Annotated in this window: 51 protein-coding genes (2 of these 51 only partly in view); 31 read left to right on the plus strand and 20 right to left on the minus strand. The window is 63.9% G+C overall.

The features are described 5' to 3' along the window. The 3 genes from GQB00_RS06395 to GQB00_RS06405 form a co-directional block, all read left to right on the plus strand. Positions 1–471 carry the 3' portion of a GNAT family N-acetyltransferase gene (locus GQB00_RS06395; RefSeq protein ID WP_165855602.1) on the plus strand. It extends 702 nt beyond the left edge of the window, so the window shows 471 of its 1,173 coding nt (coding positions 703–1,173); the start codon falls outside the window, past its left edge; it ends in the stop codon at positions 469–471. Positions 472–774: 303 nt separating this feature from the next. Beyond that, complete coding sequence (ilvG, locus tag GQB00_RS06400) at positions 775–2,502, plus strand: acetolactate synthase 2 catalytic subunit (protein WP_165855603.1); 1,728 nt, start codon at positions 775–777, stop codon at positions 2,500–2,502. After that, positions 2,499–2,798, plus strand: coding sequence for an ACT domain-containing protein (locus GQB00_RS06405; protein WP_204355740.1), 300 nt, complete (start codon positions 2,499–2,501; stop codon positions 2,796–2,798). Before ilvG ends, GQB00_RS06405 begins: the two co-directional genes overlap by 4 nt. A 35-nt stretch (positions 2,799–2,833) precedes the next feature. Here the strand turns inward: GQB00_RS06405 and GQB00_RS06410 are convergent, their stop codons facing one another. From GQB00_RS06410 to GQB00_RS06430, 5 genes are all read right to left on the minus strand, one after another. Continuing rightward, the gene (locus GQB00_RS06410; RefSeq protein ID WP_111495406.1) at positions 2,834–3,373 is read right to left on the minus strand and encodes a hypothetical protein; all 540 of its coding nucleotides are present in this window, start codon (positions 3,371–3,373) and stop codon (positions 2,834–2,836) included. A 114-nt stretch (positions 3,374–3,487) separates the two neighbouring features. After that, on the minus strand, positions 3,488–4,843 hold the full coding sequence (locus tag GQB00_RS06415) for a nicotinate phosphoribosyltransferase (RefSeq protein WP_165855604.1): 1,356 nt from the start codon (positions 4,841–4,843) through the stop codon (positions 3,488–3,490). A 60-nt stretch (positions 4,844–4,903) separates the two neighbouring features. Further along, entirely contained in the window at positions 4,904–5,458 is a 555-nt protein-coding gene (locus GQB00_RS06420; protein WP_165855605.1) for an isochorismatase family protein, read from the minus strand. A gap of 194 nt (positions 5,459–5,652) precedes the next feature. Then, a complete protein-coding gene (locus GQB00_RS06425; protein ID WP_228276675.1) occupies positions 5,653–7,734 on the minus strand; it encodes a TonB-dependent siderophore receptor in 2,082 nt (693 codons plus the stop codon). 170 nt (positions 7,735–7,904) lie between these two features. Then, positions 7,905–8,885, minus strand: coding sequence for a helix-turn-helix transcriptional regulator (locus GQB00_RS06430; protein WP_165855607.1), 981 nt, complete (start codon positions 8,883–8,885; stop codon positions 7,905–7,907). 467 nt (positions 8,886–9,352) lie between these two features. Between GQB00_RS06430 and GQB00_RS06435 the strand changes: the two genes are divergently transcribed. From GQB00_RS06435 to GQB00_RS06445, 3 genes are read left to right on the plus strand one after another with little or no spacing between them, the layout of a single operon-like run. Next, a complete protein-coding gene (locus tag GQB00_RS06435; RefSeq protein ID WP_165855608.1) occupies positions 9,353–10,261 on the plus strand; it encodes an ABC transporter ATP-binding protein in 909 nt (302 codons plus the stop codon). Further along, entirely contained in the window at positions 10,254–13,154 is a 2,901-nt protein-coding gene (locus tag GQB00_RS06440) for a Gldg family protein (RefSeq protein ID WP_165855609.1), read from the plus strand. Before GQB00_RS06435 ends, GQB00_RS06440 begins: the two co-directional genes overlap by 8 nt. Positions 13,155–13,157: 3 nt before the next feature. Continuing rightward, complete coding sequence (locus tag GQB00_RS06445) at positions 13,158–14,153, plus strand: DUF4340 domain-containing protein (protein ID WP_165855610.1); 996 nt, start codon at positions 13,158–13,160, stop codon at positions 14,151–14,153. 69 nt (positions 14,154–14,222) lie between these two features. On the opposite strand, the gene GQB00_RS06450 is transcribed toward GQB00_RS06445, so the two are convergent. Further along, positions 14,223–15,095, minus strand: a complete 873-nt coding sequence (locus tag GQB00_RS06450; protein ID WP_165855611.1) for an MBL fold metallo-hydrolase — start codon at positions 15,093–15,095, stop codon at positions 14,223–14,225. Between the two features lie 168 nt (positions 15,096–15,263). Here GQB00_RS06450 and GQB00_RS06455 point away from each other — a divergent pair, with 168 nt between their 5' ends. Continuing rightward, a complete protein-coding gene (locus GQB00_RS06455; RefSeq protein WP_165855612.1) occupies positions 15,264–16,229 on the plus strand; it encodes a nucleoside recognition domain-containing protein in 966 nt (321 codons plus the stop codon). A gap of 10 nt (positions 16,230–16,239) precedes the next feature. Here GQB00_RS06455 and GQB00_RS06460 read toward each other — a convergent pair whose 3' ends face one another. Next, positions 16,240–17,013 (minus strand): TSUP family transporter, encoded by a 774-nt coding sequence (locus GQB00_RS06460; protein WP_165855613.1) that lies wholly within the window; start codon positions 17,011–17,013, stop codon positions 16,240–16,242. A gap of 170 nt (positions 17,014–17,183) precedes the next feature. Here GQB00_RS06460 and GQB00_RS06465 point away from each other — a divergent pair, with 170 nt between their 5' ends. From GQB00_RS06465 to GQB00_RS06480, 4 genes are all read left to right on the plus strand, one after another. Continuing rightward, positions 17,184–18,737, plus strand: a complete 1,554-nt coding sequence (locus GQB00_RS06465; RefSeq protein ID WP_111495385.1) for an ATP-binding protein — start codon at positions 17,184–17,186, stop codon at positions 18,735–18,737. Positions 18,738–19,330: 593 nt separating this feature from the next. Next, positions 19,331–22,819 (plus strand): indolepyruvate ferredoxin oxidoreductase family protein, encoded by a 3,489-nt coding sequence (locus tag GQB00_RS06470; RefSeq protein ID WP_165855614.1) that lies wholly within the window; start codon positions 19,331–19,333, stop codon positions 22,817–22,819. Between the two features lie 132 nt (positions 22,820–22,951). Beyond that, positions 22,952–24,052 carry a Glu/Leu/Phe/Val family dehydrogenase gene (locus GQB00_RS06475; protein ID WP_165855615.1) on the plus strand — a complete coding sequence of 367 codons (1,101 nt, stop codon included), beginning with the start codon at positions 22,952–22,954 and terminating at the stop codon, positions 24,050–24,052. Between the two features lie 294 nt (positions 24,053–24,346). Beyond that, complete coding sequence (locus GQB00_RS06480) at positions 24,347–25,753, plus strand: sodium-dependent transporter (RefSeq protein ID WP_165855616.1); 1,407 nt, start codon at positions 24,347–24,349, stop codon at positions 25,751–25,753. A gap of 81 nt (positions 25,754–25,834) precedes the next feature. On the opposite strand, the gene GQB00_RS06485 is transcribed toward GQB00_RS06480, so the two are convergent. Further along, on the minus strand, positions 25,835–27,022 hold the full coding sequence (locus GQB00_RS06485; RefSeq protein WP_165855617.1) for an AI-2E family transporter: 1,188 nt from the start codon (positions 27,020–27,022) through the stop codon (positions 25,835–25,837). A gap of 297 nt (positions 27,023–27,319) precedes the next feature. Between GQB00_RS06485 and GQB00_RS06490 the strand changes: the two genes are divergently transcribed. Then, complete coding sequence (locus GQB00_RS06490) at positions 27,320–27,544, plus strand: DUF308 domain-containing protein (protein ID WP_111495375.1); 225 nt, start codon at positions 27,320–27,322, stop codon at positions 27,542–27,544. Between the two features lie 45 nt (positions 27,545–27,589). On the opposite strand, the gene GQB00_RS06495 is transcribed toward GQB00_RS06490, so the two are convergent. Then, positions 27,590–28,981, minus strand: coding sequence for a nucleobase:cation symporter-2 family protein (locus GQB00_RS06495; protein WP_165855618.1), 1,392 nt, complete (start codon positions 28,979–28,981; stop codon positions 27,590–27,592). A gap of 392 nt (positions 28,982–29,373) precedes the next feature. Between GQB00_RS06495 and GQB00_RS06500 the strand changes: the two genes are divergently transcribed. Continuing rightward, the gene (locus tag GQB00_RS06500; RefSeq protein ID WP_165855619.1) at positions 29,374–30,735 is read left to right on the plus strand and encodes an 8-oxoguanine deaminase; all 1,362 of its coding nucleotides are present in this window, start codon (positions 29,374–29,376) and stop codon (positions 30,733–30,735) included. Positions 30,736–30,851: 116 nt separating this feature from the next. On the opposite strand, the gene cysQ is transcribed toward GQB00_RS06500, so the two are convergent. The 3 genes from cysQ to GQB00_RS06515 all read right to left on the minus strand — a co-directional run bounded on the left by cysQ (position 30,852) and on the right by GQB00_RS06515 (position 32,969). Further along, positions 30,852–31,625, minus strand: a complete 774-nt coding sequence (cysQ, locus tag GQB00_RS06505) for a 3'(2'),5'-bisphosphate nucleotidase CysQ (RefSeq protein ID WP_111495369.1) — start codon at positions 31,623–31,625, stop codon at positions 30,852–30,854. 99 nt (positions 31,626–31,724) lie between these two features. Next, on the minus strand, positions 31,725–32,210 hold the full coding sequence (locus tag GQB00_RS06510) for a PaaI family thioesterase (protein WP_165855620.1): 486 nt from the start codon (positions 32,208–32,210) through the stop codon (positions 31,725–31,727). A 96-nt stretch (positions 32,211–32,306) separates the two neighbouring features. After that, positions 32,307–32,969 (minus strand): murein L,D-transpeptidase catalytic domain family protein, encoded by a 663-nt coding sequence (locus GQB00_RS06515; RefSeq protein ID WP_228160612.1) that lies wholly within the window; start codon positions 32,967–32,969, stop codon positions 32,307–32,309. 233 nt (positions 32,970–33,202) lie between these two features. Between GQB00_RS06515 and GQB00_RS06520 the strand changes: the two genes are divergently transcribed. After that, on the plus strand, positions 33,203–34,816 hold the full coding sequence (locus GQB00_RS06520) for a L,D-transpeptidase family protein (RefSeq protein WP_165855621.1): 1,614 nt from the start codon (positions 33,203–33,205) through the stop codon (positions 34,814–34,816). Here the strand turns inward: GQB00_RS06520 and cfa are convergent. Next, positions 34,809–35,900 (minus strand): cyclopropane fatty acyl phospholipid synthase, encoded by a 1,092-nt coding sequence (gene cfa, locus GQB00_RS06525; RefSeq protein WP_416234144.1) that lies wholly within the window; start codon positions 35,898–35,900, stop codon positions 34,809–34,811. The genes GQB00_RS06520 and cfa overlap by 8 nt on opposite strands. A gap of 419 nt (positions 35,901–36,319) precedes the next feature. Between cfa and GQB00_RS06530 the strand changes: the two genes are divergently transcribed. From GQB00_RS06530 to GQB00_RS06545, 4 genes are all read left to right on the plus strand, one after another. Further along, positions 36,320–37,258, plus strand: coding sequence for a succinyl-CoA synthetase subunit beta (locus GQB00_RS06530; RefSeq protein WP_111495361.1), 939 nt, complete (start codon positions 36,320–36,322; stop codon positions 37,256–37,258). Between the two features lie 174 nt (positions 37,259–37,432). Continuing rightward, on the plus strand, positions 37,433–39,358 hold the full coding sequence (locus GQB00_RS06535; protein WP_165855622.1) for a SpoIIE family protein phosphatase: 1,926 nt from the start codon (positions 37,433–37,435) through the stop codon (positions 39,356–39,358). After that, a complete protein-coding gene (locus GQB00_RS06540) occupies positions 39,355–39,780 on the plus strand; it encodes an ATP-binding protein (RefSeq protein ID WP_111495357.1) in 426 nt (141 codons plus the stop codon). The genes GQB00_RS06535 and GQB00_RS06540 overlap by 4 nt, the downstream gene beginning before the upstream one ends. A gap of 33 nt (positions 39,781–39,813) precedes the next feature. Then, positions 39,814–40,182 (plus strand): STAS domain-containing protein, encoded by a 369-nt coding sequence (locus GQB00_RS06545; protein ID WP_111495355.1) that lies wholly within the window; start codon positions 39,814–39,816, stop codon positions 40,180–40,182. 22 nt (positions 40,183–40,204) lie between these two features. On the opposite strand, the gene GQB00_RS06550 is transcribed toward GQB00_RS06545, so the two are convergent. Further along, entirely contained in the window at positions 40,205–41,056 is an 852-nt protein-coding gene (locus GQB00_RS06550; RefSeq protein WP_165855623.1) for an NAD-dependent protein deacetylase, read from the minus strand. A 240-nt stretch (positions 41,057–41,296) separates the two neighbouring features. On the opposite strand from GQB00_RS06550, the gene GQB00_RS06555 reads away from it, so the two are divergent. Beyond that, positions 41,297–41,725, plus strand: a complete 429-nt coding sequence (locus GQB00_RS06555; RefSeq protein WP_165855624.1) for an organic hydroperoxide resistance protein — start codon at positions 41,297–41,299, stop codon at positions 41,723–41,725. A 25-nt stretch (positions 41,726–41,750) separates the two neighbouring features. On the opposite strand, the gene GQB00_RS06560 is transcribed toward GQB00_RS06555, so the two are convergent. The 4 genes from GQB00_RS06560 to codB all read right to left on the minus strand — a co-directional run bounded on the left by GQB00_RS06560 (position 41,751) and on the right by codB (position 46,130). Continuing rightward, positions 41,751–42,488, minus strand: a complete 738-nt coding sequence (locus GQB00_RS06560; protein ID WP_165855625.1) for a substrate-binding periplasmic protein — start codon at positions 42,486–42,488, stop codon at positions 41,751–41,753. A gap of 310 nt (positions 42,489–42,798) precedes the next feature. Next, positions 42,799–44,097, minus strand: coding sequence for a cytosine deaminase (codA, locus tag GQB00_RS06565; RefSeq protein WP_165855626.1), 1,299 nt, complete (start codon positions 44,095–44,097; stop codon positions 42,799–42,801). Next, a complete protein-coding gene (locus tag GQB00_RS06570) occupies positions 44,094–44,843 on the minus strand; it encodes a PucR family transcriptional regulator (protein ID WP_165855627.1) in 750 nt (249 codons plus the stop codon). The genes codA and GQB00_RS06570 overlap by 4 nt, the downstream gene beginning before the upstream one ends. 3 nt (positions 44,844–44,846) lie before the next feature. Beyond that, positions 44,847–46,130, minus strand: a complete 1,284-nt coding sequence (gene codB, locus GQB00_RS06575; RefSeq protein ID WP_165855628.1) for a cytosine permease — start codon at positions 46,128–46,130, stop codon at positions 44,847–44,849. Positions 46,131–46,541: 411 nt separating this feature from the next. On the opposite strand from codB, the gene GQB00_RS06580 reads away from it, so the two are divergent. Together GQB00_RS06580 and GQB00_RS06585 are read left to right on the plus strand one after the other, a co-directional pair. Then, on the plus strand, positions 46,542–46,850 hold the full coding sequence (locus GQB00_RS06580) for a hypothetical protein (protein WP_111495341.1): 309 nt from the start codon (positions 46,542–46,544) through the stop codon (positions 46,848–46,850). A gap of 96 nt (positions 46,851–46,946) precedes the next feature. After that, positions 46,947–47,549 (plus strand): CBS domain-containing protein, encoded by a 603-nt coding sequence (locus GQB00_RS06585; protein ID WP_111495339.1) that lies wholly within the window; start codon positions 46,947–46,949, stop codon positions 47,547–47,549. Positions 47,550–47,595: 46 nt separating this feature from the next. Here GQB00_RS06585 and GQB00_RS06590 read toward each other — a convergent pair whose 3' ends face one another. Next, positions 47,596–47,886 (minus strand): hypothetical protein, encoded by a 291-nt coding sequence (locus GQB00_RS06590; RefSeq protein WP_165855629.1) that lies wholly within the window; start codon positions 47,884–47,886, stop codon positions 47,596–47,598. 148 nt (positions 47,887–48,034) lie between these two features. Here GQB00_RS06590 and GQB00_RS06595 point away from each other — a divergent pair, with 148 nt between their 5' ends. The 9 genes from GQB00_RS06595 (at position 48,035) to GQB00_RS06635 (ending at position 56,267) form a co-directional block, all read left to right on the plus strand. Then, positions 48,035–48,943 carry a LysR family transcriptional regulator gene (locus GQB00_RS06595; protein WP_228276677.1) on the plus strand — a complete coding sequence of 303 codons (909 nt, stop codon included), beginning with the start codon at positions 48,035–48,037 and terminating at the stop codon, positions 48,941–48,943. Positions 48,944–49,302: 359 nt separating this feature from the next. Beyond that, on the plus strand, positions 49,303–49,977 hold the full coding sequence (locus tag GQB00_RS06600) for a FadR/GntR family transcriptional regulator (RefSeq protein ID WP_165855630.1): 675 nt from the start codon (positions 49,303–49,305) through the stop codon (positions 49,975–49,977). 34 nt (positions 49,978–50,011) lie between these two features. After that, the gene (locus GQB00_RS06605) at positions 50,012–50,824 is read left to right on the plus strand and encodes a transporter substrate-binding domain-containing protein (RefSeq protein WP_165855631.1); all 813 of its coding nucleotides are present in this window, start codon (positions 50,012–50,014) and stop codon (positions 50,822–50,824) included. Between the two features lie 41 nt (positions 50,825–50,865). Then, positions 50,866–51,552, plus strand: a complete 687-nt coding sequence (locus tag GQB00_RS06610; RefSeq protein ID WP_111495329.1) for an amino acid ABC transporter permease — start codon at positions 50,866–50,868, stop codon at positions 51,550–51,552. After that, the gene (locus GQB00_RS06615) at positions 51,549–52,199 is read left to right on the plus strand and encodes an amino acid ABC transporter permease (RefSeq protein ID WP_165855632.1); all 651 of its coding nucleotides are present in this window, start codon (positions 51,549–51,551) and stop codon (positions 52,197–52,199) included. The genes GQB00_RS06610 and GQB00_RS06615 overlap by 4 nt, the downstream gene beginning before the upstream one ends. Then, on the plus strand, positions 52,186–52,914 hold the full coding sequence (locus tag GQB00_RS06620) for an amino acid ABC transporter ATP-binding protein (protein WP_111495325.1): 729 nt from the start codon (positions 52,186–52,188) through the stop codon (positions 52,912–52,914). The genes GQB00_RS06615 and GQB00_RS06620 overlap by 14 nt, the downstream gene beginning before the upstream one ends. A 164-nt stretch (positions 52,915–53,078) precedes the next feature. Next, a complete protein-coding gene (locus tag GQB00_RS06625) occupies positions 53,079–54,116 on the plus strand; it encodes a sodium:calcium antiporter (protein WP_165855633.1) in 1,038 nt (345 codons plus the stop codon). Between the two features lie 86 nt (positions 54,117–54,202). Further along, complete coding sequence (locus GQB00_RS06630; protein ID WP_165855634.1) at positions 54,203–55,162, plus strand: hypothetical protein; 960 nt, start codon at positions 54,203–54,205, stop codon at positions 55,160–55,162. A 157-nt stretch (positions 55,163–55,319) separates the two neighbouring features. Beyond that, entirely contained in the window at positions 55,320–56,267 is a 948-nt protein-coding gene (locus tag GQB00_RS06635) for a patatin-like phospholipase family protein (RefSeq protein ID WP_165855635.1), read from the plus strand. Between the two features lie 40 nt (positions 56,268–56,307). Here GQB00_RS06635 and GQB00_RS06640 read toward each other — a convergent pair whose 3' ends face one another. Then, complete coding sequence (locus GQB00_RS06640; protein ID WP_111496784.1) at positions 56,308–56,574, minus strand: DksA/TraR family C4-type zinc finger protein; 267 nt, start codon at positions 56,572–56,574, stop codon at positions 56,308–56,310. Positions 56,575–56,842: 268 nt separating this feature from the next. Between GQB00_RS06640 and GQB00_RS06645 the strand changes: the two genes are divergently transcribed. Further along, a protein-coding gene (locus GQB00_RS06645) for a putative bifunctional diguanylate cyclase/phosphodiesterase (protein ID WP_165855636.1) crosses the window boundary here: on the plus strand, positions 56,843–57,151 show its 5' end (the start). Its footprint extends 2,112 nt past the window's final position; 309 of the gene's 2,421 nt are visible here — the first part of the coding sequence; it begins with the start codon at positions 56,843–56,845; the stop codon falls past the right edge of the window.

Below are 57,151 nucleotides of genomic sequence, written 5' to 3' on the forward strand. Positions count from 1 at the left end.
GCCTTTCACGTGTTCTATCAGGCCACCTACCTCAAGCGCGGCCAGCGTCCCTATCTGAACCGCGATTTCTTCCAGCACCTGCGCGACAGCCAGCCGGAGCAGCTGCACGTCATCATGGCGCGCCTGGACGAGCGGATGATCGCCGGCGCCCTGTTCCTGCACGGGGAAGACACGCTCTACGGGCGTTACTGGGGCTGCCTGGAGGAGTACGACCACCTGCATTTCGAGACCTGCTACTACCAGGGCATCGAACTGGCCATCGAGCGCGGCCTGCGCTGCTTCGACGCCGGCGCCCAGGGGGAGCACAAGCTGGTGCGTGGCTTCGAACCGCAACTGACCCATTCCTGGCACTGGGTGGCACACCCCGGCTTCGCCGAGGCCATTGCCGATTTCTGCGAAGAAGAGGCGATGGACGTGCGCGGCTACCGGGATGCGGCACTGGAGGCGTTGCCTTATCGGCAGGAGAATTAGAGGGCATAGGTGACAGCGCGGTCTCCGCCTGAATCTCGCCGACACAAAAAAATCCTTGCCCCCAAACCGGACATCAGGTTATGTTTTGGCCACTTAAACCTGTTTGTGGTCGAAAGAACCGAATCATGCTGTTCAACTCTGTCGTCGTCATCGTAAAGCTAGTCCTGGTGGTCGTGGTGCCAACCGGGGGCTTTTGCGTGGATGACAGGATGAGCTAGACCACAACCAGTCAGAACACCGAAAGCCCCCGGCACCGAAAGGTCCCGGGGGCTTTTTTTTGCTGCACGAAAAAGGGAAATCAACGTGAACGCTGCACAGCACATACTCGACGCCTTCAAGCGCCATCAGATCGACACCGCTTTCGGCTATCCCGGCGGTTGCATCATGCCGCTATACGATGCCCTGGTCGCCCACGACCAGGTGGGCGTTGAGCACGTGCTGTGCCGTCACGAGCAGGCCTGCGCCCTGGCCGCCGACGGCTACGCCCGCGCCAGCGGCAAGCTCGGTGTCTGCATCGCCACCTCCGGCCCCGGAGCCACCAACCTGATCACCGGCGTGGCCAACGCCCACCGTGACTCGGTACCCATGCTGGTTATCACCGGCCAGGTGCCCTCGCCCCTGATCGGCACCGACGCCTTCCAGGAAACGGACATTCTGGGCATGACCCTGGGCATCGTGAAGCACAGCTACCTGATCGAAGACGCCGAGTCGCTGCCGGGCATCATGGCGGAAGCGATGCAACTGGCCCAGTCCGGCCGTCCCGGACCGGTGTGGATCGACATTCCCAAGGACATCCTGCTCACGGACATTGCGGACCGTCAGGCGCCAGAGGCACCGGTCATGGACGCCGAAAGCGCCGACGCCGGGACACTCCAGCAGATCCTCGACATGCTGCGCCAGGCCCGCCAGCCCCTGCTCTACAGCGGCGGCGGCATCAGCCTGGCCGGCGCCGAGAACGCCTTCCGCAGGTTTGCGAGCGCCTCGGCACTGCCCAACGTGGTCACGCTCAAGGGCATTGGCAACCCGGGCCGCGACAACCCGGACCAGTTGGGGATGCTTGGCCTGCACGGCTCCCGCGCCGCCAACCTGGCGGTCGACGCCTGTGACCTGCTGCTGGTTGTCGGCGCGCGGCTGGACGACCGCGCCACCGGCGTGCTGGACGGTTTCGCGCCCAACGCCCGCCTGATCCACATCGACACCGACGCGGCCGAGCTGGGCAAGCTCAAGCCGGCGGACCTGGCGGTGCGTGGAGACATCGCGCCGATCCTGGACGCGCTGGCCGACGCCCTCGACGATCAACCGCTGGCCATCGACGACTGGCGCCGCCGGTGTTCGGACTGGCGCAAGACCCACGGTTTTCAAGCCGCCACCAACGACGACCCGCACGCGCCGATTTCCGGACCGGGCTTCATCCGTCAGCTCTCGGCGCTGACCCCGCCGCAGACCATCGTCGCCTGCGACGTGGGCCAACACCAGATGTGGGTGGCGCAGCACTTCCAATTCGATCACCCGCGCTCGCATCTCAGCAGCGGCGGCCTGGGCACCATGGGCTTCGGCCTGCCCGCCGCCATTGGCGCCCAGTTTGCCTGCCCGGACCGGCCGGTGATCAACGTGACCGGCGACGGCTCGTTCATGATGAACGCCCAGGAACTGGCCACCATCCGCCGCCACAACCTGCCCATCAAGCTGGTTATTCTGGACAACCAGTGCCTGGGCATGGTGCGCCAGCAGCAGGAGCTGTTCTACGGCAACCGGGAAAGCCAGATCAACCTGGACGACAATCCGGATTTCCTGGCCCTGGCCAGGGCCTTCGACATTCCCACGCTGGCCATCGAACGCAGCGACCAGATTCGCCGGGGCATCCAGACGATCCTCGCCTACGACGGCCCCATGCTGCTGCACGTGGCCATCGACCGCAGCGAAAACGTCTGGCCCATCGTCAAGCCCGGCGCCTCCAACCGCGAGATGCTGGACGAAAGCCAGCGCCCCAACCGCACACCGTCAACCCGGAACAAGGAAAACGCCGCATGACGCCTTCGACGCGCGCCCACTCCACCACCCACTCGATTCGCTGCCGGATGCAGGCGGAACCCGCCGCTCTGGAGCGCCTGTGTCAGGTCACACGGATTCGTGGCTTCCGCATCGAGCAGATGCAGGTCCACAGCGACGACGGTTACCTGGCCATCGACATGGCGCTCAGCGGCTCCCGCGCCATCGACATGCTGCAGGCACAGATCGCCAAACTGCACAGTGTGGAGTCGGTCAGCACGCAGTCATACACCGCATCCGCCACATCAACCACCGAAGGGATACGCCGGAGCGCCTGACGGCAGGGCCTTCCGGCGTCGCTTCCAACTCGGCGTCAGACGATGTGGACCCGGCCGTCGGCGGCTGCAAACGGGTTGGTATGGGTTCCGCTGGCGCCCTGGAGCTGGGCCTCGGGGTGATTTTCGGCCATCAGGTGTTTCATCGTCACCAGGTGTTTGGCGGGACAGTCGACCATCACCAGGTACTGACCGTCGTCGATGGCCTGGTGAAAGCGGCGGATGCGGTAGTGCTCCGCGCCGATGCCACCGAAGCCTCCCAGCCAGCCGCCGGCCAGCACCGCAAACAACAGCAGTGCGATCCAGGCGCTCATGGGCCAGGCCGGAACGCCGATCACCTGGGCCGTCAGGATGAAGGTGAACGCCAGCAACGCGCCGATCATCACGCCCCGTTCGACGTAACGGACGAGATCGGTACGATCGAGCACCCCGGCGCGATGCAGGCTGTGGGTGTAGAGACCGGCTTCGTCCCTGGACACGATGTGGAAGCGCCAGTCGGTGACGCCATGATCGTGCAGGTCTTCGGATATCTCGGACACACTGTCGATGGTCCGGGTCAGGTAATAGAGCCGTTTCATGCTCATCCCTCCCCCATTTGGCAAGGAAATAGTTGCACTTACGACCCGGTTATACGACTTCAACAGATGGCGGCGCGCAACCGTTCAGATGGATTCACGCTAAGCCTGCCTCGTTTAGCAACCGTCGTCATAATGAGGCTGCACCCGGACCAGTGTTTCCCGCTGCAGGCGCCGCAGCCGGTCACTGATCGCCACCGGGTAGGCAACCCCATCCCGGAGCGTTCGCAGCGATGCCGGCAAAGCCGCGACAGCCGCCCGGGCATGGTGGGCGGCATCCGCCAACGGCGCCAGGGCACCCTCAACGCGATGGCCCGCGCGCAGAGTCGACACCAGTAAGGGCTCGCCTTCGGCGGTTTCCTCACGGTGTGTAATGGTGTCCCCGAGGAAGATCCCATCCGCATCCCGCTGCCGGAACACCTGCTTGGGGCCGGGAAACGACTGTTTGCCCGGCGAGTTCTTCATGCGTGGCCGGCCGGCGTATTCGGTCAGCTTGTACGCCAGTTCCAGCGACGGCGCATCCGACGATGCCCCCACCGAAGTGCCCACGCCGAAGCCGTCCAGTGGTACACCGGAGCGACACAGCGCGTCGATCTTGTGCTCATCCAGGCCACCGCTGGCCATGATCGAGATGTGCCCCAGCCCCGCCTCATCGAGCATGCGCCGACAGTGCACCGCCTGCTCGGCAAAATCCCCGGAATCCAGGCGAATGGCACCGATGTCCATCGACGGCTCCGACTTGAGCCAGCGGATGATCGCCGCGACGGCCCGCTCGGTGTCGTAGGTATCCACCAGCAGCGTGGTGCCCGGGAAACGCTCGGCGTAGGTCCGAAAAGCATCCATCTCGCTGTCGCAGGCCTGCACGAAGCTGTGTGCCATGGTGCCGCGGATGGGCAGCCCGAAATCCAGCCCCGCCAGCACGTTGCTCGTGCCCGCCAACCCGGCCATGCGAAAAGCGCGGACGCCGCGATAGGCCGCGTCCAGGCCGTGCATGCGGCGCATCCCGAAGTCCACCACCGGCCGGCCGTCGGCGGCGATGACCAGCCGCACCGCCTTGGACGCCAGCACCGTTTCCAGGTGGACGTAGTTCATCAGCAGGGTTTCCAGGATCTGGGCTTCGGCAATCGGCGCTTCCACTTCCAGCAGCGGCTCCTGGGGAAACACGGGCGTCCCCTCCGGCATCGCCTGGATGCTGCCGCTGAACCGGAAGTTCCGTAGCCACGCCAGGAAGCCATCACTGAACCGGTCCAGCGAGCGCAGGCGCTCGATCTGCGCGTCGGAGAAGCGCAGGGACTCGACCACCCGGGTCACGTGCTGCTGCCCGCAGGCAAGCATGAAATTGCGGTGTTCGGGCAGCTTGCGGAAGAACAGACTGAACACCGCCGTTTCGTTCATACCACGCGACCAATAGGCCTGGGCCATGGTCAACTCGTACAGGTCGACCATCAGGGCCAGGTCGTCGTCTGGCACCATGCTTCGTCTCCTTGGATACGGTTATCTTGAGCCCGCTAAAACGGTTGGGAGCGCCCGATGTCAACGCACCACGCCGGCACCCGCCTCGGCCAGTTCGGCGAACACGTCCTCCGTCCCATCGGCAACCACCGCCCGGGTACCGCTGGCCAGCAGTTCGACGGCGAAGCCCAGGCGCAAGGCATCCAGCACCGTTGCACGGACACAGACATCGAGCGCCAGCCCCGCAACCTGCAGGCGCTCGATGCCGTGACGGGTGAGATACTGCTCCAGTTGGGTGCCATCGAAAGCAGAATAGGCATCCTGTTCGAAAGCGCTGCCCTTGCTGACGCGAACCGCCGTGGCCGGCAGGTCGAGTTCGTCGTGAAAGGCGGCGCCGTCGGTGTCCTGAACGCAGTGGACGGGCCAGGGGCCGCCGCGATGATGGAAGCTGCAATGGTCAACCGGGTGCCAGTCGCGGGAGGCGACAATGGGCCAACCGTTGTCCTGGGCATCGGCGATGGCGGCGTTGACGACGGGGATAATCGCCTCGCTATCCGGCACGGGCAAGGCACCGCCGGTGCAGAAATCGTTCTGGATATCCACCAGTAACAGGGCCGTATGGTCGGGCGCTGCCATCGTGAACTCCTCGACCCGCGTTCAGTCGGGTTCGTCAGGTTTCCGTGGATTCCTGTTTACTAGGATTGGGCCTAAGGCGGGGCATTGCAAGGAAAAGGCCGAGAGCTGGAAAGGAAGTGCCGGCTGCCGCATTGAAACGGCGGCCGGCAAAGCGGCTGACCGGACATTCCCTTGTCCGGCCCTGAGTTGAAGGGTTAGAAGTTGTAGGTGACGGTGCCCATCACGCTGCGCTCGGCGCCGTAGTAGCAGACCGCTTCGGAATAGCAGGAGCCCACGTATTCCTTGTCGAACAGGTTGTTGGCGTTCAGCTGCGCGGTGACGCCTTTTAGCCCCACGTTAGCCAGATCGTACTTGATCATGGTGTCGACCAGGGTGTAGCTGGGTACTTCGAGGTCGTTCGACTCGTTCGCCCAGCTTTCGCCGATGTAGCGGACACCGACACCCAGCTTCAGGCTGTTGAACACACCGTCGAGGAACTCATAGGAACCCCACGCGGATGCCATGTGTTCAGGCGTTGCCACCGGCGTCTTGCCCTCGGTGCCGGTTTCGGATTTCTGGACTTCAACATCGGTGTAGGTGTAGCTGGCCTGCAGGGTGATGTTCTCGTTAACGCGGGTGGCCGCTTCCAGCTCAACACCTTGGGACCGAACTTCCCCGACGGCCTGATAGGCGTTGATGCTCTGGATGTAGTTGGCCACATTATCCTGGTCGATCTGGAACACCGCGATGCTGTATCGATCCGCCGTTCCAACCGGCTGGTACTTGAGGCCCAGCTCATACTGCTCGGCTTCGGTCGCATCAATCAGGTCGCCGTTTTCATCCACGTTGGCGCTAGGGCTGAACGACTCGGAATAACTGACGTAAGGGGCGATCCCGTTGTCGAACAGGTACATCAGCGCCGCACGGCCGCTAAAGTGCTCATCGTCCAGTTGTTCATCACCCGTCGCGCCGGTCAGCAGGTTTTCATACTGGTTCTCGACATCGACCCAGTCGTAACGGCCGCCCACGGTCACGCGCCATTGATCGATCGCCATCTGATCCTGCACGTAAAGACCGGTTTGCTCGAGTTCACGATCATTATCCTGGTAGGGGTTGATCGTTCCGGTGCCGCCGTAAACCGGATCAAACGCGTTGATCGACGGGAAGGTCGAGGCAAACGCCGGCGTATACCCGGCGGTCCAGTAGGCGTCGGTATCACGATGCTGGTAGTCCAGGCCGGTCAGGACGGTATGATCCGTCGCGCCAATGCCAAATTCCGCCAGGAGCTGGTTATCGATGGCAAAGGCACTGAGCTCTTCATCCGCGCCGAAGAACGTACGCGGCAGCTCGTTTCCAACCCAATAGCCCTGATTGTAGACCTGGCCATAGTCGGTTTTGGTGTTCACATAACGGAAGTTCTGACGCGCGGACCAGACGTCATTGAAGCGGTGTTCGAGCTGATAGCCGATCATCGCCTGCTCACGGTCAAATTCTTCGTAGTCCTGTTCGCCGTCGTAGAAATTGTTGGAGATGCGCTCCCCGTTATGGTCGTACAGGGTGCCTTCAGCCGGCAGGCCACCGTAATAACCGCCCTCCGGATCCTTCTGGAAGTACCCCATCAGGGTCAGCGTGGTTGCATCCGTGATATCGACCGTCAGGGACGGCGCAATGGTGTAGTGCTCTTCCTGCACCTTGTCCCACTGCGTGTCGGAATGGTAGACGCGACCGACCAGGCGGTAGGCGGCGCGGCCGGAGTCACCAACTTCGTCACCGATGTCGAAACCGAGGCTGGCCGTGCCCTGGGTACCGGCACCCGCCTGGACTTCATAGTGGGGCTCGAACAACGGCTTTTTGCTGGTCAGCGCAACGATGCCACCCGGGGCTGCGCGCCCATAAAGAACCGATGAGGGGCCCTTGACCACTTCAATCCCCTCAAGGAAGTAAGGGTCCACCTGCATGATGCTGTAGGTGCCCTTGTCATTCAGCAGCTTGAGACCGTCGAGGTACTGGTTGTCGATGCTGTCACTGCCGAAACCACGCAACTTGATGGCGTCGTAGCGGCTGGCCGTGGCGCCGTATTGCTGGGTAAACACACCGGCACTGTAGCGCGTAGCTTCCTGGACGTTCTTGGAGCCCTGCTCCTCGATCTGCTCATCGGTGATGATGGAAATGGACTGCGGAGTCTCGACGAACGGCGTTTCTGTCTTGGTCGCGCCGCGGGTTGCGGTGACCTCCAATGCATCCAGTGTTACCGAATCGTCCTGATTCTCGGCGGCAAAGACCGCAGACCCGCTCATACCGCTCAAGGCAAAGGCGACTGCAAGGGATATCCTGGAAGGTCGGAACATGCAAAAACCTCATTGAAGCTAACGAAAAGTTAATGCGAATTATTCTCTTTTTTATCAAGATTAGGTATGCGGAATGACAGGTATCGTATGCGCAATGCCAAAACCGGTGACAAAAAGGTTTATCGCAGCGCTTTGGGCGATACCCCGTATTCCCGACGGAAAGCCGTGGCGAAGTTGGTGGCGTGACGATAGCCGGCCCGGTGAGCCGCCTGCTGAACACTGAAGCCCTGCTCCAGGTAGCGTCGTCCCAGTTCCAGACGACAGCGGCGCAGGTAATCGAAGACCGACACCCCGAAGGTTGAGCGGAACTTGCTGCGCAGGCTGCTGGCGCTCATGGCCGCCTGCTGGGCCAGGCCTTCCAGGGTGTAGTCGCGGGTCGGTGCAAACTCCAGCGTCTGCCTGACGGCTTCAAGCCGCTGGTACTCGCGGGCGTTGGCCGAGTGGCCCTTCTGCGCCGGGCTTTCAGCCTCCGGCAGGCCGTGGCCAATGAGCTGCAGCGCCAGGCCCTCGAGGATCAGGTTCCGTTGCAGTTCCGATCCCTGAGCGTCAAGGCACTGGTCCAACTGCACCAATAAGGCCGACGGCGCGGACCAGGTCGACACCGGCTTGCGGATGCCCCGGAGAATGGACGCCAGGGTGGAACTGTCAGGCCCCGCCTGTAAAAGGCAGGCCGGGTCAAACGCCAGGGTCAGGGTCTTGAGTCGCTGACCCGCCCGTTGCGTGGCCTCCAGGGCAAACTCGGGGCGCAACTGCAGACTCAGCGCCTCGCCAGTGCCAAGCTCACGGCTGACGGCGCCCACCGAGAGCCCCACTCGTCCCTCAAGAACAATCACGATCAGCAACGGCGCATGACCGCGCGACTGAGAGCTGTAGGTTTGAAAAACGTCCAGCTCGGATCCGGTGAAACGAAAGCCGGAAGGCAAGGCCACCTCATGGATCCGACCCTTGGCAACAACGGTTTCGCTAACAGTCGCTGCGTCCGTCTCGGCCTCCGGTGGCAGGTCGTGGAATCGGTAGTCCATGCCGTATTGCTGGCCGAAATCGAGAAAATCCCGGATTCGGAATGAGCGCGCCAGACCGATACTGGTAGCCGGTTGCATGATCAAACGCCTTTGCGGAACGGAAGAGCGGGCGAACCGGGGCCAAAGGACAGACGCTGTCGCGCGATAGCACCCCGGCACCGGAAAATGACACGCCGCTCACTTTACCGCAAATGGTTCTCATTTGTAACGCTTGCCGCGACCCCACCTCCAAACCTTCTGTTGACCGGGCATGACTTAACTCAATCACCTCCCGGAACTCGTTCGGACCGTCCACGTCTGTGTAGACCGGACACGGCGGGTCTTTCAGGAACCCGCACGAACATCAACGAACCGAAACCGGAATGCCCCATGGCTGTTACGACAGAAGCGAAGTTGTCAGTAACCGAAGGCCTGTATTGCCGTCGTCATCCCCCACCGCCCTGAACCGGATTACCCCGATGGCGCCCGTCCTGCGGGTACCGCGATTCATTCCAGCAACACGTCAAACTCATTCCAACAACACGTCAGACAATGGAGAAACCCACATGATTCAGGTGCAACACCTGACACGTCGGTACGGCGACCTGACCGCGGTCAGGAACGTCAGCTTCGAGATCGGTCACGGCGAAGTGGTGGGCCTGCTGGGCCACAACGGCGCCGGCAAGACCACCATCATGAAAATGCTCACCGGCTACCTGGAGCCCACGTCCGGCAGCGTCCAGGTTGCCGACCTGACCCTCGGCCCGGACACCCGGGCCATCCAGCGGCGCATCGGCTACCTGCCGGAGAACTGCCCGGTATGGCCGGAAATGACCGTAATCGACTACCTGCATTTCCAGGCCGCCCTCCACGATGTACCGGAAACCCGACGCGACAAGGCCATTGCCATGGCCATCCGTCGCGCCGACCTGAAGGCCAAGGCGACGGCCTCGATCCAGACCCTGTCCCGGGGCTACCGGCAGCGGGTGGGCGTGGCCCAGGCGCTGCTGCACGAGCCGGACATCCTGATCCTGGACGAGCCCACCAACGGCCTGGACCCGACCCAGATCCGCCAGATGCGCGAGCTCATCCGCGACCTGGCCCAACACGCCACGGTGATCGTCTCCACGCACATCCTGCAGGAGGTGCAGGCGGTCTGTGAGCGGGTGCTGATCATGCGCGCCGGCGAACTGGTGGTGGATGCCCGGCTGGAGGAACTGCAGCAGTCCGGTGGTCTGCTGCTGAGCGTCGAGGGCGATCCACGAGCGACGCTGGCATCGATCGACACCATCCAGTCGCTGACGGCTGTGCCGGACCAACCCGGGCGCTATCATCTCGACGCGCCGCTGGACTGCGCCCCGCAGGTGGTCGAGAGCCTGACCCGCGCCGGCATTCCGCTGCACGCGCTGGAACCCCAGCGCCGCGACCTGGAGAGAGTGTTTGCCGAAGTGAACGAGGAGGCCGCCCATGTCTGAGCTGATGACCATCGCACGCAAGGAATTCCGCGGCTTTTTCGCCTCACCGGCCGCCTTCCTGTTCCTGGGCGTGTTCCTGGCGGTGACGCTGTTCGTGGTGTTCTGGGGCGAGACCTTCTTCGCCCGCAACATCGCCGACCTGCGGCCGCTGTTCGAATGGATGCCGCTGCTGCTGATCTTCCTGATCGGCGCGCTGACCATGCGCAGCTGGTCGGAAGAACGCCGCTCCGGCACCGTGGAGAGCCTGCTGACCTCACCCATCGGGCCGCTGCAGCTGATCGGTGGCAAGTTCCTGGCCGGCATGGGGCTGCTGGCCCTGGCGCTGGCCATGACCCTGCCGCTGCCGATCACCGTGTCCTTCCTCGGCCCACTGGACTGGGGTCCGGTCGTCGGCGGCTATGTGGCCACCCTGTTCCTGGGCGCCGCCTATCTCGCCATCGGCCTGTTCATGAGCAGCCGTACGGACAACCCCATCGTGGCGCTGATCCTGACCACCCTGGTGTGCGGCGTGTTCTACCTGCTGGGGTCGAGCCTGCTGACCAACCTGTTCGGCCAGCAGATCGGCAGTGTGCTGGAGGCCATCGGCACCGGCAGCCGCTTCGACTCCATCACCCGCGGCGTGATCGACCTGCGCGACCTCTATTACTACGTGTCGATCACCGGCGTCTTCCTGGTGCTCAACCGCCTGAGCCTGGAGCGCCTGCGCTGGGCCGGCAACCCGCCCAACCGCCGTCACCGGGGCTGGACCTGGGTGTGCGTGCTGGCCATCGCCAACTTCCTGCTGGCCAACGCCTGGCTGACACCGGTCACCAGCGCCCGGGCCGACATCACCGGCGGCCAGCTCTATTCCCTGTCCGACGCGACGCATGAGGAGCTGTCCCACCTGCGCGAGCCGCTGGTGATCCGCGGCTATTTCTCGGACAAGACCCATCCGCTGCTGGCGCCGCTGGTGCCGCGCATACGCGACCTGCTGCAGGAATACGCCATTGCCGGCGGCGACAACGTCCGCGTGCAGTTCCTGGACCCCACCCACGACCGGGCGATGGAGGAACAGGCCGCCTCGCAATACGGCATCAAGCCGGTGCCCTTCCAGACCGCCAGCCGCTATCAGTCGTCGGTGGTCAACGCCTACTTCAACGTGGTGGTGTCCTACGGCGACCAGTACCAGGTGCTGGGCTTCAAGGACCTGATCGAGGTGAAATCCCAGAGCGACAACCAGCTCGACGTGGCCCTCAAGAGCCCCGAGTATGCCCTGACCCGCACCATCCACAAACTGGCCAGCACCTACCGCGCCGGCGATAACGCCCTGGCCTCCATCGGTCAGCCGGTCACCTTCCACGGCTACTTCTCGCCGGATCGGCAACTGCCCCAGCAACTGGTGGAACTGAAAACCAATGTCACCGACCTGCTCAGGGAGATGGCCGGCGAAAACAGCGACAAGCTGTCGATCCAGCTCGACGATCCGGACGCCAACGGCGGCCAACTGGCCAACCGGCTGACCGAGCAGTACGGCTACCAGCCGCGCATCGCCAGCCTGAGCGACCCACAGCCCTTCTGGTTCAACATGACCCTGCAAAGCGGCGACAACGTGGTCCCCGTGCCCCTGCCCGACACGCTCGACAAGGCGGCCATGAAGCGCTCCCTGAAATCGGCCCTGCAGCGGCTGACGCCCGGCGTGCTCAAGACCGTCACGGTGGTCACCCCGCCCGATCCGATGGCGCAAATGCGCCAGATGCGCGGCATGCCCAGCCAGTCCCAGTACCGCAAGCTGCTGGATACCCTGGGCGACAATGTCCGCGTCAAGCAGAGCCAGTTGACCGATGGCAAGGTGCCGGCGGAAACCGACCTGTTGCTGGTGCTGGCCCCGCACGACCTCAGCGACAGGCAGCGCTTCGCCATGGACCAGTTCCTGATGCGCGGCGGACGGATCGTGCTCGCCACATCGCCGATCACGGTCAAGGCCGGCCAGTCGCTGAACGCACAAAAGGCCCAGTCGGGCCTGGAAGACTGGCTGCAAGGCATGGGGCTGTCGATCGAGGACAAGCTCGTCGTCGATGCCCAGAGTTCGTCGCTGCCGGTGCCGGTCACAAAAAACGTCGGCGGGATGAGCTACCGCGAGATCCGCATGGTGCCCTACGCCGCCTTCCCGGACCTGCGCGGCGGCGAGCTGAATCCGGATCATCCGGTGACTGCCTCGCTGGACCAGTTGACCCTCGGCTGGGCGTCGCCGATCGATATCGACGCCAAGGCCATGGGCGATCGCCAGGTGGTCGAGCTCCTGCACAGTTCCGACCAGAGCTGGGCGGCCGATACCACCCAGGCGGTGCCGGACTTCGACCGGTACCCGACGTTGGGCTTTGCCGCCAACGGTGAACCCTCGTCACAATTGCTGGCTGTGGCCGTGAAAGGCCAGTTCCAGTCCTACTACGCGGACAAGGCATCGCCGCTGGCGCAGCCGGATAAAGCCGACGACAAACCGGCCAAGGCTGGCGCCCAGGCCCAAAGCAAGCCGCAGGACGACGCGCCCTCCTATACCAGCGTGATCAAACAGTCGCCGGACTCCGCCCGCCTGGTGCTGATCGCCAGCAACGCGTTCGCCTCCGACACCATGATCAACCTGGTGTCCCAGGAGCTGGGTACGGTCTACACCAAGCCCATCGACATGGTGCAGAACGCCATCGACTGGTCGCTGGAAGACCCGGGCCTGCTGGCCCTGCGCGGCCAGACCCAGTTCGCGCGCACGCTGGTCCCCATGGACAACGGCACGCAGCGCTTCTGGGAGTACCTCAACTACGGTCTGGCGGCGTTCGCGCTGCTGCTGGTGTGGCTCTGGCGGCGCAAGGTGCACGCCAGCGACCAGCGCCGTTACCAACGGATTCTTGCGGAGGTTTAAGTCATGGCGAAACGAGTTCGAATCCTGTCCGTGCTGCTCGGGGTCCAGCTGTTGCTGGCCCTGGCCCTCAACCTCACCGACAGCGACATCGGTGAAGTGGCGCCGGAGTCACCGCTGCTGAGCCAGTCCCTCGATCACTTGGACGAGATCCGGATCAACGACGGCAACGACCACTCGGTCACCCTGAAGCACCAGGACGACCAGTGGCAATTGCCGGCGCTGGATGGCTTCCCGGCCAGCAACGAGCAGGCCAATCAGCTGGTGAGCACCCTGGCCAGCGCCAGCCAGGGCATGCCCGTCGCAACCACCGAAGGCGCCCGGGCCCGCTTCAAGGTCGCGCAGGACGACTTCGAGCGCCGGCTCGTGCTCAGGCGTAAGGGCACGGACGTGGCCACCCTGTACCTGGGCACGTCGCCGGGCACGGACCAGTCGTATGTGCGTGTTGACGGGGAGTCACCGATCTACCGGATCAAGCTGGGCACCTACCAGGCGCCGGTGACCACGGACGACTGGCTGGATCGTGACCTGCTGACGCTGCCACTCAATCGGGTCAGCGCGATCGAGGTGAACGGTCTCAAACTGACCCAGGCGGATAGCGGGAAAGACGACGCCTCGCCGTGGCAGGTGGGTACGCTGCCGGATGGCAAATCCCTCGATGCCAAGGCCGCGGCCACTCTGGCGGGGCAACTGTCGGCCCTGCGCATTCACGCCATCGCCGCGGACGCCACCGAGGCCCGCACCGCCCTGGCCCAGCCCGAACTGAGCCTGATCCTGGACACCCGGGATCACCAGGCGATGACCTACAAGCTGGCGAAGGGGAGCGATAAGGACGCGCCCTGGTACCTGTCGGTGTCCAACCGCGACCGCACGTTCCGCATCACCTCGTCCGTCGGTGAAACGCTGGTGCACGACGCCGCACCGACCACCCTGCTGAAAGAGGCGACCTCGACCGATACGGCCGTCAAACCAGTCGGGGAAGGCGGCGGAAAAGCCGGCTGAATTCACTTTTCCCACCTGCCCTGGCGGCCATCCGGCGGCCGGGGCCTTTCCTTCCCCCTCACCACCCAATCAGAATCGGTTCAACGGCACTTTCAGATAGATCTGACCATTATCCTCGGCCGGCGGCATGTGCCCGGCGCGCATGTTGACCTGCACCGACGGCAGGATCAGCCGGGGCATCCCCAGGGTGGCGTCCCGTTCCCGGCGCATGGCCACAAACGCCTCCTCATCGACGCCCTCGTGCACATGCACATTGTGCTCGCGCTGCTCCGCGACCGTGGTCTGGCACACGAACGCCTCGCGGCCCGGCGCCTTGTAGTCGTGGCACAGGAACAGCCGCGTCTCCGGCGGCAAGGCCAGGACTTTCTGGATCGAACGATACAGGGTGCGCGCATCGCCACCCGGAAAATCGCAGCGGGCGGTGCCGTAGTCCGGCATGAACAGGGTATCGCCGACGAACGCCGCATCGCCGATCACGTAGGTCAGGCAAGCCGGCGTGTGCCCGGGCGTATGCAGCACGCGGGCTTCCAGGTTGCCAATCGCGAAGCTGTCGCCTTCGTGGAACAGGCGGTTGAACTGACGGCCGTCCCGGGCGAAGTCGGTGCCGGCATTGAACACCTTGCCGAAGATCTCCTGCACCTCGACGATGCGCGCGCCGATGCCGGTCTGGCCGCCCAGATGTTCGTTCAGGTAGGGCGCGGCGGACAGGTGATCGGCGTGGACGTGGGTCTCGAGCACCCATTCCACCGCCAGGTCGTTGCGCTGCACGTAGTCGATGATGGCATCCGCGGAGCGGACATCGGTGCGACCGGCGGCGTAATCAAAGTCCAGCACCGAATCGATGATGGCACAGGCGCGGCTGTCCGGGTCGCGTACCACGTAGCTGAACGTGTTGGTGGGCTCGTCGAAGAAGGACTGCACGAGCGGATTGCGGAGACTCATGGTCGATCCTCCTGTGATGGATAGCGCCGTGCCGGGCACGTCGTCACCCATTCTGGAATAAGGTTATGCCATTATGAAAGATTGGGGCGGCACCGACGTCCTTCAACGCCTGTCGGCGTCCCGCTAAAGCCGATAGACTGCGTCCTTTACTGAACCAGGGACGTCCCAATGCCTGCACGATTGCGCCGCGCTGCCCTCAGCATCCTCCACGAAACCCGCGTCGTCTACCTGACGCTGCTGAAGATACTGGTGCCCGCACTGATCATCGTGAAGGTCCTTGAATCCATCGGCTTCACCCAGTGGCTGGCGACGCTGCTCGCGCCGCTGATGGGGCTGCTGGGCCTGCCGGAGGAACTGAGCATTGTCTGGGCGGCGACCCTGCTGACCAACATCTACACCGGCATGGCGATCTTCTACAACCTGTCGCTGGATCAGGCCCTGAGCGTGGCCCAGGTGACGGTGCTGGGCACCCTGATGGTGGTCGGCCACGGTCTGCCGGTGGAAGGGGCCGTCGCGCGGCGGGCCGGGGTGCCCTGGTGGTTGACGCTGGTGCTGCGCGTTGGGGGCGCCTTGATACTGGGGATGATTCTGCATCACAGCTACCAGACGTTCGACTGGCTGCAGCAGGACAACACGCTGGTCTGGCAGCCCGACGCCCTCGACACCAGCCTGTCGGCCTGGCTCTGGGCCCAATGCCAGACGCTGATCACCATTTTCTTCGTGATCCTGGCCTTGATCACCCTGCTGCGCGGCTTACGGGCCATCGGTGTCGAACGGTTACTGCATGCCCTGCTGTTCCCGCTGCTGCGCCTGCTGGGCATCGGCCGGGACGCCGCCAGCACCGCGATCATCGGCATCACCCTGGGCCTGAGTTTCGGCGGTGGGCTGCTGATTCGCGATGCGGAGTCGGGCCGGCTCAGCCCGCGCGATGCCTTCCTGACCCTGGCATTCCTGGGGCTCTGTCACAGCCTGATCGAGGACACCCTGCTGGTCATGCTGCTGGGCGCGCATCTGTCCGGCATTCTCTGGGCACGACTGGCGCTGGCCTTCCTGGTGATTGGCGTGCTGGCCCGACTGCCCATCAGCCAGCGCAAATCCGAACACCCCGAAGCCGGTCGCGCCGACGCCTCCTGAGGCGGGCGCTTCAGGCCACCGCCTTCCAGAGCCCGATACTGCTCACCACCAGCAGCACCCCGCCCAACAGACGGAAGAACAGCGGGGTTTCCGAGCGCAGCACGTAGTCGTGGAAACGCAGACCGATCACATGCCCCACAGCGGCACATGGCAGCAGCCACAGGTGATGGATCAGCTGCAGGTCGACCCCCACCGCAATGAACGCCGCCATCTTGATGGTCACCAGGATAAACCAGAGCGCGAACAGCGTGTCCCGCAGCTTTTCCTTGGGCAAGTGCTGCGCCACGACCGCAATGATCAGCGGTGCACCGATCAGCGAGGTGCCGCTGACGTAACCACCGAGCATGAGGAAAACCGTATCGACCCACTTGTTCTTGCTGCGAAACGGCCGGTTGAAGATGTACGAGAGCGAGTAGACCACCACGATGCCGAAGATAATGGCGCTCATCACGTGCGCCGGCAGCGTGATCAGCCCGAATACCCCGATCAGCTTGGGGACGATCATGATCCCCAGGATGCGCCACAGGTACGGCCAGTCCACGGTGCCGCCTTCGGGCCGTTGCGCCACCTGACTCTTGCGGTTGTTCATGACGATGGTCAGGGACGAGAACACCAGCAGGTGCACGGCAATGATGGGCAGGAAGACGATGGGATCGTCCAGCACCAGCAACAGGAACGGCAGCGACAGAACAGCGCCGCCAAACCCCAGCCCCGAGCGTACGAAGCCGCTCCAGACGAAAATCAGGCCAATCAGGACGTACTGAACCAGGGAGAGATCGCTCATAAGCGGGGAAACACGCCTCCGTGCAAACCGACGATTCTATCCCCCCGCGCCGCTCTCGAATACCCTGCCGGGCGTCCTGGGCGACAATTCCCGCACAACGCCGTCGATCTGAGCTAGTCTTGTCGAACGAAGGGGCACGAGCACCTCAATGACAACAACGCGATGTATCCATGAAAGACAAACTCTGGGCCAGCTTTCGGTTCCCGCTGTTTCTGCTGCTGGCAGGCGTCGGTTTGATCCACTGGGCCCTGCTGCAGGTTCAGGAAACCCGAAAATTCGAACAGGAACAGCAGCTGCTGCAGGATCTGAGCGAGCTGCGCGGCACCCTGGAAACCCGGATCAAGGAAGCCATCTACCTCACACGCGGGCTGGTGTTCTACATCGAGAGCCAGAACGGGGAATACACCAACCAGCGCATCGAAGCCTGGCTGGGCAGCATGTTCCAGGCGGGCGAATACATCATCAACATCGGCTTTGCGCCGGATAACCGCATCGAAGTCATCTATCCGCGCACAGGCAACGAAGCGGCCCTGGGTCTGTACTATCCGGACATGCCGGACCAGTGGCCCTCCGTCCAGCGCATGATCCGGACGCGGGACCCCATACTCGCCGGCCCGATCGAGCTGGTGCAGGGTGGCACGGCGTTTATCTACCGCTCGCCGGTCTTCATCGGTGACGACTACTGGGGCCTGATCAGCACCGTCATCGATGCCGAAGCCCTGCTGGGTGACATTCGGGACATTGCCCGACTGCATGCACTGCGCTACCAGTTGCGCCGCTTAAAGGATGACCGGCGCGACGATTCGACCCTGATCTGGGGCGAGCCACTGGACGCCAACGTCACCCGTCAAACATCACGTATTCCCCTGCCCGGCGACGACTGGCTGCTGGTGGGCCAGGTGCTGGAAAACCCGGCACTGCCGCTGTCCTACTACGCCCTGCCCTACACCTGCCTGTTCCTGCTGGCCGGTTTTTCGGGCTACCACCGGTACCGCACGCTGCAGTTCGAACACAAGCAAGCGCTGGTGCGGGCAGAGACCGACCGCCTCAAGAACGAGTTCGTGTCCACCATCAGTCACGAGCTGCGCACGCCCCTGACCAGCATTCGCGGCACCCTGGGGCTGATAGAAGGCGGCGTGGCCGGCCCGCTGACGGACAAGGGCAACGAACTGGTCGGGATCGCCAAGCGCAACAGCGATCACCTGATCCACCTGATCAACGACCTGCTCGATATCGACCGCATCGTCGAGGGGCGTCTGGATCTGAATCCACAGCGCATCGAGCTGAACGGCCTGATCCGCACCGTACTGACCGAAAACGAGACCTATGCAGCCAACAAGCGCATTACGCGTCGTTTCAATGGCACGGACGGCGACGCACCGGCCTGGGTAGATGAAACACGGCTGCGCCAGGTGCTCGACAACCTGCTGTCCAATGCACTCAAGTTCTCGCCCGAGGCGTCCACGGTCACGCTGACGCTGGCGCCGGTCGATCATGGCTGGCAAATGACCGTCAGCGACGAAGGCCCCGGCATTCCCGAATCATTCCAGGATCGCATCTTCAAGCGTTTCACCCAGGCTGACGGTTCGTCCCAACGCCACGCGGGGGGAACCGGCCTGGGTCTGGCCATCGCCAAGGGGCTGGTGGAGCAGATGCAGGGCTCGATCGATTTCGAGACGTCTGAAGCCGGTACGCACTTCCGGGTGATCGTGCCGGCCGCCTGAAAAACATACCGGCAGCCTGAGCAACGTGTGCCAGACCTCTGCGACATTGGTCAAAATCACGGGAGTCGCCCGCGAGACCTGTGGTGCACGTAACCGGCGGAATTGCCGACGATTCATGAGTTCCTCAACGACCCGGCGCATCATCCCCGTTACATCTCATGACAAGCTGTTCAGCTTTTAATCATTGACCTGCCCTTCCGAACCCTCTAGTTTGATCCCTGTTCGACGCCCCACAAGGGCTCATGTCGGACCCTGAAATCGCAAGGCCGGCCACAAGCCGGACAATACAAAAACAAGACGACCACGAGCGCCGAGATCCGGCAACGTGGAAAGGATTTCAACAATGAGTCAATCGACCGCTCCCCTGATGGGATGGTGCCTGTTCCAGGCGCATTCCACCGCGTATCGCAGCACCCCGATCGCCCGCCGATCAATCGAATCCGACCTTCCATCGCGAATCCTCTCGTTACGAATCACGTCGAGCCGCAGCACGGACTTCCTGTCCTCGAGCTGATCGCGTTCCGTTATTTCGTTTCGTTGCGTCCGGTCGTCACCGGCCGTGTCCCCGTGTATCCAGAATACGGTGATTCGCCATGCGTAAAGTCAGTATCAACAAGGTCAGTCTCAACGACGTCTGGGAACGTGATTCCGGCCCGGTCTACATGACCGGCGGCCAGGCCCTGGCACGTCTCCCGCTGCTGCAGGCCCAGCTCGACCAGCAGAACGGCCTCAACACCGCCGGCTTCATTTCCGGCTATCGCGGCTCGCCTCTCGGCGGCTTCGACAAGATCCTCTGGAAAGCCAAACAATACCTCCAGGACAAGCACGTTCACTTCCTGCCCGGTGTGAACGAGGACCTGGGCGCCACCGCCGTGTGGGGCTCCCAGCAGGTCAATATTTTCGAGGGCGCCAAATACGACGGCGTCTTTGCCCTCTGGTACGGCAAGGGGCCCGGTGTCGACCGCACCGGCGACGTGTTCAAGCACGCCAATGCCGCTGGCAGCTCCCGCTTCGGCGGCGTGCTGGCCATTGCCGGCGACGACCACTCCTGCAAGTCGTCCACCCTGCCCCACCAGAGCGACTACGGTTTCATGGACGCCTCCATGCCGGTCCTCAACCCGGCCGGCGTGCAGGACATCCTCGACATGGGCCTCTACGGCTGGGCCATGTCCCGCTACAGCGGCTGCTGGATCGGCTTCAAGGCGCTGGCCGAGGTGATGGATTCGTCCCTGTCGGTCAATCTCGACCTGAGCCGCATCGACATCCGTCTGCCGGATCACTTCACCATGCCCGAAGGCGGGCTCAACTCCCGCTGGCCGGACAAACCGCTGGCCCAGGAAGAGCGCCTGCACCGCTACAAGCTGGAGGCCGCCAAAGCCTTCTGCCGCGCCAACCGCCTGGACAGGGCCGTGCTCTCCGCCAGCCAGCCCCGGCTGGGCATCATCACCACTGGCAAGGCTTACCTGGACGTGATCCAGGCACTGGCCGACCTGGGTCTGGGCGAGGCCGAGCGCGAGGCCATCGGCCTGACCGTGTACAAGGTCGCGATGCCCTGGCCGCTGGAACCGGAGGGCATTTTCGAGTTCGCCACCGGCCTGGAAGAAATCCTCGTGGTCGAGGAAAAACGCGGCCTGATCGAAGACCAGCTCAAGGCCCAGCTCTACAGCTGGCAGGACCAGCAGCGCCCGCGCATTATCGGCAAGCGTGACGAGGCCGGCGCCGAACTGCTGCGTTCCAACGACGAGCTGACCCCGGCCATGGTGGCCCGGGCGATCGCCACCCGGCTGAAGGACCGCTACTGCAACGACACCCTGCGCCAGCGCCTGGACTTCCTGACCGAGAAGGAAAACAGCCTGGCGCAGCCACCGGAGCGTCTGGAGCGCACGCCGCACTTCTGCTCCGGCTGCCCGCACAACACGTCGACCCAGGTGCCGGAAGGCAGCCGCGCCCTGGGCGGCATCGGCTGCCACTACATGGCCACGTGGATGGACCGCGGCACCGACACCTTCACCCAGATGGGCGGCGAAGGCGTTACCTGGCTGGGCCAGGCGCCGTTCACCAGCCAGAAGCACGTGTTCCAGAACCTGGGCGACGGCACTTACTTCCACTCCGGGCTGCTGGCGATCCGGGCGTCCATCGCCTCCGGCGCCAACATCACTTACAAGATCCTGTACAACGACGCGGTGGCCATGACCGGCGGCCAGCCGGTGGACGGCACACTGACGGTCCAGCAGATCTCCCATCAGCTCTACGGTGAAGGCGTGCGCCGCATCGCCGTGGTCAGCGACGACATCGACAAGTACCCCTCCCGGGCCGACTTCGCCGACCGCACCACGTTCCACGATCGCGACGACCTGGACGCGGTGCAGCGGGAAATGCGGGAGATCGAGGGCTGTTCCGTGCTGATCTACGACCAGACCTGCGCCGCCGAGAAACGCCGTCGCCGCAAGCGCGGCACCATGGAAGATCCGGACCAGCGGGTGATGATCCACTCCGACGTCTGCGAAGGCTGCGGTGACTGCGGCGTGCAGTCCAACTGCCTGTCGCTGCTGCCCAAGGAGACCGAGAACGGCCGCAAGCGCACCATCGACCAGTCTGCCTGTAACAAGGATTTCTCCTGTGTGCGCGGGTTCTGCCCCAGCTTCGTCACCGTCAAGGGCGGCAAGCTGCGCAAGCCGGTCGGCGTGGACAGCAACGTCGACTTCCCGGAACTGCCGGACCCGAGCTGGCAGGGCGAGCACGACCCGTACAGCATCCTGCTGACCGGCGTCGGCGGCACCGGCGTGGTCACCGTCAGCGCCCTGCTGGGCATGGCCGCCCACATCGAGGGCAAGGGGGTCTCCGTGCTGGACCAGACCGGCCTGGCGCAGAAGTTCGGCGCCGTGGTCAGCCACATCCGCATCGGCAACCACCAGGAAGACATCCACGCGGTGCGCATCCCGGCGGGTGAGGCGGACCTGATGATCGCCTTCGACCTGATGGTCGCCGCCAGCGACGACGCCCTGGCCAAGCTGGACAACCGGTTCTCACGCAGCGTAGTGAACGTGGAAGCGGCGATGCCGGCGGCGTTCACCCGCAACCCGGACATCCAGTTCCCGGGCCAGTCCATGGAACAGGCCCTGCGCGACGCCTGCACGACCGACGGCAGTTGGTTCCTGGACGCCGGCGGCCTGGCCAAGGCCCTGATGGGCGACGGCATGGCGGTGAACCTGTTCACCGTGGGCTTCGCCTACCAGCAGGGGCTGCTGCCGCTGAAGGCCGCATCCATCGAAGAGGCCATCGAACTGAACAACGTGTCGGTGGACAAGAACAAGCAGGCGTTCCTGTGGGGCCGCCGCGCCGCCCACGACCTGGACCAGGTGAAAACGCTGGCCTTCCCGCAGCCCAAGGGCAACCCGGTCCAGATCATGGAAACCACCGATCAGCTGGTGGAACGCCAGAAGCGTCACCTCACCGAGTACCAGAACGCCGGTCTCGCCGAGCGCTATGAGCGCCTGGTACGACAGGTGGAGAAGGCAGCGGAGAAGAGAGTCGGGCGCGATCCCATGCTGGTCCGCACCGTGGCCGAAAACTACGCCAAAGTGCTGGCCTACAAGGACGAGTACGAAGTGGCCCGCCTGTTCAGCAACGGCAGCCTGCGCCGGCAGCTGGATGAGCAGTTCGAAGGCGAGGTGGAACTGGAGTTCAACCTGGCACCGCCGCTGATCAGTCGCCCCGGCGCCAACGGCCGCCCCCGCAAGCTCAAGTTCGGCCCCTGGATGGAGCGCGTGTTCCATTTCCTGGCCAAGGGCAAGGTCCTGCGCGGCACGCCGCTGGATATCTTCGGCTATAGCGCCGACCGCCGCCTGGAGCGCAAGCTCATTCGCGAGTACGAAGCGGATGTGGCCTGGATCCTGCGCCATCTCAACCGCGACCACCTGGACGCCGCCCGCGCCCTGGCCGCCCTGTCGCAGAAAGTGCGCGGCTACGGGCCGGTCAAGGAAGGCGCCTACGAGGCCACCCGCCAAGAGCGCGACAGGCTGCGTAACGAGCTGAACCCGACAAGCCAGCGGCACCGGCAGATTGCCAGCGCAGCGGCCTGAACCCAACGCGGGCCAAACTGACTAAACTTTAAACAGACCGGGCGCGGCCATCCCGAGCCCGGTCGAACAAAACACCAGCCACCTGTCCGCCCCACAAGGGTACAGGCGGCCCTGGAAGTAAGGTGAGACATCATGAACGTATTCAGCCATCCCGAGTTCGACAACCACGAACACCTGTCCTTTTTCTGCGACCCGGAAACCGGCCTGAAGGCCATCGTGGCGATCCACAACACCTCGCGCGGCCCGGCCCTGGGCGGCTGCCGCATGTTCCCGTACGCCACTGACGAGGAAGCGCTGCGCGACGTGCTGCGCCTGTCCCGCGGCATGACCTATAAATCCGCGCTGGCCAACCTGGACCTGGGCGGCGGCAAGTCGGTGATCATCGGCGATCCGCGCAAGCACAAGACCGAGGCGCTGATGGAAGCCATGGGGCGTTTCCTGGAGCAACTGGGCGGCCAGTACATCGCCGCCGAGGATTCCGGCACCAGCGTGACCGACCTGAAGGTGATGAGCCGCAAGACCAGCCACGTGGCCGGCATCAAGGAACACATCGGATTCGACGGTCTGCCCAGCAATGGCGATCCCTCTCCGGCCACCGCGTACGGCACCTACGTCGGTCTGCGCACGGCCGTCAAACACGGCCTGGGTCGCAGCGACCTGGAAGGACTGAAAGTCGCCGTGCAGGGTGTCGGCAACGTCGGCTTCCGGCTCGCCCGTCACCTGAAAGAGGCCGGCGCCCAACTGTGGGTTCACGACATCCATCAGGACCAGGTACAGCGCGCCGTCGACGAACTCGGCGCGGTGCCGGTGTCTGGCGAGGAAATCCTCACCCTGCCGGTGGACGTGGTGGCCCCCTGCGCCCTGGGTGCGGTGCTCAACGACACATCCATTCCCAAGCTCCAGGCGAAGGTGGTGGCCGGCGCGGCCAACAACCAGCTGGAGCGTCCCGAGCATGATGCGGCGCTGCAAAAGCGCGGCATCCTGTACGCGCCGGATTTCGTCATCAACGCCGGTGGCATCATCGATGTTTTCCATGAACGCACGGATCACGACCACAACCGGATCCGGGCGCATGTGGAATCCATCGGCGCCACCCTTGATGAAATCTTCACGCGCGCTGGCAGAGAGGGCCTTCCTACAGGTACCATCGCCGACCATCTGGCGGAGGAGCGCTTCCGCCATACCCCCGCTCAACAGCAGCACAAGCCGGGCCGACTGGCCAAGGTGAGCTGATCGGTTTGAGTTAAACCGTTGATGAGGCCGGGGCTTTCCCGGCCTCGGTCCCCTGGGAATCCCTGTAAGGACACCGGACAGGGCGGCGTTTCAAGACGCCGCCGACACAGCAGGATTGTGCTTGGAGGATGTGTCTGCCGACATTGCGGGCGTGGATAACACCCGAACAACCATGCGGACGGGGCACCGGTTTCATCCGGTGGCAAGGGCATGATGCATGGCAAAGAACCAATACATGGCCGACACACAGGGATTCACCGACAACAACAATTTCAGTGACAGGAGACTATGATTATGTCTACATCCTCTTCCACCGGCGCAGAGGGCGTTATGGAAGGTTCCAACGCCAAGCGCGGCCACTGGTCGTCGCGACTTGCCTTTATCCTGGCGGCCACCGGCTCCGCTGTGGGGCTGGGCAACGTCTGGAAGTTCCCCTACATCACCGGTGAGAACGGCGGCGGCGCCTTCGTACTGGTATACCTGCTGTGCATTGCAGCGGTCGGCCTGCCCATCATGATGGCGGAAGTCATGATCGGCCGGCGCGGCGGCCGCAGCCCGGTCAACAGCCTGCGCCTGATCGTCGAGCGCGACAGCCTCGGCAGGTTCTGGCCGATTGTGGGCATTATCGGCGTGATCGCCGCGTTCCTGATCCTGTCCTTCTACTCCGTGATTGGCGGCTGGGCCGTCTCCTACGTCGGCACCGCGGCCTCCGGCGAACTGGTGGGCAAGGACGCGGACGCCATCGGCGCGATCTTCTCCGGCCTGGTCAGCGATCCGGGCACCCTGCTGCTGTGGCACACGGTCTTCATGGCGCTGGTGATGCTGGTGGTTGCCCGTGGCGTGAGCTCCGGCCTGGAGCGGGCGGTCAGTATCCTGATGCCGGCGCTGTTCGTGCTGCTGCTGGTTGCGGTCGGCTACGCCATGACCACCGGCCACTTTGGTGAAGCGGCGGCTTTCCTGTTCCAGCCCGATTTCTCCAAGCTGACCACCGAGGGCGTGCTGACGGCCCTGGGCCACGCCTTCTTCACCCTCAGTCTGGGCATGGCCGTGATGATGGCCTACGGCTCCTACCTGCCGAAGAACGTGTCCATCGCCAAGACCTCCATCACGGTCTCCGTCATCGACACCGTCGTCGCGCTGCTGGCCGGCCTGGCCATCTTCCCGGTGGTCTTCGCCAACGGTCTCGAGCCGGGTGCCGGTCCGGGGCTGATCTTCCAGACCCTGCCGTATGCCTTCGGCCAGATGCCGATGGGCAGCCTGTTCGGCGCGCTCTTCTTCATCCTGCTGATTTTCGCGGCCTGGACTTCCGGCATCTCCCTGCTTGAACCACTGGTGGAGTGGCTGGAAGAGCAGAAAGGCATGAACCGCACGGTCAGCACCCTGGGTGCGGGTATCGCCTGCTGGGCCCTGGGTATCGCGTCCATCCTGTCGCTGAACCTGTGGTCTGACGTGTTCCCTCTGGGCATGTTCAGCGCCTTCGAAGGCAAGACCATCTTCGACCTGCTGGACTACCTGACCGCCAACATCCTGCTGCCGCTGGGCGGTCTGCTGGTGGCCATCTTCGCCGGCTGGATCATCTCGCGTCAGGCGCTGGAAAACGAACTGAACCTGTCCGCAGGTGGCTTCGCGCTGTGGTACAACACCCTACGCTTCGTGACCCCGGTCGCCGTGGCCGTGGTGTTCATCTACAACCTGGCCTGATCGCCAGCCAGCCGGAGCCTGCGGGCTCCGGCTTTTCTTTCCCTTCGCTTCCCGTCCTGATGTCGGTTCTGCGTGCCGTCTCTATTTTCCCAGCAGCTCGCCCAGCGGTCTGAGATTGACCACGTGATCGCACAATGACTTGATGATCATGAGTAGCGGCGTCGCCACGATCAATCCGACCGGCCCCCATAACCAGCCCCAGACCAACAGCCCGATAAAGATCACCACCGCATTGAGACTCGATACCTGACTTGTCAGCCAGGGTGTGAGCAGATAGCCCTGAATGCTGGTGATGATCAGCGACACCACCGCGATCAGCACCGCCATATCGAGAGCCCCGAACTGGACGAACGCCGCCAGCCCACTCCCGACAAAAACCAGGAACGGCCCCAGGTAGGGAATGGCACTGGCCACCCCGGCGAGCACGCCCCAGAACCCTGCCTGTTCCATACCCAGCATCAGGAAAGCCAGCCAGGTCAGCACACCGACAAACACCGCGCCCAGGAGCATCACAAACAGGAAGCGACGGACCTGCTGGTGGAACTCCTCCATAATCCGCGCCGCCTTACGCATGCGTCCGAAGGACGGCCCGGAAATGCGCACCACCTTGCGCTTGTACAGCTTGCCCACCGCCAGCAGGAAGTACACCAGCAGCAATACCGAAAAGCACTGGGTGATCAGGACCAGCGCGGCCGGCGATCCGCGCATCAGATAGGCGCGGATATCCAGGGGTTTTTCCACCACTCGCACCGGGGTGACGCCTGGCGGTGCCGATGCGGCGCCTTCGGATTGCTGGTTGGCGGTCTCTTCGATCTGCTTGGCCGCCTCCTGGGCCTTCTCCATCACGCCCTCGCCGTTTTTCTCGGCACTCGCCGCGTCCTGCTGCTGGAAGCGCTCGATCATGGCCGGCACCTTGTCGAGAATGGCGGAGGCTTCCTCCTGCAGTGGCACACTGGCGCCGGCCAGAAGGCCGAGCATCGCGGTCAACACCACAGCCGCGCCAATCGGGCGCGGCAGGCGGGCCCGGTCCAGGAGCGACACCAGCGGATCGAGGGCATAGCTGATCAGGATGCTGACCACCAGCGGCAGCAGGATAGCCTGGGCCCAGTCGATGAAATAGAGGGAGGCGACGGTGGTTAAAACAAGCAGCGCCGAACTGCGTATGTTGACCGCACTGGCCAGGACCGGCGGCCCGGAGCCTTCACCATCGTCCGCCTGGCGGCCGGCACCCGGTCGCGATCCGGCCCCTTGGCCGATGTTTGTGTCCATTCGTTTATCCCGGAGATTGTCGAGTGATCCTGAGTTCAGTCTAACCGCTGATGCAGACTGGAACTGTCCCAGATCAAAGTAAAACCTGCCGACCCGGTTTAACATTTCGATTAGTTCACTAATACACCGTATTGAGTGGAACCGCGGTACGGTGTCATCGTGACGCAAAGGTTGGAAAAATGGATCGGTGTCCGTTGGTGCCGATCATGACAACAGGGTGGTCTCACGTTCCATTCGAAGTCAGAAACCAGACACAAAAACGGGTCGCAGCAACAGGGCGCCCGGACGGAGGCAACCATGGATACCCCAAAGAATCTCGTGAAACGCGAGCCCCGCAAGAGCCTGCTGGTTCTGCTGGTCTCCTCGGTCTTCTCTCTGATAATCGGTATTGTCGCGCTGATGTCGCCCGGCGCCGGACAGACTGACATGGCCGAGAACGTCGGTTGGGTGCTGATCGTCGTCGGTCTGGGCGCCCTGATGGTTTACGTCATCGGGCGGAAGGAGAAGATCCACAAACTGTGATGGCCGGGAAACGGGCGCGGGGACAACCCCGTCGCCCGCCATGCATCACGCCGAGGCGGTTTCCGCGCTGACCGGGCCGGATGTTTCGGCGTCCTCGACCGGGCGCCCGGGCAAAACGGTATTGAGGATGATCGCCGTGAGGCCACTCATGGTCACCGCCGATCCAAGTACATTCTGCGCCATCTTGGGCAGGTTCTGGAACAGGTCGGGTACCGCGCCCACACCCAGCCCCAGACCAAACGCCACCGCCATGATCAGCATGCTGCGTCGATCGAGATCAACGGTCGCCAGGATGCGAATGCCGGCCGCTGCGACCGTTCCGAACATCACCAGCGTGGCCCCGCCGAGCACCGGCTTGGGCAGTTCCTGGAACACCCCGCCAATCACCGGGAACAGCCCCAGGATCACCAGGATAGCCGCCACCCAATAGGCCACGTAACGCGAGGCGATACCGGTCAGTTGAATGACGCCATTGTTCTGGCTGAACGTGGTGTTGGGAAAGGTATTGAACACCGCGGCGATCAGCGAATTGATGCCGTCCGCCAGGACCCCGGCGCGAATGCGCTTGCGATAGGCCAGGCCCCGGATCGGCTGCTTCGAGATCATCGACGTGGCGGTCAGGTCGCCGGACGATTCAATGGCGGTAATCAGGTAGATCAGCGCCACCGGGAGGAAAGCGCCGATATCAAAGGAAATACCGTACTTGAACGGCACCGGCAGTGCGTACCAGTCCAGCTCCGCCAACCCCGAAAAATCCACCTTGCCCAGCGCAATGGCCACGATGTAGCCGACGACCAGACCGAAGAAGATGGCCCCCGAACGCAGGTAGATATTGCGACTCTGGTTCATGACGATGATCAGCAGGAGCACCCCGCCGCCCAGGGCAAGATTGGTCAGACTGCCAAAATCCGGGGCCTTGACGCCGCCGGCCAGATCGGTGATGCCCACTTTGATCAACGACAGGCCGATCGTAGTAATCACGATGCCGGTCACCAGCGGATTGATAAACGTCTTGAGCTTGTGCAGGAACTGGCTCAGGAAAATCTCGATGAACGCCCCGAAGAAACACACCCCAAAGATCAGCGCGAGCATCTCATCGGGACCACCGCCTCGGGCCTTGGCGATAAAGCCCGCTGCGAGAATGGAACTGAGAAACGCAAAACTGGTGCCCTGCAGCGCCACCAGCCCGGAACCGACCGGCCCGATCCGCCGGGCCTGGATGAAGGTACCCACCCCGGAGACCATGAGTGCCATGCTGATCAGGTAGGGAATCTCGGATCCCAGGCCCAGGACGCCACCGATAATCAGTGTCGGCGTAATGATCCCGATGAAGCTGGCCAGCATGTGTTGCACCGCCGCCAACAGGGCGGCGGGCAGGGGCGGCCGGTCGTCGAGGCCGTACAGCAACTCCGGCTGCGGGGCGTTGTTCGCGGGCATTCGGATCTCCAGTTGGTCTCAGGGTCGCATGACCTTGTCGAAGGGGACGGCATTCAATGGCCACTCACCCTGCAACAAACTGACCAACTGGTTAGCTTTTATTGAAAAATCATTAAAATCATTGCTGTAAAAATGGAACGCCGAGACTGAAAAGTCACTGACCTGTGTGCTCTACGTGAATTTACGTACCAAAACAGTGCTTTTCGGTAGCAGGACGCACCCTGATCGCACACTTGCCGACGAGCATTCAACGCGGATTTTGCGGGGCCGATCAGCGTGCTACTATCGACGCGGTTGGCAGATTAACACGCAAGTCACTGCCATGTACCTGAACCTCTTCAGTGTGCATGGTCGTTGAGTGACACCATGCTCACGGCACACGGAGCATTGCAATGAGCGCACTCTGGATCCGCCATCCGCTGGCGACCTTCACCGCCAACGACCAGGACGCCGGCAACGGCATCGTCGTCGAAGACGGCGTCATCACCGAACTCGTTCCTGCCGGCCAACACCCCGAACAACCGGTCGATCTCAACTTCGACGCCAGCGAACACGTGCTGCTGCCCGGGCTGGTCAACACCCATCACCATTTCTACCAGACCCTGACCCGCGCCTGCCCGCCGGCGCTGAACAAGAAACTGTTTCCCTGGCTGCAGACGCTCTACCCCATCTGGGCCGGGCTGACCCCGGACGCCCTGGAAGCGGCCACCGAACTGGCGATGGTGGAACTGCTGCTGTCCGGCTGCACCACAGTGGCGGACCACCACTATCTGTTCCCCGATGGCCTGGAGAACGCCATCGACATCCAGGCCGACGTGGCCTCACGACTGGGCATGCGCGCCACCCTGACCCGCGGTTCCATGAGCCTGAGCACCGACGACGGCGGTTTGCCGCCACCCCACGTGGTGCAGGACGAACACTCCATCCTGGCGGACAGCGAACGGCTGATCCGCCGTTACCACCGCCAGGACGAGCGGGGCCTGCTGGAAGTGGCGCTGGCACCCTGCTCGCCTTTCTCCGTCACACCGGACATCATGCGCGCCAGCGCCGAGCTGGCATCCCGCTACAACGTCAACCTGCACACCCACCTGGCGGAAACCGAAGACGAAAACGCCTTCTGCCTCAAACAGTTCGGCCAGCGGCCGCTGGACTATCTGGCGTCGGTGGGCTGGCTGCACGACCGCACCTGGCTGGCCCATGGCATCCACTTCAACGACGAGGAGATCGCGCGGCTGGGACAGGCGCAGACCGGTGTCTGCCACTGCCCGTCATCGAACATGGTACTGGCATCCGGTATCTGCCGGATCAACGAGCTCAAGGCGGCGGGCGCGCCGGTGGGCCTGGGTGTGGACGGCAGCGCCTCCAACGACCACAGCAACCTGATGCAGGAAATCCGCCAGGCCCTGCTGATCCAGCGCCTGCGCTACCAGGCGGACGAGTTCACCCATGAGGACGCGCTGACGCTGGCAACCCGGGGCTCCGCCGATATCCTGCGGCGCCCGGACATCGGCCAGATTGCGGTAGGCAAACGCGCCGACCTGGCTCTGTTCAAACTGGACGAGCCGCGCTTCAGCGGTGCTCACGATCCGTTAGCGGCACTGGTCCTGTGCGGCGCCAGCCAGGCGGATGCAGTGATGATCGGCGGCGAATGGAAAGTGCGGGACAGGCAATGGCTGGGTGGTGATCTTGCGGCGCTGATGGCGCGCCACCGGGAAGCAGCGCGACACCTCTACGCCAAAGCGACGGGACACTGACGCCGGGCTGCTCCGGAAGGACGATCCAGGTCTTTCCTGATCGAGGCCTTTGCGGATCAAGGCCATCGGCGCCCGAGGCGGGCAACCCGGACACAGACCGGGTCGCCCTTTCCCGATCAGTCCCTGTACCAGCTTCCCGAGGCTACAAAGAACGGATTGAGCACGTCTTCCTTGCCGTAGGTCACCGGCGAACCGTCCAGTTTGCGGACCTTGCCACCGGCCGCTTCCAGCACCGCCTGGGCCGCGCCGGTGTCCCACTCGCAGGTGGGCCCGATGCGCGGGTAGATGTCCGCCGCACCCTCGGCGATGCGGCAGAATTTCAGGGAGCTGCCCGCCTGCACCAGGCAGTGCTCACCCAACTGCTCAATAAACGCCCGGGTTTCGTCGTTCAGGTGGTTCTTGCTGGCCACCACGCGCTTGCTGGCCGGCGGTTCCACCACCGCCAGGCGCTGCTCGTTGCCCTCGGCATCCCGCTTCCCGGCGCCTTCGCCCACGATCCCCCAGTAGACGGTCCCCAGGGCCGGCGCCGTCACCACGCCCATAACCGGCGCGTTGTCCTCGATCAGGGCAATGTTGACGGTGAATTCCCCGTTGCGATTGACGAAATCCTTGGTGCCGTCGATCGGGTCCACCAGCCAGAAACGCTGCCACTCGCGGCGCTCGCTCCAGGGGGCGTTGGCGGACTCTTCGGACAGGATGGGAATATCCGGCGTCAGCGCTTTCAGGCCCTTCACGATGACGTCGTGGGAAGCCAGGTCAGCCGCCGTGACCGGGGACTTGTCGTCCTTGTGTTCAACGGAGAAGTCAGTCTGGTAAATGGCCAGCACTTTCTCGCTGGCGGCTTCGGCGATGCGAATCACTTCGGGCAAGAGGGAAGATAGGGATGCCATCTGTGTCCTTTTCCTGAACGGCGGATTTGAATGCGAATGGGCCCCGAGTTTAACGGAACCGATCACATCCTGCGATGCGCCCGAAGGAGGGCCGCGCCCTCAGCTCGACGGCTCGAACCACTCGTTGGGCACCCGCACCGCCAGCACCTCGCTCTCGACGCAGACCTTGCCGCCGGCGCTCAATGTGCAATGGAGAAGGATCTTCTTCTCGCCCGCCTCGGCCACCGTCGCCTCCAGCGTGATCGCATCACACATGGGCACCGGACGCTTGAAGCGCACCTGCAGGTCGCCGGTGGCGAACCACAGCCGCTCGCCCTCGCCGATGGCCCGACCGGCGTCCCGATAAGCCCTGGCCATGGCGGTACAAATGCAGTGACAGTCTATGATGGTGGATATGATGCCGCCGTTGAGGAAATGCGTGGGGCCGGCGCAGTGATGGGGCTGGGGCGTGAACCGGCATTCGGACCGGTTGTCGTCGACCCAGTAGCTCTTGATCTGCAGCCCCTGGTCGTTGAGGGGGCCGCAGCCGTAGCAATGGTTATCGGGAATCTGGTCCTGAAAGGCGAGTGCCGCCGGGTGGTGCATGGGAAGTCCCCTTGTCCGGGCCACTCGACAAACATGGTCAGCCGGCGGCCACATTGGTTATTGTTGATGCAGCAGGGAGGCTGTGCCGTGTTCCGGTCAGATTCGGGAATCTCCGGCGCCGCTCCCCGATTCAGCCATCTGGGTGCTGCCGCAGTTCAAATAGCTGGAGGATTCAAGCCAATGCTGATCCGGATAATAGCTGAACACAAGCTGGCCGCCCTTGAGATTGTCCACCACACGACGAATCACCTTCTGGCTCACCGCGGGACAACCGTGGCTGCGCCCGATGCGCCCATAGTCGCGCACCCACGACTGAGCCACGTAATCGGCCCCGTGAATCACGATGGCACGCCGCCGTGCGTGGTCGTTGATGCCCTGCTCCAGGCCGTCCAGACGCAGCGCGTAACCGTGCCGCCCCTGGTAGCTTTCACTGGCCCGAAACAATCCGATGCTGGACTGGTAGCTGCCCACCCGATTGGAGAACACCGACGCCTCGGCCAGGCCGGAGTTTTTGCCGTGGGCGACCAGATCCCGCAGAACCAGTTCGCCGCTTTGCAGGTCGAAGATCCAGAGGCGCTTCTTGCTGGACGGAAGGGAAAAATCGATCACCGCCAGCCGGGCGGGCATGTCCATGCCGTTGCTGACGGCGCAGGACGACGCCTGCAACGCGCGGCGCAGAACTTTGTGATTCAGGTTGGGGGCCGACTGACTCAGACGGCTGTAGAGACCGATGTCAAAGGTGGCGGGCGTGCGTGGCATCGACTCAGTCGTCGCCGCCTGGGCAGGCAATGCCGCCAGCGTAGCCATCAGGGCGCCCAATGCGACAGCCAGAACGCGTTGAGTGCGTCTGTGGATCATGTACAAGCCTCTCGGGTGTCTGGAAGTTCAGGCCGCGTGAATCCGCCGCGTCGTTACGACGCCGGTCGGCTTCCGGGGCCGGGCTTCAATGCCGTGCCCCGAAAGAATGGCGCATTCTACCAAGGTTTTTCGTGATGGAAATCCGGCTGTACAAAAACCATACAAGACGCAACGAAAGGCGATGGTTTCCGGCGGCGTGCGGCCTGGTAGCCCTGCTCCACGCCGCCACCGGACTCGCCCTGCACCGCGTCGACCCGGACAACTGCGAGCCCCTGCCGGCAACCTCGCCGTTCCACGCCAGCGTCACGGAGCTGTTCGAGCAGAACACCGACACCACGGTCTGGGAAGGCGACGGCGAACTGAGCGGCCTGATCGAGGCGCTGGCGGCCCTCGAAGACGATGGCCTGACACCCGGCGACTACCATCTGGACGCCCTCCGCCACGCCCAACAGCATTGGCAGACCTGGGGCAACCTGGGAGCATGCGACCGACAGCTGGCCTCCGACGCCTACCTGCGCGCCCTGATCGACCTGCGTTATGGCCGGGCCTTCGAGAGTGGCGGCGCGCCGATGTGGTATTCCGCCAACGTCAGCCGCGAGCGCGACCCGACGCTGCTGGTCGCCACGGCCCTGGCCGGGCTGGACGATCCGTTCTCCGCCATGGCGCAGGCTCGCCCGGACAGCGAGCGCTACCGCAACCTGCGCAAGGGGTACCGGCTGGCACGCCGGTCGCTGCCCGACCATTGGCCGACGATACCGGACGGCAAACTGCTGCAACCGGGCGATCACGGCCCTCGTGTCGAGGCTCTGCGCCTGCGCCTGGAAGCCGCCGGCATCCTGCCCCTGCCGCCACAGCCGGGTCCGTTGCGGACACAATACGACGCCGAGCTGGCCGTCGCCGTCGAGACCTTCCAGAACAGCCACAGCCTGCAGGTGGACGGCAAGGTGGGGCCACAGACGCTGGACCAGCTCAACGTACCGCCCCAGGCACGCCTGGAGCAGATTCGCGCCAACCTGGAGCGGCTACGCTGGCTGGCGCGGGATATGGAAAGCTCACTGGTGCTGGTGGACATCGCCGCCGCCCGCATCGAGTACTACGAGGACGGCGAAAGGATCTGGCAGAGCCGCACCCAGGTGGGCCAGCCGGGACGGGAAACACCTGAGCTGAAGTCGGTGATCACGCACGTCACCGTCAATCCTCACTGGAACATTCCCCGCAGTATTTTCCTGCGCGACGCGTTGCCGGCCATCCAGCGGGATCCGTTTTACCTGAGCGATCGCGGCATCCGTGTATACAACCACGCGGGCGACGAACTGATGCCTTCGGACGTGGACTGGTCGCACACCAACAACCTGATGCTACGCCAGGACCCCGGGCCGGGTAACGCCCTGGGCCGAGTGGTCATCCGCTTCTCCAACCCGTTTGCGGTATACCTGCACGATACCCCGGCGCGCGGCCTGTTCGGCACCACCAACCGGTTCTACAGCTCCGGCTGCGTGCGCGTCGAGGACGCCCAGACCCTGACCCGGCTGCTGTTCCGGCACGCCAGTCGCGAGCGACGCCAGGCGCTGGCGCTGGCGCAGGCATCGGGCGAATCCCACAACGTCCATCTGCCTCGCGGCGTCTATATCCTGATGGCCTACTGGACCGCCGAGGCGGACGCCGACGGGCGGATCACCTACCGGCCCGACGTCTACGGCAGCGATCAGCCGTTGCTGGCACAGCTGGACGGCCCGTCGATCAACTGATGCGCGGGAACACGTCCGGGGTGCCGCCCTTGGACAGCACCCACTGCCACAGTTGGATATCCCGGGCGCGGAAGAGGCCGGCGCAGGATTGCAGGTAGTAACGCCACATGCGATAGAAACGCGGCCCCAGCTCATCGGCGAAGCGCGGCCAGTTTGCCTCGAAGTTGGCATGCCAGGCCATCAGTGTCCGGTCGTAATCGCGCCCGAAGTTATGCAGGTCTTCCACCACGAACAGGTTGTCCGCCGCATCGCCGACCTGGCCGATGGATGGCAGCTCGCCGTTGGGGAAGATGTAGCGGTCGATCCAGGGGTCGGAATAGGGCTTGCGTTCGTTCTTGCCAATGGTGTGCAGCAGGAACAGGCCCTCATCCTTCAGGCAGCGGTGGGCCACCTCCATGAACGTGCGGTAGTTGCGGTGACCGACGTGTTCGAACATGCCCACGCTGACGATGCGGTCGAACTGTTCTTCCACTTCCCGGTAATCCTGCAGGCGGAACTCCAGCGGCAGGTGCGGATAGCGGGCTTTGGCCCAGGCCACCTGCTCCTTGGAAATGGTCACACCCACACACTCAACGCCGTAATGCTCGGCAGCGTAGGCCATGAAACTGCCCCAGCCGCAGCCGATGTCCAGGATCCGCATGCCCGGCTCCAGCTTGAGCTTGCGACAGATCAGGTCGAGTTTGGCTTCCTGGGCCTGGTCCAGGGTTTCGGCGTTGCGCCAGTAGCCGCAGGTGTAGGTCATGCGCCCATCGAGCATGGCGGCGTAGAAATCGTTGCCGAGATCGTAGTGCTGCTCGCCCACCCGGCGCGAACGGCTCAGGGTCTGACGGTTTAGGAAACGGCTCTTGATCGCCTGCCAGACCACCGTGGAGGGCCGCACCCGCTGCTCCAGGTTGGCTTTCATGATGCGGTAGAAAAACTCGTCCAGGGCCGGCACGTCCCAGTCGCCGTCCATGTAGCTCTCACCCAGTCCCAGGCTGCCGCCGGCAAACACCCGCTCGGGTACGCCGGTGTTGTTCAACTGCATGTCCCAGGGGCGATCTCCGCCGATCCGGATGTCCGCTTCGGCCAGCAAATCAACCATCAGGCGATGTGTCGAATTGCTTTCCGAAAGGAACGGTGACTGAGACACTTTCATATCCATGCGCTGGTAACCTCGACTGCCCGGGACCCGGCCTGCTTACCGAATCGTGTGAGTTTTAAAGTCCCCCAAAATAACTTCCGACTATCGATAATGAGAATTAGATCGTTTTAATTAGTGAAACAGACTCACCCTATGGCGCAAAGCACAGCAGGTTGCCTACGGCAAGTCGGTTGAGCCACGGCATCGACCTTGCCCCGGATCCGATAGCCATTGTCATGGCCCGGCGATATCTCATCATTGCCCTATGCCGCCTCATCATGACCCAGCGGCGTTTTTTCGTTGTGCACTGACTTTGCGGACAATTTAAAGTTTAGACAGGTATGGGACAGCGGGATTCGGATGAAGTAGGATCGCAGACCATGTTTGCCCGCACCTTTGCCAACACCCCCTTTAACGTTCCCGCGCTTGTTGCCGCGACCGTCCTGCTGCCGTTCTTTTTCGTCGGTGGCCCGGACTGGACGTCGGGGCCGCTGTTCAAGGCCGCCTGGAACCTGGGGCACATCCTTTTCTTCGCGCTGTTCACCATTGCGGTGCGGCCTCGCCGCTGGTTTGGCGGGGTCTGGGTGTGGGTCGTCAGCACCGTCTTCGTCGCGGGCGTGGGCGTGGTCATCGAGTTGATTCAGGGCAACGTGGGGCGCCAGAGCGACTGGCACGACATCTTCCGCAACCTGATCGGCACCTGGCTGGTGCTGGCCTGGGTCCATCGCCCGTCCCGGAATGTCTGGCGGAGCGGGCTGCTCTGGAGTGCCCGGCTGGTTGCGGTGGTCTTGTTAACCCTGGAACTCAAGGCCGTGGCCGAGGTGGCCCACCAGCAATACCGGATCGCCCACCAACTGCCCACACTGTACAACTTCGACGATCCCCACCCGCTGCACCACTGGCGTGGCCGGGTGCACCGCAGCCGCGAGCACGCGGGGGATTTCGGACACAGCCTGCGCATCGACCTGCTGGGCACCAACCTCTATTCGGGCGCCTCCCTGGACAATCTGCCGGAGGACTGGCGCGACTACGAAGCGCTGGAAGTGGTGATCTACAGCCCGGACGACGCGCCGCTCAACATGACTCTGCGCATCAATGACATCGTCCACGACCGTGGCCACAGCGTGTACAGCGACCGCTTCAACACGCGCCTGCCGCTGGAACAGGGCCTCAACCGTTTCCGCATCCCCCTGTCGGAGATCCGCAACGCGCCCGCCACGCGCACCATGGACATGGACGAGATCCGCCGCCTGGTGCTGTTCACGACCCACCTGAAAACGCCTCGCGAGATTTTCCTGGTGCGCCTGGCGCTGGACTAGGCCGGCGACCCAGCGTTTACTTTTGCCGACGCCTGGGGTAAGACTGATGACTGGGCCGGCCCGCTGTCGTTCCGGCCCGGACAGCACGAGGATGTCGTTATCAAGTCTGCCAAGGACGGTCTGCGTATTCCCCTGCATCTCCGCATCGCCGGCAGTTTTGCCCTGCTGGCCATCATGCTTGGGGCCCTGCTGACGCTGTATTACCAGTCGCGCACCGAGACGCTGCTGATGGATACGGCGGATTCCCTGTTCAACCAGGCCGCCAGCGAAATCACCCGGTCTTTCCGGGAAACCTATCGGCCGGTCAATGAGTTGACCAGCCTGCTGTCCCGTTCGCCGCTGACCAGCGATACCGCCACCGCCGCCCGCGCCACCAACCTACCCATCTTTGCCAGTGCCCTGCGGCGACAGTCAGCGACGGTGGCGATCCAGATCGGCTACGACAATGGCGACTACTACATCGTCCGCGCAGTCCGCTCGCAGGCCATCGCCGACCGCTTCGAGGCCCCCCACGCCACCGCCTTCATCGCCGACTTCCTGGTCCAGGAGGCCGACGGGCAGGCGCTGCTGACGCGACGCTTCCTGCGCAGCGACCTGAGTCAGATCGAGCAGCGCCGACTGCCACCGATGCACTACGATCCCCGGACCCGCCCCTGGTACCGGGCAGCCCAGGCCAGCGACGACGTCATCGTGACCGATCCCTATGCCTTCCACTTCTTCCGCCAACCAGGCCTGACCGTGGCCCGGAGTACCGGTGACCGGCGCGCGGTGGTGGCATCGGACGTTACCCTGCGATCTCTGTCCAGCACACTCAGCGACCTGAGCATCACACCAAGCGCCCAGTCCATCCTCTACTTGCCCAGCGGCGACGTCATGGCGTACGGAAAAGCCAGCCCGCTGGTGGTCAGCGACGCCAACCACAACGCCCGCATGGCCCGGCTGGATGACCTCGACGTGCCTATCCTGCTCAGCGTGAATCAGGAGGGCGACAGCGCTCCGGAGGGCTGGCTGGAGAAAACCGTCGAGCTGCCACTGACCCCGGAGCTCAAACCCCGCCTGGCGATTGCCGCCCCACGCCGGGAAATCCTTGGCGATGCCTATCGGATCTGGGACCGGGCGCTGTGGGCCGCCGTGGCCATTATCGTTCTGACACTGCCTCTAACCTGGCTCATCGCACGCAGCGTTTCCAACCCCATTCGCGCCCTGCAGTCCGCCGCGGCACGGATTTCGGAGGGCGCTTTCGACGCCCGCCTGCCACGGGTCCGACACCGGGACGAAGTGGGCGACCTGACCCAGGCCTTCGACCGGATGCAGGACTCGCTCAAAGATCATATGTCGCGATTGCAGGCCACCACAGCCGCCAAGGAACGTCTGGAGAGCGAGCTGGGCATTGCTCACGACATCCAGATGAGCATGGTGGCCGGCGAAGGCCACCTGGCGCGGACGTTTGACGACTGGCAGGTGGACGCCACACTGCAGCCGGCCCGAGCGGTGGGCGGCGACCTGTTCGACGTTGCCGAGCTACCCGGTAACCGGCTGCTGGTGGCCATCGGCGATGTCTCCGACAAGGGGGTACCGGCCGCCCTGTTCATGGCCCGCACGGTGTCGCTGCTGAAGCTTCTATACGGCCAGGGCCGGCCGTTGGCGGCGCTCATGACCGAACTCAACCGGCACCTGAGCCAGGATAACGAGAGCTGCATGTTCGTCACGCTGCTGTGCCTGATGGTGGATCGCACCAGCGGCCACATCGAGATGGCCAGTGCCGGCCACGACGCACCGGTCATCTGCGACCGGAACCCGGCGCGGCTGCTGGCGGTCGAAAACGGACCGCCCATGGGCCTGTACGAGGACGCCGGGTTTCCCGGCACACAGATCGAGCTGCCTGCCGGTTCCGGCCTGATCCTCTACACTGACGGGGTGACCGAAGGCTTTAACCCGGAGCGGGAGGCCTTCGGCGAGGCGCGACTGCTGGCGTTCGCCAACGCCACCCGGGCATCCGGCCAGCTTTCCGCCCCGGCGCTGGTGGACGCGGTCGCCGACTTCACCGGGGAAGCGCCACAATCCGATGACATCACTGTTTTAACGATCCGCCGTTCATGACCATGACAAACCTGAGTTTGCAACTGACCGACAGCAGCGACCTTCCCAACGCCCTGGCGTGGCTGGATGGCCACTTCGCCGATGCCGGCGCCGACGCCAGCGTAAGTGCTGATCTCAAGGTGGTGCTCGACGAGCAGGTGGCCAACGTCTTCAATCACGGTGCGCCGGCGGGCGGCGACGTGGAACTGGAGCTGGAACTGGAAATCCGCACCGGCCACGTCCTGGTTCGCTTCATCGACAACGGCGTACCTTTCGATCCACTGGCACAGCCCATCGACACCGATTTCGGCGATATCGAGGAGCGCCCCATCGGCGGCCTCGGTGTGCTTCTGATTCGCGAACTGACCGACCGGCAACACTACCGGCGCCTGGGGGACCGCAACATCCTGGAACTCACCCGGACCTTTTCCACACGGACCTGACCGACCCATCAACCACTGCACAAGGACAACACCGTGGCTCTCTCGATCTCGATCACATCTTCCGGCCCAACGGCGCTCAAGGTTTCCCTGACCGGCTCCCTGGACAGCCAGACCGCGCCGGAGCTGGACGCCGCCCTGGGCGAGGCCCTCGACGAGCGGACCCTGACCGTCGCCTTCGACATGGGCGGCGTGGAATTCATCAGTTCGGCGGGACTGCGGGTGATTTTCAAGACCCTCAAGCGGGTCAAGAAGAAAGGCGGGCGGGTCACGGTATCGCGCATGTCGGACGGCGTGCGCAAGGTGTTCGAGATCGTCAAGGTACTGCCGGACCTGGAGGTCTTTGCCAGCGAGCAGGAAATGGACGACTACCTGGCCGCCATACAGAAGAACGCCGCCCAATAAGGCGGCGCTCGATCGCCCGGCGCTACAACGCGGACAACGCCACCTCCAGCGTTTCGCCGATGCGGGCATTGAGCTTGAGGCTGGTGAGCGCGTCGGCACGCGTACGGCCCAGGTTGAGGGTGGCCACCGGCTTGTCCCAGTCGCGGGCGTAGCGGCAGAAGCGGAAGCCGGAGTAGACCATCAGCGACGAGCCGATCACCAACAGGCCATCGCTGTCGCGGAGCGCATCGAGCGCGTCCGTCACCCGCCGCTTGGGCACGAAGTCGCCGAAGAACACCACGTCAGGCTTGAGGATGCCGTTACAGCGCGGGCAATCCGCCACCCGGAAATCGCTGAAATCCACTTCCAGATCGGCGTCGCCGTCCGGCGCCGTGGTGGCGCTGAAGCCGGTGAACGCCGGGTTCAGGACACTGCAGCGCTCGTGCACCTCATCCCGTGGACACCGATAGCCGCAATCCATGCAGATGACTTCATCGGCCCGGCCGTGCAGGTCGATCACCGCTTGGGATCCCGCCCCCTGGTGCAAGCGGTCAACGTTCTGCGTCACCACCTGGCGGGTGTGGGCGCGCCGCTCCAACTCCGCCACCAGAAAATGCGCCGGGTTGGGCCGGGCGTTACGCATCACCGGCCAGCCAATCAGACTGCGCCCCCAATATCGCCGCCGCACCGCATCCGACTCCATGAACGCCTGATGCTGTACCGGCTGCTTGCGTTTCCAGGCCCCCTCCCCGTCCCGGTAATCGGGAATCCCCGAATCGGTACTGATACCGGCGCCGGTGAGCACCATGAGATTGGGGTGGTGGTGGATAAACCCGGCCAGGGCCTCGCCGGCCTGGTGGGCGTCGGCAGGATCATTCAGTGTCGCACTGGACATGGATAAACAGTCTCCATCGAACCGTCACAGAACAGCTCTACTTTAGGGATTGGGCGTCTCGCCGCCAAGGGTGGCGAAATAGATTGCGCACAATCTTTATCGGCGTTATGCTGAATTTAAGTTGTGCACAATTTATTTTTGGAAAGCCATACTACGATAACCCCCTGGCTGCGGAATCGTCCGGAATGCACGGAAACGGTCTCCGCCAGCCCCACCATCAGAACTGAGGAGGTTCTAACCATGTCCCTGGAAAAAGTTGCCTATCGCGCCTATGCCGAAGCCACCGGTGGTCGCGACGGTCGCGCCATCTCATCCGACGGCGTTCTGGACGTTTCCCTGGCCACACCCAAGGAGCTGGGCGGCGCCGGCGGTTCCGGCACCAATCCCGAGCAGCTGTTCGCGGCGGGCTATTCCGCCTGCTTTATCGGGGCAATGAAATTCGTGGCCGGTCGCGACAAGCTGCCGATGCCGGAGGACGCCTCCATCGAGGGCGTCGTCGGTATTGGCCCGCAGGGCGTCGGCTTCGGCATTGAGGTGGAGCTGCGCATCAGCCTGCCGGGTATGGACAACGCCCAGGCAGATGAACTGATCGAGAAGGCCCACCTGGTATGCCCATACTCCAACGCCACCCGCGGTAACATCGACGTGACCCTGACACGCGTCGACTGATACCCGACACGCGCTGGCCGGCCCGCTATTCGGCCAGCGCGTACCTTTCCAGCAGTTGCTGATAGCGAGCGGTGTCCTTGAACGCCCGAATGGCCTCGGTAAAGTGCTCGGCCAGCTCGTCCGCCCACTTCAGCTCGCGACTGAACCCCATGAAAATCGGGCTGCTGTCGACGGCCGGGTCAAGAAACGCCAGTTGATCCGCCACACCCTGATTCAGCGCCTCCTGCCGGATCGCGAACGGGTTGCCGATGGCCAGCTTGAAACGATCGCCGGCCACCATCCGCACCAGCGTCCGCTCGTCGAGCACCGCATCGGTTGTCAGGAAACCCGCATCGTCAAAGGCGTCGCCATAGCTGTAGCCGCGAATCGTGCCGATCAGGTAGCCGGACAGGGTCTGCAGGTCACCGTTGAAGGTGACCTCGCTGCCCTTGCGGGTGAAGAAGTGATTGCTTTCCGAGGCGTGGGACTCACCGGTATAGACCACGTACCGGGCCCGGGCTGGTGTCTGGAAAAAGGTGGTGATCATATCCACCCGACCGAACTCGAGCGACTGCAGAACCCGTGGCCAGGACAAGCGGGTATACCGGATGCGAATGCCCAGATTGCCGGCAACGTGTTCCAGTACGTCAATGGAGATTCCGGTCAGTTGGCCCTGTTCAACAAAATAGAACGGCGGATAATCCACTTCCGCCAGGGCGGCGGTCAATTCGTCGGGGATATCCTCGCGGAGGTCCGCTCCCCGGGTGCCGGGAGCAGCCAGCATAGTGACGATGATCAAAACCGTTGCGTAAAGCGAATGCAGCACCAACATGGCCTACCAGGTCTTGGCATTCCGGGGCTCCCGGAAGGAGCGGGCGTCCGGGCCTGGAAAATGCCGGGAATGATCGCGCTGCCAGTCCCTGCATCACGTTGATGACGTCCACTCCATTATTGGCGCTACAGCCCATGACCGCCAGTTGATCGCTGCCAAGCTTTGCAAAATTAACGGCACATTTGTGCCACTGTTTCTGTGCCGCTGTCTCGGTGCCACGGCATCTCACACCCCGGCAACGGCCTTTCGGGCGGGCCTCATGTCACCGGTTCGCGTGCAACGCACCACCGGCCGGCGAATCCGGCCAGCCGGCCACTTCCGGTGTCTCCGGCCTGCGCTGTACCAGCACGCGGCCGTCACGGATCGACGCCCGTACCGGGGTCTGGTTAAGCAGCACCTCGTAGGGAGATTCGCCGTTGAGCACCACGCAGCGGGCCGGCAAGCCCTCGCCAATACCGTACTCGGGCAGATTCATCACCGCAGCCCCGTTGTCGGTAATCAGCTCCAGCGCCGACTCGACCCGGTCCATGCCCAGCATGTGACAGGCGTGCAGCCCCACGTCCAGAGTACGCAGCAGGTTGCCGTTGCCCATGGGGTACCAGGGATCGCGGATGGAATCCTGGCCGAAGGCCACTTTCAGCCCCGCATCCAGCAACTCCGGCACCCGCGTGACGCCGCGCCGCTTGGGGTAGCCGTCAAAACGCCCCTGCAAATGCAGGTTCTCGGTAGGCAGGGCCACGAAACGCAGGCCGGACTTGGTCAGCAGCCGGAACAGGCGGCTACAGTAGGCATTGTTGTAGGCGTGCATGGCACAGGTGTGGCTGGCGCTGACACGGCGGCCGTAGTCCCGGGCCAGGGCCTCGGCGGCCAGCACTTCCAGGAAACGGGATTCGGGGTCGTCGATCTCGTCGCAGTGGACATCTACCAGGCGGTCGTGGCGTTCGGCCAGGTCCATCAGGATCTTGACCGACTCGACGCCGTAGTCCCGGGTGAACTCGAAATGCGGGATGCCGCCCACCACATCGGCGCCGCGTTCCAGGGCATCGGCCATCAGCGCCTGGCCGTTCGGGAAGGACAGGATGCCCTCCTGGGGGAAGGCCACGATCTGCAGATCGACGGCGTCACGTACCCGCTCGCGCACCTCAAGCATGGCATCGAGAGCCACCAGCGAGGGGTCAGTGACGTCCACATGGGTGCGCACGTACTGGATGCCGTGGGCGGCGAACAGCTTCAGGGTCTGCTCGGCGCGACCGACCACATCGTCTCGGGTCAGCATGGGTTTGCGCTCCGACCAGCACTCGATGCCCTCAAACAGGGTGCCGCTGCGATTCCAGCGCGGCTCGCCGGCGGTCAGGGCGGCATCCAGGTGGATGTGCGGCTCCACGAAAGGTGCCGTCACCAGCTGCCCGGCAGCGTCGAACTCGCCCTCGCCCACCGGCTGCGGCTTCGAATGCGACTGGGCTTGCGGCGCGCCGAAACGTCCGGCGGTGATGGGCAGCCGGAACAGTCCGGCCTGGCCGGGCAGGCGCGCGTTGCAGATGGCGCTGAGCGATTCGGTCATGAAAGGTCTCCTGGATGTGGCTGTACTGCGTCTCCCGCATCCCGCAGCAGTGCGCGGGCGAGTACGAGGGTTTCGATGGATTGCGCGGAACCCGGCGCCAGGCCGGTTTCGCGAAACAGTTTATTGAGACGGTAGCGCACGCTGTTGCGATGCGCTCCGAGGGATTCGGCCGCCGCCGACAGGTTGCCGCCGCTGGCCAGCCAGGCGTCGAGGGTCGGCGCCATCGCCGTGACCAGGTCCGCGCGCTGGTTCAGCGGACCGTCCACCAGTACGGCCACCGCCTGACGACCACCGAGCCGCTCGACCAGCGCCGACCCCAGTGTCTCCCCGTTATCCGGCGTACCAGGTCGGTTCTCATCAGCGATCAGGGCGCGGCAAATCACTTCGGTCACCGTCACCATGGGCAGCGAATAGGGCTGCTCCAGCAACGGCAGACCCTGCTCGTCCGCCAGGCGCATCAGCGGCGCCGGCAACTGGCCGATGTAGGCCGCGCCGGTCAGGATCACCAGACCGGCAATGCCTGCCTCGACGCCCTCGTAAACCAGCTCGGCCAGGTTGTCCGGGCTGCGGTGGCGGCTGATGCCGGTGATGAACACCAGTTCGCCGCCTTTCACCCAGGGACTGAACGACCGGTTCTCCGCCACATAGGGCCAGCGCACCACCCGGTCGGCGCCGCTGCGACCACCGCGTAACTGGATCGCTTCCAGTCCTGGCAGCGAGGGGATCGCGCCGCAGGTAATCGCCATGATTCAGATCGCCTTCAGGCTCTGGGCCCGGCGATCCCGAACCGCGTCGCTGGCCACATGGATCAGCGCGTAGGCCGCTGCCGCAATCAGCACGCCGACCAGCGGCGCGATCCAGGGCGACGTATAGGCCGCCAGCGAACCGATAGCATAAGCCGCCAGCCCGGTGGCGTTGAAGGCCGGCAGTGCATCGCTCATGGGATCGCCGTAGTCCGCCCGATGCGCCACGAAGTAGTTGGCCATGATCACCCCGCCGATGGGCGGAATGAAGGTGCCCAGCAGGATCAGGAACGGGATCAGCCACTCGTACATGCCCAGCACCGCCAGCAGCGTACCAATCGCGGCGCCGATCACCGTCACCAGCTTGCGCCGGCGGGTGTGGAACATGTTGCAGCCGGCCACGGCGAAGTTGTAGACGGTGTTGTCCTGGGTGGTCCAGAGGTTGAGGAAGAGCATCAGGATACCCAGCGTCGCCAGCCCCTGCGCGACCATGATGTCGACGATGTCCGACTGCTGGTAGACCAGCGCGCCGAAGGCGCCCACCAGGGTCATCAGGCCGTTGCCGACAAAGAACGCCGCCAGGGTCGCTATCACCGCCGTTTTGCCGGAGCGGGCAAAGCGGGTCCAGTTGGTGGCCTGGGTGCCACCGCTCACGAAGGTGCCGAACACCAGGGTAATGGCCGCGGCCACACCCATCGGTTCGCTGGGCACAATGGCACTGAGTCCGGCCAGACCGCCGCCGTCGGAGGCGGCAATGGACAGGCTGATGGCAATCAGCACGATCATCGCCGGCACCGCCAGGCGCGACAGCCATTCCAGGCCGCGGTAACCGATAAAGGCACTGATGCAGAAACCGAAGCCAAAAAGGACCATCAGCGGCAGGGTCCAGCTTTCAGACAGGCCGGTCATCTTGACCAGAAGCATCGCCATGGTTGCCGTCCCCCAGGCGTACCAGCCAATCTGGGTGAAACCGAGGATGAAATCGGACAGCTTGCTGCCGGCTCGACCGAAGGCGAAACGGCTCATCAATGCCGTATTGAGCCCGGAACGGGCGGCAATATAGCCGAGAATCGCAGCGTAGCTGCCCAGCAGCAGGTTGCCGACCAGCAGAACCAGCAGCATATCCTCAAAGGGGAAAGCCGTGCCGACGCTGCCGCCGGCCCACATGGTGGCCGTGAAGAAGGTAAAGCCCAGCAGCACCAGGCCCATCGACCAGACGCTCTTGCGGGCCGAGGCCGGAACCGGGCTGAGCGGATAATCCTGCTCTCCGGGCTGAACGGAATGACTCATGGTTGCTCTCCTGAAATAGTCGGACAGGCCTGAAACAGGCAGGCAGCTCTGGAATGAAACGCTTGACCCGCTCAGCGCAACGCCTGTGCCAACTCGGGACAGGATGCCCGGAATGCCTGTTTGCGGCTGTAAACTTTGTGCAGACCGCACAATATTGCGCGAAAAACCAATGACACCCTTTCTCAGGCGCACTGATTAGGTGCGAATTTTCAGGGTATGCACAACAGTGTGCCCGCGATAACCGCTCACAATATGTAGCTATCGAAATATAAGTAAATCTACGTTATTTAAATCCCTCCGCTCAGACCTATACTCATAGGTGTGGATTGGAATAACGTAGAGTCTGTCGAAGGACACCGAAGCATCGGTTCAATACCCATCGACAGGTCAAATCAAACGCAGGAAAGCGCCATGCTCAACACACCCGCCAGCCGACTCCTGATCGCACTCGCGATTACGCTGTTCGTGATCGGCTCCAGTCTGTCCCAACCGTCCGATCTGGCGGTGGATCAGGCCCTGGTCAGCGGTGTGTCATTCGATCTCCAGTCCAACCCCGGCAGCGATTCACCGCCGGCCGAGGATCCCCTGCTGATCACGCTGAGCATCGGTCTGTTCCTGCTGGTGGCGCGTCAGCTCCTTGGCGCGACACCCCGCCCCGCGATCCAGGCCCGCTCGGTCTACTACCCCGTACAACCCCAGGGTCCGCCAGCTCAGCACTGATTCCCCGACATCACGACCGTGTCCGCCAACGACACCGGCGGATCACAACGACGTTTTGACGAATCGTTTTACGATTCAGAGCTGAGAGATTGTTTTATGATGCAGAACTACAAGGCACTTCCGACCCATGAAGTTATCGGTAACCAGCGGATCGTGGATCCCCAGCAGCACCAGGACCTGACGCCGGACGACGCGGCCACCAGCGTCATGCGCGACTTCCGGCACAAGCGCCCGGCCACCATCAGCGCCGACCTGGATGTGAAGGAAGCGCGCTCATTGATGAAGTCCGCCGACGTGCCGCTGAAACTGGTGATCAACCACCGTGGTGAATTCCTCGGCCTGATCGGCCTCAAGGACATCTTGGGCAAGCGGGTCATGGCCCAGGCACACGCCATGGGCATCAGCCAGGACGACCTGCAGGTCAGCGACATCATGCACCCGGCCAGCGAATTCCCCAGCGTCCATATCCGGGACCTGGAGCGGATGCGTGTGGGCGACGTGGTGGAAACCTTCAACCGCGCCCACACCGAACACTTCCTGGTGTTCGAGGATGACGCCCAGCACCCGGGAACCACCTGCCTGTGCGGCCTCGTTTCCGCCAGCGTGGTAGCCCGTCGCCTGCACATCGCCCTGGACAGCCGTGCACGCGCCCGCTCTTTCTCGGACATCGTGCACGCCGTCCACGGTCACTTCGAGTAATACGACCGGCGGTCAGCCGTCAGGCCTGACCGCCCTGCTCCGAGGCCTAGCCCTGCAGTCGCCGGGCCAGGACCTCGAAAGCATCCTCCTGCAGCGGCTGTCGCGCCGCCTCCATCAGCGCTTCACGCGTTACCCCGAGAACCCCCAACTGCTGATCGTTCAGTTGCAGCAGGCGACGGAACCGACGCCGGCGCGCCCACAACTTCAACCAGCGGTCCAATGCCTCAGTCAGTGCCAGCGGCGGCATGGCCGGCATGTAGAACTCGGGCATCCGGACCTGGGCTTTATCCGGCACCGGGGCCTCTTGCTGTCGGGTTTGTTGCTGAATCTCGCACATGGTCTGTCCTCCTCGAGTGTCCCGGCTGCGCCGGTGTTCGCAATACGGTGACCTCTCACCGTTTTAGACAGGTTGCGCGCTTCTTTTTGTTCAAACAATCGAAATATTCTACACTGCACTTTAAATATTTCTGAACGCAGGTGGGCCCATGGGCACCCAAATGAAACCCTCGCTGCCGCGCACGCTACCGCTGCTGGAAAGCGACGTGCTGCGCAGCTTCGTCGCCATCGCCGAAACCGCCAGCTTCAGCCGCGCCGCCCGCCAGGTCTTTCGGACCACCTCGGCGGTCAGCATGCAGATCAAGCGACTGGAAGAAACCCTGGGGCAGAAGCTGTTCGTACGCGAGGCCCGCCGGGTCAGCCTGACACCGGAGGGCGAAACCCTGCTGCGCTATAGCCGGCGGCTGCTCAAGCTCAATGAGGAAGCAGTATCCGAATTCCTGCGTCCCGCCCTGACCGGTACGGTCCGTATCGGCACCACCGACGATGTCGGCACCCGCATCCTGCCCAGCATCCTGGCCGAGTCCGCCCGCTCCCACCCGGCTCTGCAGGTGGACGTGGTGGTCGCCGGCAGCGAACTGCTGCGCGACCGTATCGATGCGGGCGACCTCGACCTGGCGCTGATCACCTGCAACGGCGACGACGGGCAGGCCCGTCACGGCACCGTGGTGCACACCGAACCGCTGGTGTGGGCCCATCGCGACGGCGGCACGGCCGTCGATCGGCGCCCCTTGCCGGTCGCCTTCGCCAACCCCGGATGCGTCTGGCGTGGCGCCGCCCTGGCCGCTCTGGACAAGGCCGACATCCCCTATCGCGTGGCCTACAACTGCGAGCACTGCGCCGGCCAACGCGCCGCCATGGAAGCCGACCTGGCCGTCGCGCCCTTCCCCCGGAGCCTGCTCGAAAAACCCATCCGGGAGGTGCCGGAAAACACCGGTCTGCCACCGTTGGGGCACTACCAGATCGAAATGCTGCAGAACACCCAGACCGGCGAAGCCGTGGACGCCCTGGCGGGCTACGTCGCCAACGCCTTTGCGGGACTGCGAAAAGACAGCTAGTGCCCCGTCCCTTGATGTGAAATCACCACTCCGGCGGGCGGGCGCCTTGGCCAGAGCCGCCATCGACAAGCAGTAGGTCAGTGAGTTAACCAGACGGGACTCTGGCCCGACTGATTCAAAGCAAAGGCTCCACGCTCCTGCGGCGCGCCAATCCGGTGCAAGGCAAAGACCCTGTGCGCCGCGAACGACCACGCCCCGGACGGCACTGGTACGTCCAGAATTGCCAGAAACCTCCTATTTTTCATAGCACTAAAAGCTGACCAGAAAACTGGCACGCAACTCGCTCTCACCCGAATAACTGATCAGACCAGTTGGACCAGTCTGACCCCACATGTCTTTTGAGGGAGAGTGCGCACACCATGTCAACGCTTTCCAGCGTGGCAGCCCAGGCGCTGCAACGGAAAATCACCAGCGCCGACTACGCCCCCGGCAGCCGCCTGCCCTCGCAGCGGGCGCTGGCCGAAAGCCTGGGGATCAGCCGGACCTCCCTGCGCGAAGCGATCTCAATGCTCGAAGCCCTGGGGCTGGTTCGCTCCCATCCCGGCAAGGGGGTCTATGTCAGCGAACGCACGCCCCACAGCAGCGATGATGTGCCCCGCGGACCCGCCGGCGTCACCGCCGAATCCATTTTCCAGCTGCGCTACATCGTAGAGCCGGCCGCCGCCGCCCTCGCCGCCCGACACGGCAACACCGCCGTCGATGAACTGCAGGAGACACAGGACCAGCTGGAGCGCGCACTGACCCGGCTGGACCTGGTGGCCGCCGCCGAGTGGGACCTGGAATTCCACAAGCGACTCGCCCGCCATTCGGGCAATCCGTCACTGGCGGAGGTAATGCAGGAAAGCCGGATCAAGATCGGCTACAGCCTGCGCCTGCCATTCGCCAACACCCAACGCGTCTGGGAGACCGTCGACGAACACCGCGCGGTGATCCAGGCGGTCGCCACCGGCGATGCCGAACAGGCACGCCGGGCGATGCAGCGACACCTGCTCGCGGCGGCCGACCGGATCGGCATCCGCTTCGAACAACCCTGAGTTCCAATACGACCCAACCATCGAGGACTGTCTGATGAAAGCAACCACCCGCAACCGTTCACAGCGCTGGGCCCACCGGCTGCTGGCTCCGCTGCTCGCCCTTTGCGCCGCGTTCGGCGCGGTTACCTCCCACGCCAATACCCTGGACGACATCCAGCAGCGCGGCGTGCTCAAGGTCGCGGTGCCCCAGGATTTCCCACCGTTTGGCAGCATCGGCACCGACATGCAGCCCCAGGGCTACGACATCGATATGGCCAGGCTGATCGCGGAAGACCTCGACGTGGACGTGGAGCTGATTCCGGTCACCAGCGCCAACCGTATCCCCTTCCTGACCACCGGCAAGGCGGACCTGGTGATCTCCAGCCTGGGCAAGAACCCGGATCGCGCCAAGGTCATCGACTTCTCCGAGCCGTACGCGCCGTTCTTCAACGGCGTTTTCGGCCCGGCCGATGCGGCTGTCAGTGGCGCAGACGATCTGCAGGATCAGGTCATCGCAGTCACTCGCGGTTCCATCGAGGATCTGGAGCTGACCAAGATCGCGCCGGACAGCGCCACCCTGAAGCGCTTTGAGGACAACAACGCCACCATCTCCGCGTTCCTGTCCGGGCAGTCCGACCTGATTGCCACGGGTAACGTCGTGGCCGCAGCGGTCGGCGAGCGTACTTCCGGCCGCGACCTGGAGGTCAAGTTCCTGATCAAGAACTCGCCCTGCTACGTGGGTGTCGCCAAGGGCGAGGACGCTCTGATCGCCAAGGTGAACGAGATCATCGAGGGCGCCCATGCCGACGGCCGCCTCAACGACATTTCCGAGCGCTGGCTCAACGCCCCGCTGCCGGAAACGTTCTGATCCGGACCGGCACCAAGCCACGCAACGTCACGTGATTCACTATGGCTTATGAATTCGACTTTGCCGCGACCCTTGAGTACAGCGACCTGCTGCTCAAGGGCGCGGGGTTTACCCTGGCGCTGACCGCCGTCGGCAGCGTGCTGGGCATTGGGCTCGGTATCGCCTGCGCGGTGTGCCGGGCGTGGGGCATCCGCCCCTTCAACTGGATCGCAACGGTGTACGTCGAGGTCATCCGCAACACCCCGTTCCTGGTGCAGCTGTTTTTCATTTTCTTCGGCTTGCCGCAGATGGGCGTTCGCATGAGCGAATGGGAGGCGGCGGTGCTGGCGATGGTCATCAACCTGGGCGCCTATTCCACGGAGATCGTGCGGGCCGGCATCCAGGCGACCACCCGGGGCCAGATCGAGGCAGGCGAATCGCTCGCCCTGAACCGCTTCCAGATCTTCCGCCACGTCGTGCTACGGCCTTCCCTGCAACGGGTCTGGCCGGCGCTGAGCAGCCAGGTCATCATCGTGATGCTGGGTTCCGCCGTGTGTTCGCAGATCGCGACCGAAGAGCTGACGTTCGCGGCCAATTTCATCCAGTCACGGAACTTCCGCGCCTTTGAGACCTACGCCATCACCACCGTCATCTACTTCCTGATGGCGCTGGGCATCCGCCAGATCTTCAATCTGCTCGGGCGCTACGTGATTGCCCGCCGACCGATCACCGGGAGGGCCGGCGCATGACCGAATTCACCCTGCTCGACATGCTGCGCGGCCTCTGGTCGGGCCTGCAGTGGACGGTCCTGCTATCGCTGCTGGCCTTCGTGCTGGGCGGCATTGTGGGGCTGCTCGTGCTGTTCGCGCGCATCAGCAGCCACCGGCTGCTGCGCAGCCTGTCGAAAGGCTATATCGAACTGTTCCAGGGCACGCCGTTGCTGATGCAACTGTTCATGCTGTTCTTCGGCATCTCGCTGCTGGGGCTGGACGTGTCCCCGTGGGTGGCGGCAGCACTTGGCCTGACGCTGTTCACCAGCGCCTTCCTGGCGGAAATCTGGCGCGGCTGCGTCGAGTCGATTCCCCGCGGCCAGTGGGAGGCCTCCGGCAGCCTGGCCTTCAGCTACGGCGAGCAGATGCGCCACGTGATCCTGCCCCAGGCCCTGCGCATTGCCATTCCGCCGACGGTGGGATTCTCCGTCCAGGTGGTGAAAGGCACGGCGGTGGCCTCGATCATCGGATTCGCCGAACTGACCAAGACCGGCACCATGATCGCCAACGCCACGTTCGATCCATTCGTGGTCTATGGCCTGGTCGCACTGGGGTATTTCGCCCTCTGCTGGCCGTTGTCGCTGTTTGCCCGACGCCTTGAAGGAGCTTTCCATGTCACTCGTTAACCTCAATGAAATCCACAAGCACTTCGGCGACCTGCACGTGCTCAAAGGCATCGACATGGACGTCACCGAAGGCGAGGTGGTCACCATCATCGGCCGCAGCGGCTCCGGCAAGAGCACCCTGCTGCGCACCATCAACGGCCTGGAAGCGATTGACGACGGCAGCATCCGGGTGGACGGCGTGGGCCTGGAGGCCGGCCAGAAGAATCTGCGCGAACTGCGCCTGAAAGTGGGCATGGTGTTCCAGCAGTTCAACCTGTTTCCGCACCTGTCCGCCGGCGAGAACGTTATGCTGGCGCTCAAGGTGGTCAAGGGCATCAGCAAGGCGGAGGCCCGGCAGATGGCACTGGACGCCCTGGGCAAGGTGGGCCTGGAGAACCGTTTCGACGCGTTTCCCGATCAGCTCTCCGGCGGTCAGCAGCAGCGGGTGGCCATTGCCCGGGCGCTGGCCATGTCGCCCAAGGTGCTGCTGTGCGACGAGATCACCTCGGCGCTGGATCCGGAGCTGGTCAACGAGGTGCTGAACGTGGTCCGCAGGCTGGCCGACGAGGGCATGACACTGATCATGGTGACCCACGAGATGCGCTTCGCCAGGGATGTGAGCGACAAGCTGGTGTTCATGCACGAAGGCCGGGTGCACGAGTCCGGTGATCCCAGGGACCTGTTCACGGCGCCCGGTACCCCCGAGTTGTCAGCATTCATCCAGTCCGTCACCTGAGCCGGCGGCGGCCCGTTCCGGCGGGTCGCCGTTCTGTTGCCCCGTGGTGCCGTTCGGTCCTTTTCTATCCCTATCGTAACCCGGACAGCCAGGGTCGGGCCTTGCGGCGCGCGGTCGCCATCAGGCAGCCTGATGCACTCCGTTCCACCGGTTAAGGACAGCCCATGGACACCCTCATCTGGGCCCTGGTCGCCCTCGTCGGCACCGCGGTCATCTGGAAAGGCAGCGGCCTGCTGGAAACCGCCAGCGCACGGCTGGCGGCCTATTATGCGCTGCCGGACATCGTACAGGGGGCTGTGGTCGTGGCGATCGGGTCCAGCTTTCCGGAGCTGTCCACCACGGTCATCTCCACCCTGGTCCACGGGGAGTTCGAGCTGGGGGTGGCGGCCATCGTTGGCTCGGCGTTGTTCAACATCCTGATCATTCCCGCCGCAGCGGGCCTGAGCACCCGCAAGCAGCTGCGCGCCAATCGGGATCTGGTGTACAAGGAAGCCCAGTTCTACATGATCGCCGTGGCGGTGCTGACCCTGACGTTCGCGTTCGCCGCCATCTACCACCCGGTCGAAGACGGCGACGCGATCCGGGGCGAGATGACCCGCTGGCTGGCGCTGATGCCGGTCGGGCTGTACCTGCTGTACATCTTCGTGCAGTACCAGGACACGCTGGATCAGTCCCAGCCCTCAGACATCGAAGGCATCGCGCCGGGCCGCGAGTGGCTGCGGTTGGGCGTTTCGCTGATCGTGATCGTGGCCGGCGTGGAAGCGCTGGTGCGGGCCGCCATTCAGTTCGGCGAGATTTTCGACACCCCCAGTTTCCTGTGGGGCATCACCGTGGTGGCGGCCGGCACCTCGATTCCGGACGCCTTTGTATCGGTCCGCGCGGCCCGCGACGGCCGCGGGATCACCAGCATTGCCAACGTACTGGGCAGCAACACCTTCGACCTGCTGGTGTGTATTCCCGCAGGCGTTCTGATCGCCGGTGCCACAGTGGTCAATTTCTCCGTCGCCGCGCCGATGCTGGCCATTCTCACCGCCGCCACCATTCTGCTGTTCCTGATGATGCGCACGCACATGGTGCTGTCCCGTGCTGAGTCGGTGGGCCTGCTGGTGTTCTATGCCGCCTTTGTAGTGTGGATCAGCGCCGAGTGTTTTGGGCTCATCGACTGGGTACCCAGCCTGCCGCCGGCGACCGGCGCCGCGTGAACACGGCTTAATTTGACGCCCGGTAGCGCCTGGGTCAGGGTGATTCCTGCTTCTCCAGTAGCCGCAACCAGGAGGAAACAGCCGCCATGACCGCGCTTCCCGCCGACCAGCAACGCTACCGCCGCTACACCCCGGAAACCACTCAGTACACCCTGGCGATCATTACCGACGAGGATCACGCCTCACAGGTGGAGCTGGAAGACGGCCAGACCGCCTGGCGCTCCACCCTGCGCTACGACCGTCTGTACCGCAGCGAAACCGGCGCCGGCCAGGTGCGCTACACCTTCGAGGACATTCCCGCCGACCAGGGCGGCGAGCATCACCTGATCAGCCTGATCGCCGAGGGCGGGCGCGGTGCCGAGTTTTCCGAGTTGGTGATGTTCGGCAAGCGCTTGCTCACCTTCGACGACCGTACCGGCCTGGTGTGTGAAATCCGCCACGAAAACCAGCTCATCCCGCGCCAGATCCTGATGACCGGTAGCGGCGACGAACGCTTCAAGGGGTTCAAGAGCGAGTGGGCGACCCTGCGGGGCGACCAGCTGGTGGTGGGCAGCCACGGCAAGAATCCGCAGGAGTCCTGGATCAAGCTGCTGGACCGGGATTACCGGCTGCACAGCATAGACTGGCAGGACCGCTACCAACGGATGCGCGAGGCACTGGGTGTCGGCCCGGACGGCTACGTGATCCACGAAGCGGCGGAATGGCATCCCGAGCGTCGGCAATGGCTGTTCTTCCCCCGCAAGATTTCTTCCGAGCCCTTCGACGAGCCGGTCGACGAGCGCACCAAGGGCGGCAACACGCTGGTGATTGCCGACGAAGACTTCACCGATATCCGCACCCTGACGGTCGGCGAGCGGGTGCCCGAGCGGGGCGTATCCTCGATCAAGCTGGTGCCGGGGCGACCCAACGAGTGCATCGGGCTGAAGAGTGTGGAAATCGGCGACCGGACCGAGACCTACCTGTTCAGCTTTGACCTGGACGGTCGCGTGTTGCAGGAGGACACCTTGATCGGGGCCTACAAGTGTGAAGGTGTCGAAATTCTGTAGCGCCCCTTCCGTCTTTCATTCCGCCTTTGCAATCAGTTGACCTGTGACAAGCGACATGCGCTCGAATGCATCGCACCCATAGCCATAGCCGATTTTCTCGTGCATCGTCATATGAATAGCATATCCGTGACAGTTCACAGGTGGCGGAGGAACGCGCATGGAAGTCGTATCGGGTGAGGGAAATACCACAGCGCCGTCGGCCCTGGTGGTCGAAGGAGGCGCTATGCGCGGCATCTTCGCCGCGGGGGTGCTCGACGCCTTCCTGGCCGAGGATTTCATGGATTTCGACTTCACCGTCGGGGTGTCCGCCGGCTCCACCAACCTGATCGGCTACCTGGCCGGCGACTATGGCCGCAACCACACGGTCATCACCGGCCACGCCTGCCGCCCGGAATTCATCAACTGGCGCCGTTTCCTGCGCGGCGGGCACCTGTGCGATGTGGGCTGGTTATGGCACCAGTCCTACCGCGATGTGGCGCTCAACTTCGAGCGCTACCTCAGCCAGGGCATTCCGCTGTGGGTGGGCACCACCGCCATCGAGACCGGCACACCGCGCTACTACCGGATCGACGCCGATAACCTGCACGACGTGTTTACCGCCTCCTGCTCCATCCCGGTGGCTTACCGGACGTTCCCGGAAGTGGACGGTCTGCCCATGACCGACGGCGGCATTGCCGATTCCATTCCGGTGGAGTGGGCCTATGAGCAAGGCGCGCGGGACATCACCGTGGTGCTGTCCCGGCCACAGGGGTTTCGCAAGCAGCCGTCCCGTTTCCCCGCGCTGATGCGCCCGCTGTTCCGCGAGCATCCGGCGCTGTACCAGGCGGTGGTGTCCCGCGCCGCGCGCTACAACGCCACCCTGGACTTCATCGAATCGCCGCCGGACGGCTGTCGGGTCCGCGTGGTCGCCCCGCCCGAGGATTTTCCGGTAGGCAGGCTGACCACCGATGCCGAAAAGCTGGAAACCGGCTACCAGCAGGGTGCGCGCGCCGCCCGGCGCTATCTCGGCGTACCGCTGGGCAGCCAGGCCGATGCTTCGCCGGACACCCCGGATCTGCCGGCGGGCGGCGTCTCCCGGCCGGAGGAGCGACCAGCCGCCCGTTGAGCCCTCAGCGCAATATCAGCCCTCAGGGTAATGTCAGCCCTCAGCGCAGCTGACTGTCCTTGCTGCCACGGCGGTTGTAGCCGCTGAACGACGTCTGTTCACGGTCGTGCTCGGCCTGGCAGCTCACGCACAGTTTCACCCCGGGCAGGGCTTCGCGACGCGCCCTGGGAATAAGGGCATCGCACTCCTCGCAGAACTTGCTGCTCTCGCCCTGGGGCAATTCGCTGCGGGCACGCTGCAGGGCATCGTCGACGGTGCTGTCGATCTGATCCTGAACGGCGCCATCCCGCGTCCATCCACCTGCCATATCCATGACCTCCGCAATGTCTTGAGCGTCGCACCATCGGCGTCGCGTCCCCTACCATCGCGCCGCCTGTCAATTTTTGTCAAGCCGCCTGCAATAGGGCGCATTCCAGCTATGGTTGTAGTAGGGAGTGGCTGAACGGTCCCGGGTACAAGACCCGCCGTGTCGCTCCCCCGAGGCGCGAAGTCACAGCAACTTCGTTCGTCCTCCGGCGGATTCCAGTGCCGGTACAAAGGACGCCATCAGCGCCATTGCCTGCAAGGAGGCTTTCATGGCAGGGAGCGCAGCCCCCTCCTCCCGACAACACCGTCTGAAAACCGCGGCCCTGGTGTCCGGCCTGATCGTACTGGTGCTCGTCGCGGCCGGGTTCACGGTATCCGTGGTCCAGATCCAGTCAGCCATCACCGCCTATGTGGGTGGCGAGAGCATCTGGTCCCGCGCTCACCTGACCGCCGGTATCCATCTTGACGCCTACGCCGCCACCGGCGAAGAGGCCGAACTGGACGCAGGCCATCAATGGCTGCGGATTCCACTGGGTGACATGGCCGCCCGCCAGGCCATGGAAGCCCGCGAGCTGCAC

The organism is Marinobacter sp. JSM 1782161, assembly GCF_011421605.1.
GTDB classification, from domain to species: domain Bacteria; phylum Pseudomonadota; class Gammaproteobacteria; order Pseudomonadales; family Oleiphilaceae; genus Marinobacter_A; species Marinobacter_A bohaiensis.

What these genes read in the sequence shown, in the direction of transcription:
- GQB00_RS06405 (WP_204355740.1), top strand. Translation starts at nt 2,499, where the DNA reads ATGACGCCTTCGACGCGCGCCCACTCCACCACCCACTCGATTCGCTGC.
- GQB00_RS06410 (WP_111495406.1), bottom strand. Translation starts at nt 3,373, where the DNA reads ATGAAACGGCTCTATTACCTGACCCGGACCATCGACAGTGTGTCCGAG.
- GQB00_RS06415 (WP_165855604.1), bottom strand. Translation starts at nt 4,843, where the DNA reads ATGGTGCCAGACGACGACCTGGCCCTGATGGTCGACCTGTACGAGTTG.
- GQB00_RS06420 (WP_165855605.1), bottom strand. Translation starts at nt 5,458, where the DNA reads ATGGCAGCGCCCGACCATACGGCCCTGTTACTGGTGGATATCCAGAAC.
- GQB00_RS06425 (WP_228276675.1), bottom strand. Translation starts at nt 7,734, where the DNA reads ATGAGCGGGTCTGCGGTCTTTGCCGCCGAGAATCAGGACGATTCGGTA.
- GQB00_RS06430 (WP_165855607.1), bottom strand. Translation starts at nt 8,885, where the DNA reads ATGCAACCGGCTACCAGTATCGGTCTGGCGCGCTCATTCCGAATCCGG.
- GQB00_RS06435 (WP_165855608.1), top strand. Translation starts at nt 9,353, where the DNA reads ATGATTCAGGTGCAACACCTGACACGTCGGTACGGCGACCTGACCGCG.
- GQB00_RS06440 (WP_165855609.1), top strand. Translation starts at nt 10,254, where the DNA reads ATGTCTGAGCTGATGACCATCGCACGCAAGGAATTCCGCGGCTTTTTC.
- GQB00_RS06445 (WP_165855610.1), top strand. Translation starts at nt 13,158, where the DNA reads ATGGCGAAACGAGTTCGAATCCTGTCCGTGCTGCTCGGGGTCCAGCTG.
- GQB00_RS06450 (WP_165855611.1), bottom strand. Translation starts at nt 15,095, where the DNA reads ATGAGTCTCCGCAATCCGCTCGTGCAGTCCTTCTTCGACGAGCCCACC.
- GQB00_RS06455 (WP_165855612.1), top strand. Translation starts at nt 15,264, where the DNA reads ATGCCTGCACGATTGCGCCGCGCTGCCCTCAGCATCCTCCACGAAACC.
- GQB00_RS06460 (WP_165855613.1), bottom strand. Translation starts at nt 17,013, where the DNA reads ATGAGCGATCTCTCCCTGGTTCAGTACGTCCTGATTGGCCTGATTTTC.
- GQB00_RS06465 (WP_111495385.1), top strand. Translation starts at nt 17,184, where the DNA reads ATGAAAGACAAACTCTGGGCCAGCTTTCGGTTCCCGCTGTTTCTGCTG.
- GQB00_RS06470 (WP_165855614.1), top strand. Translation starts at nt 19,331, where the DNA reads ATGCGTAAAGTCAGTATCAACAAGGTCAGTCTCAACGACGTCTGGGAA.
- GQB00_RS06475 (WP_165855615.1), top strand. Translation starts at nt 22,952, where the DNA reads ATGAACGTATTCAGCCATCCCGAGTTCGACAACCACGAACACCTGTCC.
- GQB00_RS06480 (WP_165855616.1), top strand. Translation starts at nt 24,347, where the DNA reads ATGTCTACATCCTCTTCCACCGGCGCAGAGGGCGTTATGGAAGGTTCC.
- GQB00_RS06485 (WP_165855617.1), bottom strand. Translation starts at nt 27,022, where the DNA reads ATGGACACAAACATCGGCCAAGGGGCCGGATCGCGACCGGGTGCCGGC.
- GQB00_RS06490 (WP_111495375.1), top strand. Translation starts at nt 27,320, where the DNA reads ATGGATACCCCAAAGAATCTCGTGAAACGCGAGCCCCGCAAGAGCCTG.
- GQB00_RS06495 (WP_165855618.1), bottom strand. Translation starts at nt 28,981, where the DNA reads ATGCCCGCGAACAACGCCCCGCAGCCGGAGTTGCTGTACGGCCTCGAC.
- GQB00_RS06500 (WP_165855619.1), top strand. Translation starts at nt 29,374, where the DNA reads ATGAGCGCACTCTGGATCCGCCATCCGCTGGCGACCTTCACCGCCAAC.
- cysQ (WP_111495369.1), bottom strand. Translation starts at nt 31,625, where the DNA reads ATGGCATCCCTATCTTCCCTCTTGCCCGAAGTGATTCGCATCGCCGAA.
- GQB00_RS06510 (WP_165855620.1), bottom strand. Translation starts at nt 32,210, where the DNA reads ATGCACCACCCGGCGGCACTCGCCTTTCAGGACCAGATTCCCGATAAC.
- GQB00_RS06515 (WP_228160612.1), bottom strand. Translation starts at nt 32,969, where the DNA reads ATGCCACGCACGCCCGCCACCTTTGACATCGGTCTCTACAGCCGTCTG.
- GQB00_RS06520 (WP_165855621.1), top strand. Translation starts at nt 33,203, where the DNA reads ATGGAAATCCGGCTGTACAAAAACCATACAAGACGCAACGAAAGGCGA.
- cfa (WP_416234144.1), bottom strand. Translation starts at nt 35,900, where the DNA reads ATGGTTGATTTGCTGGCCGAAGCGGACATCCGGATCGGCGGAGATCGC.
- GQB00_RS06530 (WP_111495361.1), top strand. Translation starts at nt 36,320, where the DNA reads ATGTTTGCCCGCACCTTTGCCAACACCCCCTTTAACGTTCCCGCGCTT.
- GQB00_RS06535 (WP_165855622.1), top strand. Translation starts at nt 37,433, where the DNA reads ATGCTTGGGGCCCTGCTGACGCTGTATTACCAGTCGCGCACCGAGACG.
- GQB00_RS06540 (WP_111495357.1), top strand. Translation starts at nt 39,355, where the DNA reads ATGACCATGACAAACCTGAGTTTGCAACTGACCGACAGCAGCGACCTT.
- GQB00_RS06550 (WP_165855623.1), bottom strand. Translation starts at nt 41,056, where the DNA reads ATGTCCAGTGCGACACTGAATGATCCTGCCGACGCCCACCAGGCCGGC.
- GQB00_RS06555 (WP_165855624.1), top strand. Translation starts at nt 41,297, where the DNA reads ATGTCCCTGGAAAAAGTTGCCTATCGCGCCTATGCCGAAGCCACCGGT.
- GQB00_RS06560 (WP_165855625.1), bottom strand. Translation starts at nt 42,488, where the DNA reads ATGCTGGCTGCTCCCGGCACCCGGGGAGCGGACCTCCGCGAGGATATC.
- codA (WP_165855626.1), bottom strand. Translation starts at nt 44,097, where the DNA reads ATGACCGAATCGCTCAGCGCCATCTGCAACGCGCGCCTGCCCGGCCAG.
- GQB00_RS06570 (WP_165855627.1), bottom strand. Translation starts at nt 44,843, where the DNA reads ATGGCGATTACCTGCGGCGCGATCCCCTCGCTGCCAGGACTGGAAGCG.
- codB (WP_165855628.1), bottom strand. Translation starts at nt 46,130, where the DNA reads ATGAGTCATTCCGTTCAGCCCGGAGAGCAGGATTATCCGCTCAGCCCG.
- GQB00_RS06580 (WP_111495341.1), top strand. Translation starts at nt 46,542, where the DNA reads ATGCTCAACACACCCGCCAGCCGACTCCTGATCGCACTCGCGATTACG.
- GQB00_RS06585 (WP_111495339.1), top strand. Translation starts at nt 46,947, where the DNA reads ATGATGCAGAACTACAAGGCACTTCCGACCCATGAAGTTATCGGTAAC.
- GQB00_RS06590 (WP_165855629.1), bottom strand. Translation starts at nt 47,886, where the DNA reads ATGTGCGAGATTCAGCAACAAACCCGACAGCAAGAGGCCCCGGTGCCG.
- GQB00_RS06595 (WP_228276677.1), top strand. Translation starts at nt 48,035, where the DNA reads ATGGGCACCCAAATGAAACCCTCGCTGCCGCGCACGCTACCGCTGCTG.
- GQB00_RS06600 (WP_165855630.1), top strand. Translation starts at nt 49,303, where the DNA reads ATGTCAACGCTTTCCAGCGTGGCAGCCCAGGCGCTGCAACGGAAAATC.
- GQB00_RS06605 (WP_165855631.1), top strand. Translation starts at nt 50,012, where the DNA reads ATGAAAGCAACCACCCGCAACCGTTCACAGCGCTGGGCCCACCGGCTG.
- GQB00_RS06610 (WP_111495329.1), top strand. Translation starts at nt 50,866, where the DNA reads ATGGCTTATGAATTCGACTTTGCCGCGACCCTTGAGTACAGCGACCTG.
- GQB00_RS06615 (WP_165855632.1), top strand. Translation starts at nt 51,549, where the DNA reads ATGACCGAATTCACCCTGCTCGACATGCTGCGCGGCCTCTGGTCGGGC.
- GQB00_RS06620 (WP_111495325.1), top strand. Translation starts at nt 52,186, where the DNA reads ATGTCACTCGTTAACCTCAATGAAATCCACAAGCACTTCGGCGACCTG.
- GQB00_RS06625 (WP_165855633.1), top strand. Translation starts at nt 53,079, where the DNA reads ATGGACACCCTCATCTGGGCCCTGGTCGCCCTCGTCGGCACCGCGGTC.
- GQB00_RS06630 (WP_165855634.1), top strand. Translation starts at nt 54,203, where the DNA reads ATGACCGCGCTTCCCGCCGACCAGCAACGCTACCGCCGCTACACCCCG.
- GQB00_RS06635 (WP_165855635.1), top strand. Translation starts at nt 55,320, where the DNA reads ATGGAAGTCGTATCGGGTGAGGGAAATACCACAGCGCCGTCGGCCCTG.
- GQB00_RS06640 (WP_111496784.1), bottom strand. Translation starts at nt 56,574, where the DNA reads ATGGCAGGTGGATGGACGCGGGATGGCGCCGTTCAGGATCAGATCGAC.